At 64.0% G+C, this 56,041-nt stretch carries 56 protein-coding genes, 1 tRNA gene and 1 pseudogene (1 of these 58 cut by a window edge); 24 read left to right on the forward strand and 34 right to left on the reverse strand.

All coding sequences use genetic code 11. The annotated features are described in order from the left end of the window. The 3 genes from C443_RS16540 to C443_RS16550 form a co-directional block, all read left to right on the forward strand. Window positions 1-323, forward strand: a 323-nt coding sequence (locus tag C443_RS16540) for a metal-dependent transcriptional regulator (RefSeq protein ID WP_005537809.1), incomplete at its 5' end; no start/stop codon positions are given. A gap of 59 nt (window positions 324-382) precedes the next feature. Beyond that, window positions 383-455, forward strand: a tRNA-Gln gene (locus tag C443_RS16545). 380 nt (window positions 456-835) lie between these two features. Next, on the forward strand, window positions 836-1,564 hold the full coding sequence (locus C443_RS16550) for a GNAT family N-acetyltransferase (RefSeq protein WP_005537810.1): 729 nt from the start codon (window positions 836-838) through the stop codon (window positions 1,562-1,564). On the opposite strand, the gene C443_RS16555 is transcribed toward C443_RS16550, so the two are convergent. Next, window positions 1,565-1,762 (reverse strand): hypothetical protein, encoded by a 198-nt coding sequence (locus C443_RS16555; protein ID WP_005537811.1) that lies wholly within the window; start codon window positions 1,760-1,762, stop codon window positions 1,565-1,567. Between the two features lie 286 nt (window positions 1,763-2,048). On the opposite strand from C443_RS16555, the gene C443_RS16560 reads away from it, so the two are divergent. After that, entirely contained in the window at window positions 2,049-2,765 is a 717-nt protein-coding gene (locus C443_RS16560) for an HD domain-containing protein (RefSeq protein WP_005537812.1), read from the forward strand. Here the strand turns inward: C443_RS16560 and C443_RS16565 are convergent. The 4 genes and pseudogenes from C443_RS16565 to C443_RS16575 all read right to left on the reverse strand — a co-directional run bounded on the left by C443_RS16565 (window position 2,760) and on the right by C443_RS16575 (window position 6,586). Further along, on the reverse strand, window positions 2,760-3,458 hold the full coding sequence (locus C443_RS16565) for a LysE family translocator (RefSeq protein WP_005537813.1): 699 nt from the start codon (window positions 3,456-3,458) through the stop codon (window positions 2,760-2,762). The genes C443_RS16560 and C443_RS16565 overlap by 6 nt on opposite strands. A 37-nt stretch (window positions 3,459-3,495) precedes the next feature. Further along, window positions 3,496-3,561: pseudogene (locus C443_RS22480) on the reverse strand (hypothetical protein); the annotation flags it as partial. A 23-nt stretch (window positions 3,562-3,584) separates the two neighbouring features. After that, window positions 3,585-4,475: a coiled-coil protein gene (locus C443_RS16570; protein ID WP_004957913.1), complete on the reverse strand. Its 891-nt coding sequence runs from the start codon at window positions 4,473-4,475 to the stop codon at window positions 3,585-3,587. 266 nt (window positions 4,476-4,741) lie between these two features. After that, entirely contained in the window at window positions 4,742-6,586 is a 1,845-nt protein-coding gene (locus C443_RS16575) for a hydrolase (protein WP_005537814.1), read from the reverse strand. Between the two features lie 108 nt (window positions 6,587-6,694). On the opposite strand from C443_RS16575, the gene C443_RS21825 reads away from it, so the two are divergent. Together C443_RS21825 and C443_RS16580 are read left to right on the forward strand one after the other, a co-directional pair. Next, on the forward strand, window positions 6,695-6,868 hold the full coding sequence (locus C443_RS21825) for a hypothetical protein (protein WP_005537816.1): 174 nt from the start codon (window positions 6,695-6,697) through the stop codon (window positions 6,866-6,868). 26 nt (window positions 6,869-6,894) lie between these two features. Further along, the gene (locus tag C443_RS16580; RefSeq protein WP_005537817.1) at window positions 6,895-7,326 is read left to right on the forward strand and encodes a DUF371 domain-containing protein; all 432 of its coding nucleotides are present in this window, start codon (window positions 6,895-6,897) and stop codon (window positions 7,324-7,326) included. A 73-nt stretch (window positions 7,327-7,399) separates the two neighbouring features. Here the strand turns inward: C443_RS16580 and thsA are convergent, their stop codons facing one another. Beyond that, the gene (gene thsA, locus C443_RS16585) at window positions 7,400-8,959 is read right to left on the reverse strand and encodes a thermosome subunit alpha (RefSeq protein WP_005537818.1); all 1,560 of its coding nucleotides are present in this window, start codon (window positions 8,957-8,959) and stop codon (window positions 7,400-7,402) included. Window positions 8,960-9,134: 175 nt separating this feature from the next. Between thsA and C443_RS16590 the strand changes: the two genes are divergently transcribed. Next, window positions 9,135-9,944, forward strand: coding sequence for an amidohydrolase family protein (locus C443_RS16590; protein WP_005537820.1), 810 nt, complete (start codon window positions 9,135-9,137; stop codon window positions 9,942-9,944). 46 nt (window positions 9,945-9,990) lie between these two features. On the opposite strand, the gene C443_RS16595 is transcribed toward C443_RS16590, so the two are convergent. Then, the gene (locus C443_RS16595; protein ID WP_005537821.1) at window positions 9,991-10,896 is read right to left on the reverse strand and encodes a glycosyltransferase family 2 protein; all 906 of its coding nucleotides are present in this window, start codon (window positions 10,894-10,896) and stop codon (window positions 9,991-9,993) included. Between the two features lie 93 nt (window positions 10,897-10,989). Then, a complete protein-coding gene (locus C443_RS16600; protein WP_005537823.1) occupies window positions 10,990-11,694 on the reverse strand; it encodes a class I SAM-dependent methyltransferase in 705 nt (234 codons plus the stop codon). Window positions 11,695-11,943: 249 nt separating this feature from the next. Between C443_RS16600 and C443_RS16605 the strand changes: the two genes are divergently transcribed. From C443_RS16605 to C443_RS16615, 3 genes are read left to right on the forward strand one after another with little or no spacing between them, the layout of a single operon-like run. Then, window positions 11,944-12,213 carry a MarR family transcriptional regulator gene (locus C443_RS16605; RefSeq protein WP_005537824.1) on the forward strand — a complete coding sequence of 90 codons (270 nt, stop codon included), beginning with the start codon at window positions 11,944-11,946 and terminating at the stop codon, window positions 12,211-12,213. Between the two features lie 9 nt (window positions 12,214-12,222). Beyond that, window positions 12,223-13,008: an MBL fold metallo-hydrolase gene (locus C443_RS16610; protein ID WP_005537825.1), complete on the forward strand. Its 786-nt coding sequence runs from the start codon at window positions 12,223-12,225 to the stop codon at window positions 13,006-13,008. Window positions 13,009-13,041: 33 nt separating this feature from the next. Continuing rightward, entirely contained in the window at window positions 13,042-13,785 is a 744-nt protein-coding gene (locus C443_RS16615) for a YkgJ family cysteine cluster protein (protein ID WP_005537826.1), read from the forward strand. Between the two features lie 2 nt (window positions 13,786-13,787). Here C443_RS16615 and C443_RS16620 read toward each other — a convergent pair whose 3' ends face one another. Continuing rightward, window positions 13,788-14,186, reverse strand: a complete 399-nt coding sequence (locus C443_RS16620) for a TRAM domain-containing protein (protein ID WP_005537827.1) — start codon at window positions 14,184-14,186, stop codon at window positions 13,788-13,790. 253 nt (window positions 14,187-14,439) lie between these two features. On the opposite strand from C443_RS16620, the gene C443_RS16625 reads away from it, so the two are divergent. Beyond that, window positions 14,440-14,682, forward strand: coding sequence for a DUF7123 family protein (locus C443_RS16625; protein ID WP_005537828.1), 243 nt, complete (start codon window positions 14,440-14,442; stop codon window positions 14,680-14,682). Between the two features lie 197 nt (window positions 14,683-14,879). Continuing rightward, window positions 14,880-16,760, forward strand: a complete 1,881-nt coding sequence (locus tag C443_RS16630) for a PAS domain S-box protein (RefSeq protein ID WP_005537829.1) — start codon at window positions 14,880-14,882, stop codon at window positions 16,758-16,760. 51 nt (window positions 16,761-16,811) lie between these two features. Here the strand turns inward: C443_RS16630 and C443_RS16635 are convergent, their stop codons facing one another. The 10 genes from C443_RS16635 to C443_RS16680 form a co-directional block, all read right to left on the reverse strand. Beyond that, window positions 16,812-17,417 carry a winged helix-turn-helix transcriptional regulator gene (locus C443_RS16635; protein ID WP_005537830.1) on the reverse strand — a complete coding sequence of 202 codons (606 nt, stop codon included), beginning with the start codon at window positions 17,415-17,417 and terminating at the stop codon, window positions 16,812-16,814. Window positions 17,418-17,467: 50 nt separating this feature from the next. Beyond that, window positions 17,468-18,655, reverse strand: a complete 1,188-nt coding sequence (locus tag C443_RS16640) for an SPFH domain-containing protein (RefSeq protein WP_005537832.1) — start codon at window positions 18,653-18,655, stop codon at window positions 17,468-17,470. A 71-nt stretch (window positions 18,656-18,726) separates the two neighbouring features. Then, the gene (locus tag C443_RS16645) at window positions 18,727-19,323 is read right to left on the reverse strand and encodes an NfeD family protein (protein WP_005537833.1); all 597 of its coding nucleotides are present in this window, start codon (window positions 19,321-19,323) and stop codon (window positions 18,727-18,729) included. Window positions 19,324-19,395: 72 nt separating this feature from the next. Continuing rightward, window positions 19,396-19,764, reverse strand: coding sequence for a DUF7312 domain-containing protein (locus tag C443_RS16650; protein WP_005537834.1), 369 nt, complete (start codon window positions 19,762-19,764; stop codon window positions 19,396-19,398). Between the two features lie 45 nt (window positions 19,765-19,809). After that, window positions 19,810-21,957, reverse strand: a complete 2,148-nt coding sequence (gene metG / locus C443_RS16655) for a methionine--tRNA ligase (RefSeq protein WP_005537835.1) — start codon at window positions 21,955-21,957, stop codon at window positions 19,810-19,812. A 64-nt stretch (window positions 21,958-22,021) separates the two neighbouring features. Next, entirely contained in the window at window positions 22,022-22,606 is a 585-nt protein-coding gene (locus C443_RS16660) for a YqaA family protein (protein ID WP_005537836.1), read from the reverse strand. Window positions 22,607-22,744: 138 nt separating this feature from the next. Further along, a complete protein-coding gene (gene mfnA / locus C443_RS16665; RefSeq protein ID WP_005537837.1) occupies window positions 22,745-23,797 on the reverse strand; it encodes a tyrosine decarboxylase MfnA in 1,053 nt (350 codons plus the stop codon). Window positions 23,798-23,940: 143 nt separating this feature from the next. Beyond that, window positions 23,941-24,843: an RAD55 family ATPase gene (locus C443_RS16670; RefSeq protein WP_005537838.1), complete on the reverse strand. Its 903-nt coding sequence runs from the start codon at window positions 24,841-24,843 to the stop codon at window positions 23,941-23,943. A gap of 58 nt (window positions 24,844-24,901) precedes the next feature. Next, window positions 24,902-27,211: a phosphoenolpyruvate synthase gene (gene ppsA / locus C443_RS16675; protein WP_005537839.1), complete on the reverse strand. Its 2,310-nt coding sequence runs from the start codon at window positions 27,209-27,211 to the stop codon at window positions 24,902-24,904. Window positions 27,212-27,332: 121 nt separating this feature from the next. Then, window positions 27,333-28,244, reverse strand: coding sequence for a PhzF family phenazine biosynthesis protein (locus C443_RS16680; protein WP_005537840.1), 912 nt, complete (start codon window positions 28,242-28,244; stop codon window positions 27,333-27,335). Window positions 28,245-28,388: 144 nt separating this feature from the next. Between C443_RS16680 and C443_RS16685 the strand changes: the two genes are divergently transcribed. Both C443_RS16685 and C443_RS16690 read left to right on the forward strand, forming a co-directional pair. Further along, window positions 28,389-29,138, forward strand: a complete 750-nt coding sequence (locus tag C443_RS16685; RefSeq protein WP_005537841.1) for a 4-phosphopantoate--beta-alanine ligase — start codon at window positions 28,389-28,391, stop codon at window positions 29,136-29,138. Further along, the gene (locus C443_RS16690; protein ID WP_005537843.1) at window positions 29,135-31,687 is read left to right on the forward strand and encodes an AAA family ATPase; all 2,553 of its coding nucleotides are present in this window, start codon (window positions 29,135-29,137) and stop codon (window positions 31,685-31,687) included. Before C443_RS16685 ends, C443_RS16690 begins: the two co-directional genes overlap by 4 nt. 7 nt (window positions 31,688-31,694) lie before the next feature. On the opposite strand, the gene hutH is transcribed toward C443_RS16690, so the two are convergent. The 4 genes from hutH to hutU are packed head-to-tail and all read right to left on the reverse strand — an operon-like array spanning window position 31,695 to window position 37,268. Further along, window positions 31,695-33,344, reverse strand: a complete 1,650-nt coding sequence (gene hutH / locus C443_RS16695; protein WP_005537844.1) for a histidine ammonia-lyase — start codon at window positions 33,342-33,344, stop codon at window positions 31,695-31,697. Further along, window positions 33,341-34,603, reverse strand: a complete 1,263-nt coding sequence (gene hutI / locus C443_RS16700) for an imidazolonepropionase (RefSeq protein ID WP_005537845.1) — start codon at window positions 34,601-34,603, stop codon at window positions 33,341-33,343. Before hutI ends, hutH begins: the two co-directional genes overlap by 4 nt. Continuing rightward, on the reverse strand, window positions 34,600-35,523 hold the full coding sequence (gene hutG, locus C443_RS16705; protein WP_005537846.1) for a formimidoylglutamase: 924 nt from the start codon (window positions 35,521-35,523) through the stop codon (window positions 34,600-34,602). Before hutG ends, hutI begins: the two co-directional genes overlap by 4 nt. After that, complete coding sequence (gene hutU / locus C443_RS16710) at window positions 35,520-37,268, reverse strand: urocanate hydratase (protein WP_005537847.1); 1,749 nt, start codon at window positions 37,266-37,268, stop codon at window positions 35,520-35,522. The genes hutG and hutU overlap by 4 nt, the downstream gene beginning before the upstream one ends. 81 nt (window positions 37,269-37,349) lie before the next feature. On the opposite strand from hutU, the gene C443_RS16715 reads away from it, so the two are divergent. Then, entirely contained in the window at window positions 37,350-37,994 is a 645-nt protein-coding gene (locus C443_RS16715; RefSeq protein ID WP_005537848.1) for a helix-turn-helix domain-containing protein, read from the forward strand. Here C443_RS16715 and C443_RS16720 read toward each other — a convergent pair. Continuing rightward, on the reverse strand, window positions 37,989-39,410 hold the full coding sequence (locus C443_RS16720; RefSeq protein ID WP_005537849.1) for a YjiH family protein: 1,422 nt from the start codon (window positions 39,408-39,410) through the stop codon (window positions 37,989-37,991). The two genes, C443_RS16715 and C443_RS16720, sit on opposite strands and share 6 nt — an antisense overlap. A gap of 153 nt (window positions 39,411-39,563) precedes the next feature. Here C443_RS16720 and C443_RS16725 point away from each other — a divergent pair, with 153 nt between their 5' ends. The 3 genes from C443_RS16725 (at window position 39,564) to C443_RS16735 (ending at window position 42,067) form a co-directional block, all read left to right on the forward strand. Continuing rightward, complete coding sequence (locus C443_RS16725) at window positions 39,564-40,496, forward strand: sulfide-dependent adenosine diphosphate thiazole synthase (protein ID WP_005537851.1); 933 nt, start codon at window positions 39,564-39,566, stop codon at window positions 40,494-40,496. A 132-nt stretch (window positions 40,497-40,628) separates the two neighbouring features. Continuing rightward, window positions 40,629-41,117 carry an HTH domain-containing protein gene (locus C443_RS16730; RefSeq protein ID WP_005537853.1) on the forward strand — a complete coding sequence of 163 codons (489 nt, stop codon included), beginning with the start codon at window positions 40,629-40,631 and terminating at the stop codon, window positions 41,115-41,117. 188 nt (window positions 41,118-41,305) lie between these two features. Next, on the forward strand, window positions 41,306-42,067 hold the full coding sequence (locus C443_RS16735; protein WP_005537854.1) for a DUF7001 family protein: 762 nt from the start codon (window positions 41,306-41,308) through the stop codon (window positions 42,065-42,067). A gap of 18 nt (window positions 42,068-42,085) precedes the next feature. Here C443_RS16735 and C443_RS16740 read toward each other — a convergent pair whose 3' ends face one another. The 4 genes from C443_RS16740 to C443_RS16755 all read right to left on the reverse strand — a co-directional run bounded on the left by C443_RS16740 (window position 42,086) and on the right by C443_RS16755 (window position 45,466). After that, window positions 42,086-42,736: a class I SAM-dependent methyltransferase gene (locus C443_RS16740; protein WP_005537855.1), complete on the reverse strand. Its 651-nt coding sequence runs from the start codon at window positions 42,734-42,736 to the stop codon at window positions 42,086-42,088. Further along, window positions 42,733-43,629 (reverse strand): thiamine-phosphate synthase family protein, encoded by an 897-nt coding sequence (locus tag C443_RS16745; protein WP_005537856.1) that lies wholly within the window; start codon window positions 43,627-43,629, stop codon window positions 42,733-42,735. The genes C443_RS16740 and C443_RS16745 overlap by 4 nt, the downstream gene beginning before the upstream one ends. Then, complete coding sequence (gene dcd, locus C443_RS16750; protein WP_004517118.1) at window positions 43,630-44,217, reverse strand: dCTP deaminase; 588 nt, start codon at window positions 44,215-44,217, stop codon at window positions 43,630-43,632. It lies immediately after the preceding gene. 91 nt (window positions 44,218-44,308) lie between these two features. Next, window positions 44,309-45,466, reverse strand: a complete 1,158-nt coding sequence (locus C443_RS16755; protein ID WP_005537857.1) for a PT domain-containing protein — start codon at window positions 45,464-45,466, stop codon at window positions 44,309-44,311. 407 nt (window positions 45,467-45,873) lie between these two features. Between C443_RS16755 and pth2 the strand changes: the two genes are divergently transcribed. The 3 genes from pth2 to psmB all read left to right on the forward strand — a co-directional run bounded on the left by pth2 (window position 45,874) and on the right by psmB (window position 47,708). Beyond that, the gene (gene pth2, locus C443_RS16760; RefSeq protein ID WP_005537858.1) at window positions 45,874-46,212 is read left to right on the forward strand and encodes a peptidyl-tRNA hydrolase Pth2; all 339 of its coding nucleotides are present in this window, start codon (window positions 45,874-45,876) and stop codon (window positions 46,210-46,212) included. A gap of 69 nt (window positions 46,213-46,281) precedes the next feature. Beyond that, the gene (gene psmA, locus C443_RS16765) at window positions 46,282-47,016 is read left to right on the forward strand and encodes an archaeal proteasome endopeptidase complex subunit alpha (protein ID WP_005537859.1); all 735 of its coding nucleotides are present in this window, start codon (window positions 46,282-46,284) and stop codon (window positions 47,014-47,016) included. Next, window positions 47,016-47,708, forward strand: a complete 693-nt coding sequence (psmB, locus tag C443_RS16770) for an archaeal proteasome endopeptidase complex subunit beta (RefSeq protein ID WP_005537860.1) — start codon at window positions 47,016-47,018, stop codon at window positions 47,706-47,708. Before psmA ends, psmB begins: the two co-directional genes overlap by 1 nt. 57 nt (window positions 47,709-47,765) lie before the next feature. On the opposite strand, the gene C443_RS16775 is transcribed toward psmB, so the two are convergent. From C443_RS16775 to tenA, 5 genes are all read right to left on the reverse strand, one after another. Then, window positions 47,766-48,161: a universal stress protein gene (locus tag C443_RS16775; protein WP_005537862.1), complete on the reverse strand. Its 396-nt coding sequence runs from the start codon at window positions 48,159-48,161 to the stop codon at window positions 47,766-47,768. 83 nt (window positions 48,162-48,244) lie between these two features. Further along, window positions 48,245-48,373: a hypothetical protein gene (locus C443_RS22220; RefSeq protein WP_005537863.1), complete on the reverse strand. Its 129-nt coding sequence runs from the start codon at window positions 48,371-48,373 to the stop codon at window positions 48,245-48,247. Then, on the reverse strand, window positions 48,370-49,878 hold the full coding sequence (locus C443_RS16780; protein WP_005537864.1) for a sodium:solute symporter family protein: 1,509 nt from the start codon (window positions 49,876-49,878) through the stop codon (window positions 48,370-48,372). Before C443_RS16780 ends, C443_RS22220 begins: the two co-directional genes overlap by 4 nt. Further along, complete coding sequence (locus C443_RS16785; RefSeq protein WP_005537866.1) at window positions 49,879-50,646, reverse strand: TenA family protein; 768 nt, start codon at window positions 50,644-50,646, stop codon at window positions 49,879-49,881. After that, window positions 50,643-51,302 (reverse strand): thiaminase II, encoded by a 660-nt coding sequence (gene tenA, locus C443_RS16790; RefSeq protein WP_005537868.1) that lies wholly within the window; start codon window positions 51,300-51,302, stop codon window positions 50,643-50,645. The genes C443_RS16785 and tenA overlap by 4 nt, the downstream gene beginning before the upstream one ends. Before the next feature lie 203 nt (window positions 51,303-51,505). Here tenA and C443_RS16795 point away from each other — a divergent pair, with 203 nt between their 5' ends. Then, window positions 51,506-52,429, forward strand: coding sequence for a thiamine-phosphate synthase family protein (locus C443_RS16795; protein ID WP_005537869.1), 924 nt, complete (start codon window positions 51,506-51,508; stop codon window positions 52,427-52,429). A gap of 22 nt (window positions 52,430-52,451) precedes the next feature. On the opposite strand, the gene C443_RS16800 is transcribed toward C443_RS16795, so the two are convergent. Continuing rightward, the gene (locus C443_RS16800) at window positions 52,452-53,423 is read right to left on the reverse strand and encodes a C-terminal binding protein (protein WP_005537870.1); all 972 of its coding nucleotides are present in this window, start codon (window positions 53,421-53,423) and stop codon (window positions 52,452-52,454) included. A 159-nt stretch (window positions 53,424-53,582) separates the two neighbouring features. Here C443_RS16800 and C443_RS16805 point away from each other — a divergent pair, with 159 nt between their 5' ends. Together C443_RS16805 and C443_RS16810 are read left to right on the forward strand one after the other, a co-directional pair. Continuing rightward, a complete protein-coding gene (locus C443_RS16805) occupies window positions 53,583-54,986 on the forward strand; it encodes a short-chain fatty acid transporter (protein ID WP_005537871.1) in 1,404 nt (467 codons plus the stop codon). A gap of 78 nt (window positions 54,987-55,064) precedes the next feature. Then, window positions 55,065-56,041: the 5' portion of an MFS transporter gene (locus C443_RS16810; protein ID WP_005537872.1), read on the forward strand. It continues 373 nt past the right edge of the window; 977 of the gene's 1,350 nt are visible here — the first part of the coding sequence; it begins with the start codon at window positions 55,065-55,067; the stop codon falls past the right edge of the window.

Here is a 56,041-nt window from a genome sequence, read left to right on the forward strand (position 1 = left end):
GAGATGTGTATAAGAGACAGCTCGAAAACCGAGGGCTGCTGAACCACGAGAAGTACAAGGGCGTCGACCTCACCGACGACGGGATCGCACAGGCTCGCGAGGCGCTCCAGAACTACTGCATTATCGAGCGGTTCCTCATCGAAGTGCTCGAAGTCGAGGAGTTCCGGGCCGAGGCAAAACAACTGGAGGGTGTCATCGATGAAACGGTCGCTGATCGCCTCGATACGATCATCGACCGCGAACCGCAGTGTCCGGACTGTTTCGACCCCGAGGGCGATGTCTGTGGCCTGCTCGAAGTCGAGGCCGAAGTCACCAGCGACTGACCGCCCGCTCTCGAAGCGTTCAAGTGCGTTCCGTCGATTATTCCGAATACAGCAAGTGCAGTCCCGTGGTGTAGTGGCCAATCATAAGGGCCTTTGGAGCCCTTGACGGCGGTTCGAATCCGCCCGGGACTATCTTGCTGCGAACAAACTCGTGAGCAGTAGATATCCTCGGCGGTTCGAGCTAGAGGACGAGAGGATTCGAGTCCTCACAGTTCGAATCCGCCCGGGACTATTTTGTCGCGAATAACTGCGAGAGCGACAAATGTGCAGCTGATTCGAAGCACGTCACGAGTGGAGCGAAGTGACGGCGGTTCGGCTCCGCACAGACTGTACACGACCTGAAGTCGAACAGCGCCCGCATTCCGGTACGACGCGACAGCGAGTGGACAGGAGTCAGTCACAAGCCGGCTGAGGCCACAATTCGCAGTGTCCCTGTATGAATAGCCTAACGAGTGTCCCAAATTCTGACACCGAACTGTAGATTTATGATGTTCCGTGCCAACTAGTGGCATATGAAAATCAGGGAGGCAGTGCTGTCGGACCGGCCAGCTATCCGTGACGTGGCGCGTCGCTCGTTGGAGGCGTCGTATTCGCTGGGGCCGAAGGCGATTACGAGCGCGATCGAGGAGTGGTACGACGAAGAGCGCATCGAGGAAGTGCTCGACGATGAGAGTAATCGGTTGATTCTCGTCGGCGAGCAGGATGGGCAGGTGGTCGGTCTCTCAGAGAATGTCCTGTCGGGCGACAGTATCGGGACGATTCTCTGGCTGCACGTCGACCCGGCGTACCGTGGCGAGGGTATCGGGTCAGCATTGTTCGACGAGACCCACGGGGAACTCCATGACCGCGGTGCCGAGACACTCCAGGGACGCGTGCTGGCCGACAACGTCGAGGGTAACAGCTTCTACGAGGACCGCGGCTTCGAGCGCGCCGGCACGGGTGAAGTCGACATCGCCGGACGGACCTACGTCGAGAACCTCTACACCGACGCCGACGAACTTGGCCGCGAACGGATAACCGACGACGGCCGGACAGTCTACGTCGATCACAACAACCACGAGTCCGGGTCGATGGCGCCGTTCCACGTGGTCCACGTCACAGAAGAGGGCAGCGACCGCTACGGGTACTTCTGCAGTAACTGTGAGACACTGGCGAACGCGATGGACTCGATGGGTCGCATCGAATGTGACAACTGCGGGAACGTTCGCAAGCCGATGCGCTGGGACGCTGCCTACCTATAATTACGGCGGCGACTGCCCTCCTCTGCGCTGTGACGATTCCTGCCTGTTCGCCGGGAGTAGTATCAGCTTGTAGTACAGTCCGAACAGACACAGGGCAATACCGACGCCAACGAGGACGTCAGTCATCGCATGTTCGTTCGCCGCGTGGGTCACGATCGACACATCGCCGACGGGCGTGTGGAGTGGCTGGAGAGGCATATGTACCGATTTATCTATTAGCTGTAAAAAGCCGGACTAACGTTCCCAGCCGCTGAGAACCAGCTGCGGCTGTCGCCCGACAGAGATCTCGCCTGACACGGAATCGGGGACAGTGATGGCGGCTGTCCGCCGCTCGGACACCTGTTCCGAAGACCGGTTTTGCGACGCTGTTTGTATCCAGAAACGCCGGGTGTGGCAGCCGTTCTCCCTGTCGTAACGCTAAAGAGTCGAACGTACGTCTATATGTGTAAGATGAATATCGAAATCCGTCTCCGGAGGTGGTGCTGTGGGCGTCGAGATTAGGGAGTCACCTGTCTCAGCCGACGCGTTCGAGGAAATGAAGGAGTTCGTCCACGACTACCTCGCGGCGAGCGTCGAAAACGAAGAAGAAGGCGGTCGCATGCGCTGGTACCCGTGGCACTCCGCGGAGTATCGCTTCAACCACATCCTCAACGTCGTCGACATCGCGACAAAAATCGCCCGCAAGGAAGGGGCGAACGTGGACGTGACTCGCGTGGCAGCGTTGTTTCACGACATCGCGAAACTGGAAGCCGAACAGGACCTCCACGCGGAAGCCGGCGCGCGGATCGCACGCGAGTATCTGCGGGCACACGGTGACTACCCCGAATCATTTATCGAGCAGGTCTGCGCCGCCGTCGATGCTCATTCGTATCAGGGGCCGCTGGACGATCTACCCCTGGAAGTGCAGTGTCTCATCGAAGCGGATATCCTAGACAAGGTCGGCGCGAACGGGACCGCCCTGATGTTGCTGCGTATGGGCTATGAATCCCGGACGCACATGGACGCAGCTGAGATGGTTGACCGGGTCATCGAGCGCGGCGAAGACGCGCGCGAGCGTGTCCAGAGCGACACCGCCGAGTCCATCGTCCATCAGCGGCTCAAGCGGACCCGCTGGTTCCAGGAGTGGCTAACGATGGAAGTCGCCGACATGGCTGTCGAAGACGACCTCGACGACGTAGCGACCGGGATGGGCGACTCATAGCGCCCGCAGCAGGAACAGGACGCCGGTCCCGGCGAGGACGGCAGCGCTGGCCCACGCGATCAGCGGTGCGAGCCGTTCGATACGCGTTCTCGCGGCGACAATCGCCGCCGGAAACCCCGTAATCCAGAGGCCGATACCGCCGAAAAACCCGCCCAGTAGCACCGGGTGCCCAGTTTGTACGGTGAGCGCGTCGGTTCCGATCGAAGGCACGTACGACGACACGTCGACCACACCGGGTTCGAGGAGGCCGATGCCGACGGTGAGCCAGAAGATGACCTGATAGGGATTTGTCAGCGCCAAGACGAGTGCCTTGCGAAAGCCCCGGCTGTCCCCAGCCGTGACCGACGAGTCCCCTTCAGTAACGACTGTATTGGCTTCCTGAACTGCGCCGTACGCGAACCAGAGCATCAAGAGCCCGCCGGCACCGACCATCACGCGTTGAACGCCCGGCGTCTCGGTGATGACTGTGGCGGCACCGAGCACGGCGAGCACGAGAAAACAGGCGTCGGCAGTCATCGCGCCGAGACCGGCAAAGAAGCCAGCCCGCCAGCCCCGCAGTGCGCTCTCCTCGGCGATAACGGCGTTCATCGGGCCCGGCGGCGCAGCTAGTGCGAGGCCGAACAGGACCCCACCGAGGGCTGTCGGGACGAGCGAGAGCGCGCCGAGCTGGAGCAGGCCGAGTGGGTGATGCATCTATGATCAGTGAAAACAGAGAGAAAATCCTACAGACTTACAGCTTGCCGGCCTTCTGGAGCTTCATCAGGTCCTCGGTGTCGAGGGTTTCGCCTTCCTTGAACTTCTNGAGAAAATCCTACAGACTTACAGCTTGCCGGCCTTCTGGAGCTTCATCAGGTCCTCGGTGTCGAGGGTTTCGCCTTCCTTGAACTTCTGATAGATCTCCTCGGCTTCCTCGCGAGCGGCTTCCTGCTTCTCCTCGCGCTGGGAGCGCTCCTGCTCTTCTTCCTTCTTGTCGAGCTCGCGGAGCCGCTTCTGGACGCGGACGAAGTCCTCGTGGTGCTGGTCGGCCGCTTCCTGAGCATCCACGAACTCCTCGTGCTTCTCGTCGGCCTCGTCACGGATCTCGTCGGCCTCGCGGTAGGCCTCGATCATCTCGTTGTGGTGCTTCTGGGCCTCGTCGGCCAGTTCCGTGACCTTCTGGTGGTGCTTTGAGGCTTCCGAGCGGACCTCTTCCGCTTCCTCTTTGAGCTCTTCGAGGTCGCCGCCCTGATCGAGCTTCTCCTGTTTCTCTTGGAGCTTTTCGCGCTTGGTCTCGATCTTCTCGATGAGCTCTTTCTCGTCTTCCGAGGAGAGCACTTCGGTCTGTTGCTTGAATTCGAGATCTTCGATCTCCTCTTTGAGTTGTTCGACCGACGTGCCCTCGTCGAGTTCGAGGTCGTTTTTCAGGTTGTCGACCTTGTCGAACAGCTCGTTTGCTTCCGCATTGAGCTCGTTGCGCTGGTCCTTGTGCTCCTGGACCTGTTCGTTGAGCTCGTCGCGCTTCTCGCGGTGTTCCTGCGCTTCGTCGACCTTCTCGCGAGTCTTCGCGTTCAGGTCGTCACGAGCGGAGGCCCGCTCGGACGCCATCTGGTTCAGCTCGTTTCGTCGGTCGCGGAGCTGGCCGGCGAGTTTGATGAGCTCGCCTTTCGATTTGTTTTCGAGATCCTCTTCGGTTACTGTAACGTTCTTTGATTCGTCTATCGAGTCTGCCATTGTTGAATCCTCTATGCCATCACCGCTTCAGCACAGACAGTCGGCCCACTACTGAGGGGCTGACACCAATAACAAGGGTTCCCTCTCATGTTGGGCTGAAAGCGATACTGCCTGAACGCGGAAGCGTTCTGGTGTCTACAAATAGAGGTGGATATTGTTTAAACATTCCGGTGCATTGAATACCGCGTCAACGTCTCACACGCCATATTTCAGGGGTGAGACGGCCACTATCGCATCGAGTTTCCATGGTATATCACGCACCTATATTACTCGCTAATACGGTACTCGTTCTTGACGACAGTCTGGCCGTCGGTGGCTGCAAGCGTCACATCGTCACCGGCTGAAAGGGTGAGCGTGTCGACGGTGACGCGGGCAAACGGACCGACAGTGTGCTCGGCCTGTTCGCGATTCCCGTTGCAGTCCCACTCCACGGTGAGGTCCGCTTTTTCAGGACGGTCGTGGAGGACAACGATATCCCGCTCACCGGGCGCTGCATCCGAGAGCATCACCTGTGTGGGCTCGTAGCTGTCGGCGAGATCATTAAAAGCCGCCTTCTCGGACCCATCCTCGGCGAGCAGGCCCATGCCGGCGTCACCGACATCTCGGAGGCTGTCAACGACAATGAGCGGCGCGTTGCGTTGACGGAGCGTTTCGGCAACCTCACGGACGACACCAGCCTGATACGCCTGCGATGCTTCGACTCCGCCGTCGACGTGGCGGTCGTGGCAGGCACTATCGAATCCAGGACTATCGCCTGAGCCCGGCGTTCCCAGCGCACCGGCGCCGAAGCCGGCGACGACATCCCCAACGTCGAACTGGGAACAGAGCCACGGGAGGTCGGCCGTGTCGCCGTACCGCCACCCCGGGTACAGCGTGGCCGCGTCGGGGTCGATTCCGGGGGGGCCGACGACCGGGAACGTCGGGACGGAGTCGATGGCCGATGCCACCGATACGGCGTCCGCGTCGTCGTAGCTAGCCCGCCAGGCACGCCACCGAAAGCGAAGCCTGTCGAGGAACCCGGAGCCCAGTCCGTCAGCGTACGGAGTCACTGGCTCGTCGTGGACGCCGACCGCCGCGAAACTGGGATGCTGTGCGTATGCCGCATCGAGCTGCGCCGCGAGGGCAGTTCCCCGTCCGGTGTCGAACGAATCGGGGCCCGAAAGTGGGAGGTCCTGCCAGAGCAGGACGCCGTGGTCGTCACAGGCCCGGGCCACTTCGGGCGGCGTCCCCTGCGCCCGTACCCGAACCAGATTTGCATTGGCATCGACGGCCCGCTTGACGTCCTCCGCGGTCGGGTCCAGTAGCGTCACGCCGCGAACCGGCACATCTTCGCCGTTGACCCGCAGGCCACCGTCGTACGAAACAGTGCGCAGTCCCGTCGTCACCGAGTGTTCGTCGTCGCCGAGCTTTGCCCTGAGCACGTAGCGGGACTGTTCGCCGCGGTCGTGGGGCCACCACAGCGACGGATCGCGCACGTCCATCGTGTAAGTCACCGCCGTCGTCTCTTCGTCGGTCGAGACGCGGGCCCGGTCCATCATCCCGCCGCCGCGAACGTCACCCTCCGGCCGAAGCGAGAGCGTAATCCGGTCGTCGAGTGGCTCCTCGGTCAGGACGGTCGCCGACACGTCCACCGTCGCATCGGTCACGTCTTCTTCCGATAGCTGTGTCTGGACCGAGAGTTCGCTCACACACGGGTCCGGTCGGGTTTCGAGGGACGCGTCCCACCAGATGCCCGGAACACAGCGTTCCGGCGGCAGCTGGTCGGTTGCGTGTAGACCGCCGAAACGATCCTCCGGTACGCGACACTCCACGACGATCCGGTACTCCTCGCTCTCGGGGAGTCGGACCCGGAGCGGCTCGAAGTAGGCGTCGTGGCTGGTGAGCAAATCGCCGTTGCACCACACGCGTGTGTGCGCGTAGGTTCCACTCAGTACGAGCAGGGCGTGTGCGTCGCTCTCGTCCCGCGGGTCCGAAAACGTCGTTTCGTAGGCCACGGCCTCGGCGCCGGCGAACTGTTCGGGCCGGCCGGGCACCGATACCGGTTCCCACACCTCCGGGGACGGCATCTCGTCGTCCGGCGCAACCGCCGCGCCGCGCCACTCCAGCGACATACCTTGTGGCCCGTTCCCCGAGGGCATATCCTTTGCCCCACGCCTTCACTTTCACTTTCACTCCGGGGATGGCTCGCTTTGACATAGGTAGCCACCTACTATCCAGATATGCTCACCGAACTGCACGAGGCGGCGACACCGACCTGCGAGGCCCAGCACTGCGAGCGCCCGCTCGGCGAGCCAGCCATGGTGTTCGAGACCGAGGCCGGCCGCCGCGAGGCCCACGAGTGCGCCTGCGGTGCGGTGACGGTTACCGTCGTCAGGTCGGAGTCGCCCCGCTGAAGTACGCCCGGCAGTGATCGGGAGGTATGACACTTGAGGAAGTGGTCCACGCACAGGGCCACGAGAACGTTTCCGGCGAGCACGCGAGCACGCTGGAAGTGACGAGCGACGACTTCCTGACTCCTGCAGGTGACTGTATTCTGGCTATCGAAGCCGACCGCGTCCCCGCTGACTTCGACAGCGAATTCGTGACAGCCTGTCAGAGCGCCGACGCGACGATCACGGCGACCATCGAAGCCGGCGATCAGACTGTTACCGTGACCGGGACCGGCCACCCCGACCTGTCCTACGAGAACGACCGAAGCCACGTCCTGCGGACGAGTGACTACGTCGACGACCGGACTGTGATGGTAAACGCCGACGCGGCGGCCGGCGACGTGGACCGGGACCTCGTCGAAGCGCTCGCTGACGGGGCTGATGCGACGCTGACGCTGTCGGTCAAACCCAGCGGCGACTGAGCGGTGGTTTCTACAGCGGTCGCGCCGCTCTCTGGCGCGGTCAAAAGAAAACAGGTTTGACGTCTAAACCAGCTTAGCTCGATGAGATGACGTCGTCGATACGGACGATCATCGTCGCCGCCTCGGTGGCGGAGTCGACCGCTTCGCGCTTGACAGCGGCGGGGTCGAGGATGCCGTAGTTGACGGGGTCACCGACGACGCCGGTCTGGCCTTCGCTGATGATGCCGGCGATGCCCTCGCTCTCGTGTTCGGCGCGGAGGTCGACGAGCGCGTCGATGGCGTCGAGACCCGTGTTCTCCGCGAGGGTGCGGGGCAGCACGTCGACGGCGTCGGCGAATGCTTCGACGGCGAGCTGCTTGCGGCCCTCGATGGACGCCGCTTCGGAGCGGATGTGGTCGGCGATGGCGATTTCGGTCGCGCCTGCGCCGGGGACCACACCGCCGGCGTCGAGCGCGGCGATGACGGTGTCGAGCGCGTCGTTGAGCGCGCGTTCGAGTTCGTCGACGACGTGTTCGGTGGAGCCGCGAGCGATGACCGTGACGGACTCGGCGGTCGCGCCGCCGGTAATGAATGTCACGTCGTCGTCGCCCTGCTTCTCGACGTTGACGCTGTCGGCGTGGCCGAGCGCGTCCTCATCAAGGGATTCGAGGGAGCCGACGCGCTTCGCGCCGGTAGCCTCGACGATATCCTTGGCGGTCGAGGAGCTGATGCTGTCGGCGACGAAGACGCCTTCCTTGGCGAGCTGGGAGGCGACGCGGTCGGCGACATCCTCGGTGACGAACGCGACGTCAGCGCCGCTTTCGAGGACATCCTCGGCGTAGCCCTGCAGTTCGCCCTCTTCGGCGTCGAGCGCGGCGTTGAGCTGGTCGACGCTGGAGACGTTGTACTCGGCGTCGATGTTGCTCTCGCGGACGTCGAGCTCGGTGTCGATGACCGCGATGGACGCGTCCTCGACCGAGGTCGGCATGTTGTCGTGGACGGCCGTCTCGTCGACGATGACGCCCTCGACGAGTTTGGTCGCGGAGGAAGCCGCACCCGTCTGGGTGTGGACTTCGATGTTGTCCCGGCGAACGCCGTTGTCGCTCTTGGCGTGGCGGACGGCGTCGACGACGACTTCGGCGAGTTTCTCGGCCTCGACGTCACCGGTTCCCTTGCCAGTCATCGAGGATTCGGCGACTTCGACGAGCGTCTCGTCGTCGAGGTCGACATCAAGGACGATCTCGTTGATGGCGTCCTGTGCGAGTTCAGCCGCGGCGGAGTACCCCTCGACGATTGTTGTCGGGTGGACGTCGTCGTCAAGCAGGTCTTCGCCCTTCGTCAGCAGTTCCCCGGCCAGCACGGACGCGGTCGTCGTTCCGTCGCCCACTTCGTCTTCCTGCGTCTGGGCGACTTCGACGATCATCTGGGCTGCGGGGTGTTCGATGTCCATCTCGGAGAGGATGGTCGCCCCGTCGTTGGTGATGACCACATCACCGTCGTCGGAGACGAGCATCTTGTCCATGCCGCGGGGACCGAGCGTGGTCCGTACGGACTCGCTTACGGCCTTTCCGGCGGAGATGTTCGATGACTGTGCGTCCTTCCCGTGTGTGCGCTGGGCGTCCTCATCAAGGATGAAAAGAGGCTGGCCGCCCATGCGTCGCTGGCCAGATGACATATGTGTTGAACCTCACTTAAGACAAGGCAAGCGGTTCTATATAAAACTTTCTAACGGCGTAGACCGCTCGTCGGGCGACAGCGCCGTGCTGTCCCTGTAATCCCGGCCGGACCTACACACCTTTTAATATGGGTGTATACACACCGTATAGTAGATGCTGGAGTTGGAGCACGGCTTTCGCGTCGTCGACGTGCACGCACGGCTAGAACCCGACGAGCAGCGCCGACCCCAAGACGGCATGGGTGACCCGGAGCAACTGGAACGGGAGATGCACCAGGCCGGCGTCGTCCGCTCCGTCGTCTTTCCTGGCGAGCGAGACGGCTCGTATCTGAAAGCGAACAACGCTGTCGCTCGGATGACCGTCGAGCGACCGATGGTCGCTTTCGCCAGAGTCAACGGCGCTCGGGATCCAGGGACCGGCCCCGGATCGACCCTTCGCAACCTCGCGAGCAGTCGCACGGAGGAACACACCTCTCCTGCGGATATCGAACAGTACGCCTACGACGACCGGTTCTACGGCTTCAAGCTCCATCCGCCGACCGACGGGCTGCCAGACGAGGACGTGCTCGCAGAGCTAGAGTCGGTGTCACTGCCCGTCATCGTCCACGGCGGCGACGGCTTCCAACCCGAAGCCGTCGCCGAATCGCTGTTAGCCTACGACTTCCCGGTTATCCTCTCACATTTCGGCGCGCATCCTCTCCGGAAGGACCTGATGGAACGCGCCATCGACCTGCTGGAGGGCCACGACAATCTGTATCTCGATACCAGTGCGGTCCGCTACCGGGGGCCGATGGAACGGGCGGTTCTGGAACACCCCGACCGCGTTCTCTTCGGGAGTGGCGTCCCCGGCGTCCATCCGAACGTGGCCGTAATGGAGATTCTGACACTGGACGTCCCCGAAGACGCGATGCGCAAGGTCTTTTCGAACAATCCAAACCGCGTTATCGAAGCGCTGGCCCCCTGATTGCCGACTACTCTCGTTCCGGTCGAACGGTTGCGGCCAGTATCGGCTACCGCCAGTCGTACACAGTTACTGCGCGGTCCGCACGCGCGGACCGACCGTTCGGATTCCGGCGGGGCGTCCGGTCGGTCACTCGTGCCCGGACGCCGTCGACGATTCCTGACCCGACGCCGCCGAACACGTCCTGCCCGTTGCCGAGCCACTGAGACGGCGTCGTCTCCCCGCGGATGACATCGATCAGCGCATCTTTCGCGTCACCGACCGCGTGGCTGAGGAGTCGCCGTACCACGGTTGGCCGGACGTTGTAGTTTTTCACCAGCCGATACGCAAGCGAACGGTACTTCCAGTTCCAGTCGGTCTCTGCGATGCCGCCGTCAGCCTCAAACTCGCGGCTGACACACATTTGGGTGCTCCAGTCGACGCCGTATTCACTGGCGGCCATCCGGTGTGCGAAGTCCCGGGCGCTGCCGACGTTCAGATACTCGTCGAACCCGTCTAGTGCTTCCAGCACTTCCGCGTCGAACGCGACGTTGCCGGGGTTGAAATACGTCACGTCACGGCCGGCTATCGTCCGTGTTTCCTCCGTTTCGGTCGTCATTCCGGCCCACAGTTGCTGGTGTGTCGGCCCGGTGATGGCCTGAGTTGCCCCCGAGAGCCCGCTTTTCACGGCGTCAGCCCAGCCGGACTCGACAGAGAGCGACTGATGGACGAGCGCGATAATGTCCCCTGTCGCACGGTCAATCCCTGCGTTGCGGGCGACCGTGACTGAGCGGTCGGCGATTTCGACGAGAATAGACACGTCGTCCCGGTCGCGAATCATTCCGGTCGTGCCGTCGGCCGACGGGCCGTTGACGACGATCACTTCGGCATCCGGGACCTGCTCGGTGAGTGCGTCCAGACAGCCGGCCAGCTCTTCCCGGCCGTTTAGCGTCGGGACCACTACCGAGATATCCATACCTCTGGGTAGGATGGCGAAGGCGCTTAAAAGTCGCGGGAGACGGACGTGGACTTCTCGATACAAAAAACGGGTCGTTCGAGCCGCGGTACGCTACACGTGGGTGTTCCAGTACGACACCGAGGCCAGCTTTTCGCCGAGTGGCGTACCGCCAAGCGCCGTATCGAGCGACCGGAACGAGGCGGCCAGTTCGTTCGGGATCTTCCGGTAGAACCCGTACGGAAGCAGCCAGTCGTGGTTCGCCTCGGTCAGTTCCAGTCCGGCCCCGTCCAGCAGCCGGTCGATCTCCCAGCGCGAATAGAGCCGCGACCCCATCGGGAGCGCCCAGTTGTATATCGACCGGGTCGAAAACCGGTTGAAGGTATCGAAGAAGACCTGCTCCTTCGAGACGCGGCGCATCTCCGCGAGGAATGCCGCCGGCGTATCCGCCAGATGGAAAAAGCGCATCGCAAACACGGTGTCGAAATGGTCGTCCGGGAACGGCAGCCTGGCCGCGTCGCCTCGCATGAATTCGACGTGGTCGTCGACACCGGTCGCCTGTGCTTTCTCGCGGCCCTGCTGGAGCATCGGTCCTGAGATGTCCAGCCCGGTGATGTTCGCACCGCGCTCGGCCAGCATCACGGTGAACCGTCCGGTCCCGCAAGCTACTTCCAATACGTCCTTGTCAGCCACAGGGCCGATCGCGTCGAGGACGGCCTGCTTCTCGCGTCGGTCGATCAGCCGACCGCCGCGGGAGAACCGCTTGGCCTCGTACTCTTCGGCCACGGTGTCGGCCTGATACCACTCCTGCCCTTTCACGGTGTATTGCTCACCCCGCGGGGGATAAAACGATACTGGAATCCCCTTTCATCGGTTGGGCTGTTTTCCAACCAAGCTAGACCCACTCGCGCTCTCGACCCTGATATTTCGGGGCGTACTTTCTGGATAGCGACCGGGACCACACGACGGCGGCCTTGTATAAGGACACATTAAACACTTCATAGAATCTGTATTGTTTGGTCATGCATATAGCCAAGTTTTACCAGTAAGTCTGGAATATCAGCTACTATGAGCGCATTAACTGAAAACGCTGCACCGGCACCATTCACCGACGAGGAGTTCCGCGACACGCTGCGTGAACTCCCACCGAGCGCGAAGCTCGTCGCGAAGGTGCTGGAAGACGATGCTCCGCTGTCCCAGGGCGACTTGGCCGAGAACTCGCTACTTCCGGACCGCACTGTCAGGTATGCTCTGAACCGCCTGGAGGAGTCCGATCTGGTAGACTCGCGGTACAGCTTCACCGACGCACGCAAACAAGTTTATTTCCTCACGGTCTGACCTGCCGACATGGACTGGCAGCGGGCCGACGTGTCCGTCCCGACACGGGCACCGACCGGCAGCACAGCAGCATACGTTTGTGGCGACGAGATGGCTCTTCTCGTAGACCCTGCGGCGACGGATGATGCGCTCGATTCGCTTCTCAGTGACCGTACCCTCGCCCACATTGCGCTCACACATTATCACCCTGACCACGCCGGTGCCGTTGCACACTACGCCCGGGAGACGAACGCGACGGTCTGGGCGCGCCGCGGTCGGGCAGCCGCATTCGAGGCTGCGACCGGTGTCACCCCTGACAAACTGTTCAGCGACGGGACGGCGATTCCGACCGATGCCGGCCCGGTGACCGTCCTCGACACGCCGGGCCACGCGCCGGAGCACGTCGCCTTCGCAACCGACGGGACCGTCGTCTCCGGCGACCTCGCTGTCGCCGAGGGTAGCGTCGTCGTCGGCGCACCCGAGGGCGACGTTCGGGCCTACCTCGCGTCGCTGCGTCGTCTCCACGCAAGAAACCCCAATGCACTGTTGCCAAGCCACGGGCCGCGTATTGAGGCCCCACGGGAGACCTGTGCGCGCCTCATCGGCCACCGACTGGAACGCGAGCGACGTGTTCGGCAGGCTGTCGACGAGGGAGCCGACACCCTCGACGAAGTCCTCGACGCCGCCTACGAAAAGGACCTCACTGGCGTTCGCGACTTGGCCCGCGGGACAGTGCTGGCCCATCTCGAAAAGCTCGCCGTCGAGGGCGCTGTTTCGTGGGACGGCCAGCGGGCCGCACTGAATCCAGCGGACTGACGCCTTTTTGCCTATCGGCCCGCTATCAAGCCTGTGGACTCCCTGGAAACCGAACTCGAACGGGCCCGTGCCCTCGACGAGTCGGAACTGGCCGACGCTATCGAGACAATCGGGTTCGAATGCACCCGCTGTGGGGCCTGCTGCAAAGCTGAGGCGGCGTGTGGTGAGGGTGGAGAGAGTGACGACGAGGCTAGTGACGTCGCTGATGGTCCCAGTGGAAAGACTGAGACCGCCGAAACTGACGCCGACCCCCACACGGCGACCGTGTTTCCCGACGAGATACGGCAGCTACAGGCGGCCGGGGAGTACGACTTCCGCGACGTGGCCCGGCCGATGCCGTACGGACTGGCCGACGGCCCCGACGGCCCCGAAGGCGAGACCTTCGAGTGGGCGCTCCAGACTGACGACTGCGGTGACTGTACGTTCTACACTGAGGACGACGACGGGACAGGTGCCTGCACGGTCCATGGCGACCGCCCGCTCATCTGCCGGACCTACCCCTTCAGCGTCGCGCTCGGCGGGACGAGCCAGCCGATGGGCGAAGCCGTCGACGAGGAAGGAATGGTCCGGGCCCACGAATGTGAGGGACTCGGTCGGGATATCTCAAGAGCCGACGCCGAGGAGTTGGCCGCAGCGCTCAAGGAACGAGCCGTTCGGGAACTGACGGAAGCAATCGGCGTCCGCGACAACTACCGGCCGGTCGACCAGTCAGCCGGACAGGTCGTCGTCCACGACTCCGAAGGGGCAAAGCGCCCCGACGGCAGTCTCTACGAGTAGCGTCACACGTCGTCGATGATTTCGCCGACCGCGAAGTTCGACTTGACCTCGGTGACTTCGATCTTGACTCGTTCGTCAATTTCGGCCCCCGGAACGATAATGACGTAGCCGCGCTCGACGCGGGCGATGCCGTCGCCCTGCTTGCCGATGTCTTCGATTTCGACGTAGCGCGTCTCACCCGGTTCGACCGGTGGCTGTGGCTGATCCGGTGGCGTGTCCGACACCGTCTCCTCGTCCGTCTCTATACCCTCGTCTGCGGAGATGAGCGCAACGCGGTAGGTACTGTCCGAGTCGACTGCGCCCGTCTCGACTTCTCGACGTGGGACCTCCACGACGTACCGGTCCCCCTCGTCGCGGATATCAGCACTGAACAGACACAGCAATTGATCCGAGATTTCCAATGTGATAGACCTCCGTTCGGCCACAAAACGGGCCATTACTAAAGAACTGCCGGAGCGAACGACTGTTACTGTCCCAACTGCGGAGCGATGACGAGTACTCACGGTGTTTCCCGCTTGTACCAACTACCTGTCCCGTGGCCCAACTCGCGGCAGTATCTCCGCTTCGAGCAAGAGAAAACCGCAAGACTGCGAGCCGTTAACCGTCTGTACCAAATCCCATAAGGGTGTCTCGGTACTGTTAGTAACTGTACTAATGAGCGCCACCGCACAAACCACTGACAGTCCGCTTTCGGACAAGCAGCGACGTATTCTGGAGTATCTCCGCTCTAACGCTGACGACCAGACGTATTTCAAATCTCGGCTTATCGGCGACGCGCTCGATCTCTCGGCCAAGGAAGTCGGAACCAATATGACCGCCATCGCCGATGGCGACTACGATCTGGCCGTCGAGAAGTGGGGATACTCTTCCTCGACGACCTGGATGGTCGAAACCTGAACGGGAACCGACTCGGCCGGGAGACATTGGCGCTCCCACTTTGTCGCCCGAACGGGCCGCGATGTAGGCCTGCGTAGAGAAATCACGGTGCTGTCGCTCACTTTTCGTTCCAGCCACGTTACCCTGATAGGACAGAATACATTGTAGCGAGTGAATGTCCATATTGATAACCATTGAGGCCATAGTCGATTCCATCAATGGGCGAGGCTGGTTCCGCCATTCAGGTGCTTCACGTCGACGACGACCGGGAGTACACGGAGATGACGGCGGCGTTCCTTCAGCGAGAGTCGGTCGATTTCACTATCGAAACCGCGACGAGTGCATCGGAGGGCTTGCGTCTGCTCGACAGGGAGTCGGTCGACTGTATCGTTTCCGACTACGAAATGCCCGGCGAGAACGGCATCGACTTCCTCGAATCGGTCCGCGAGGACTATCCAGATCTCCCGTTTATCCTGTACACGGGCCATGGGAGCGAAGCCGTCGCCAGTGACGCTATCTCTGCAGGTGTCACTGACTACCTACAGAAAACAGCCGACACCAGCCACTACGCCCTTCTCGCGAACCGGATCATCAACGCCGTCGAACAGTACCGGTCACAGCGCGCCCTCGAAGCGAGTAAAGACCGGCTCTCGCTGTTTATCGACCAGTCGCCGCTTGGGTTCGTCGAATATAACCAGGATTTCGAGATCGTCCGCGTCAACGACACCCTCACAGAGATATTCGGCTACACCGAAACGGAACTGCTCGGGGAAACGTGGGAGATGTTCGTGAGTTCTGAGAGCTACGACGACGTCGATGCGGTTACGTCCGCTCTCAGTGAGGCCAGCGGCGGCTACCACAGTATTAACGAGAACGTCCGGAAAGACGGCGAGTGCATCGTGGTCGAGTGGCACAACCGCCTCGTTACCGACGATTCGGGCGATGTTGTCACCATCTTCTCGCACTGTCAGGACGTTACGGAGCGCATCGAACACGAACAGAACCTCGCCCAGTTACGCGACTTCTTCGACGAGGCGGAGGAACTCGGCGACCTCGGGGCTTGGGAGTTCGACGAGAGCGGGATGTCGACTTGGACGGCAGGCACCCGCCGCATCCACGAGGTCGGCGACGACTTCGATCCGACAGTTGAAGATGGGCTGTCGTTCTACCATCCCGAGGACAGAGAAAGGGTTGCGGATGCCGTCGAAGCGGCCCTCGAACACGGGGAGCAGTACGACCTTGAGGTCAGACTCACCACCGCCAAAGGAAATCACCGGTGGGTCCGGACCCGCGGCAAACGCGTCGAGGGCACGGAGAAGCGGACAGTTCGAGGCTTCATCCAGGATATCACCGAACAGAAGGAGCGCGAACGCCGCCTCCGTGTCCAAAACGAGCGACTGGATTCGTTCGCCAGTGTCGTCAGCCACGACTTACAGGGCCCACTGACAGTCGCACAGGGGCATCTAGAACTGGCACAGCAGGACGTGACCAACGACCACCTCGACAGCATCGATGCCGCTCACGAGCGGATGCAGACACTCATCGACGATATCCTGACGCTGGCACGGGACGGACGTGCGGCGACGACCACCGAGCCGGTCACTCTCCAGACTGCCGCGACCGCATGCTGGGAGACTATCGAAACGGAGAACGCGACTCTGGAGGCCGATACGGACAGTGTTGTGCTCGCTGACCCTCGCCGGCTGCAACGCCTGCTGGAGAACCTGTTCCGGAATTGCGTCGCACATGGGTCAGATCCGCCACTCTCTCAGATACAGGGCGAAAGCGTGGAACACGGTTCGTCGAGTGGTCCTGTTCAGTCCGACGAGGCCGACGAAAGCGACGCCAGAGTGACGGTTACTGTCGGTGACGTCGATGACGCCAGCGGTTTCTACGTCGCTGATGACGGTCCGGGGATCCCCGAAGACGAGCGAGATACGGTGTTCGAAGCGGGCTATTCGACCGCATCCGAAGGCACCGGCTTCGGCCTCGCAATCGTCGCCGATATCGCTGCCGTCCACGGCTGGGATGTCAGTGTGACCGACAGCGAGTCGGGCGGAGCCAGGTTCGAAATAACCGGCGTCGACAAAGAGACGTAAGCGAGAAACGGATGCGACCAGGCCGACAGTGGGCGGATTCTACCGCCAGCCTCACGGGTCGTAGCGCAGCAACGAGTCGGCCTCGCCGGCCAGCGCGGCGACATCGTCGCCGAACGAGTCGGCGTACCGGATCAGCAGGGTCAGTACGGTTTCGGGTTCCGTCACCGCGTACCCGTCTTCTCGCGACAGGAGCCCGGCAGACTCCAGGTCGGCGGCGTAGTTGCTCACCGTCGGTCGCGATACGTCCAACTCATTAGCCAGTTCTGACGCCGTCACGTCCGGGCGACGCAGCAGGGTGACGAGCATCCCCCGGGCGGTCGAACGCCGCAGGTAGCCAAGCGCCACCTGCTCGAACTCGGAGAACTGGCCGGCCGGGAAGTAGCGCCGGTAGTCGCCGTCCTTCTGTGAGGTGACGACGCCCTCGTTTTCCAACCGGTGGAGGTGGTGCTGGGCCTCACCGGTCCCGAGTTTGAGGTCGTCGCGAAGCTTCGAGAAGTGCGTCCCGGGATGTGTCGAGACGTACCCGGCGATGGCGTCGGGCGCGTCGCTCTCGCTCCCGCTGTCGCCGAAGCGGGCAAACGGGCTCGCTGCACCGAGGGCGGCAAAGCGACGGAGCGTCGCTCGCTTGTCCTCGTCTACGTCGCCCTCACGCGTCATTGCTACCGAAAAGGTGGGTCGGTAATAAAACGTCTTCGCCTGATTCTCAGTTAGTTGTCTTTGTCGACTTCCGACGTTCGCGTCGTGTCGTCCGGACCGCCGGCCACGTCAGTCGTCGACGAGTCGTCGTCGATTTCAGCGTCCATCTCCTGAATCATCTCGTCGGCGCTGTCGAGGCCACTGTCCTGACCCTGCTTGATTTTCTGTGCCTCTTCTTCCATAGCCTCGACATCGACTTCGGCTTCCTCGTCGATCTGGCCGAGGATTTCCTCGATGTCGTCCAGACCGAGCATCTCGCGGGTCTCGTCGTCGAAGTCAAGCGCCTCCAGCGAGTGCCCGTTCTCCTTCACGTCCGAACCCTGGAGGTGTTTGCCGTAGCGGCCCACCAGCGAGGTGAGTTCCTGCGGGAGGATGAACTTCGTCGACTCACCCTGGCCGATCTCGGCGAGTGTCTCCATCCCCTTGTCGATGACGGCGCGTTCGCCCATCGATTCGGCGGATTTCGCACGCAGGACGGTCGAGATTGCGTCACCCTGTGCTTCCAGAATCTGGCTCTGCTTTTCACCCTGTGCGCGGATGATGTTGGACTGTTTGTCACCTTCCGCCGTCTCGATGGCGGAGCGCCGTTCACCCTGTGCTTCTAGGATCATGGCACGGCGTTTCCGCTCGGCGGAGGTCTGTTGCTCCATGGCCTGCTGGACATCTTTGGACGGGTTGACCTCGCGGACCTCGACGCTCTCGACGCGGACACCCCACTCGTCGGTGGGTTCGTCGAGTTCTTTCCGAATCCGGGCGTTGATTTCGCCCCGCTTGTTGAGCGTGTCGTCCAGTTCCATGTCACCCAGCACGGCCCGGAGGGTCGTCTGGGCGAGGTTGGAGACGGCACGCTCGTAGTTATCGACTTCGAGGAATGCCTTCTTCGGGTCCATCACCTTGATGTAGACGACGGCGTCGGCGGTCACCGGCGAGTTGTCGCGGGTGATAGCCTCCTGCCGTGGCACGTCGAGCGTCTGGGTACGCATGTCGAACCGCGTCACGTCGGAGACGAAGGGGTAGATAAAGTGAATCCCCTGGTCGAGGACGCCGCGGTAGGTACCGAGGACCGTGTAGGCACCTTTCTGGTATGGGCGGATGATCACGACGCTGGAATACACCAGCGCGATGGCGATCAGGAGGAAGATGACGGTAACGAAACCGACGAGTCCTCCAGGCTGTAGCGGTGTTGTTGCGGGGAACATGACAACCAGAACTCCGGAGCGCGCAATGAAAAGGCTTCGGTGTCCCTGTCACAAACTACCGAATTACACACCTACGCCCGCTCGGACTCACGTTCCGGTTCAGTGTCCGCATCACTCTGGTTTCGATCACGTTCGAGCGCGCGGTCGATCTCGTCGCTCGCCGCCTCGACCGCTTCGACTTCGAGTACGTTCCCGCCGCCGGGGTCGATGACGATGACCTCCGTGCCTTCCTCTATCGGGTCGCGGGAGCAACGAGCCTGGTAGTAGGGATTGAAACCGCCGTCTTCCAGTTTGACCTCACCGTCACTCCGGGTTACGCGCTCGGTAACCGTTCCGAACTGCCCCGTAAGTGAGTCAGAACTGAGCGTCTGGCCACGGCCCGGCGCGGCGAAATCGAGCTTTCGATACCCCCAGAGCGTGACCGCTGTCGTTGCGAGCACGACGACAGTAAGAATGAGCGGCGCGAGGATACCCAGGCTCGCTGGGATGAACAACCCGACCAGCCCTGCCGTCAGCAGAGCCACGCCGAGCACGAAAAAGTGGGTCCCGGGGGCGAGCGCTTCGCCCACGATGAGGCCCGCACCGGCCAGAAACAGCAGGATGGAGAGCGACATACCTAACAGTGGTTCGGCCTGCAGCAGGGCAACTGTCGCCAGCGGGTTCACCATGCCCTGACTTAGTGTCGGAGCAGGATTAAGTGTCGGGGTAGAGAGCGCGACTCCGGAATCGCCGGTACAGTCTCACACGTCGCTCGTCCGGACGAAGAACCCATACAGCACAGCGGCTCCGAGTGCAACGGACAGAACCACGCCACCGAGGACGGACGGCGTGTACATCTCCGCTCCGAGAAACATCCGTCCAAGCGCGAGAATCGCGATACAGACCCCCAACGCGACGAAGACGACATTCTCAGGCTTCGGTGCGTCGGGTGTCACTTCAAGATCCGGGGCAAAGGAGCCGGCGACTGCGCCCTCCTCGTCGTCAGGCGCGTCGCCGTCAGGGCCTTCCTCGACCTGAATCACGTCGGCGTCCGTCGCCAGTTCGTACTCTTCGGTGAACGTATCACCCGTAGCGGCCGCATCGTCTCGTGCGGCCCCGTCGTCATCCATGGTCCGCCGTACGGGCCGTGACTACAAAAGCGCTGGCGACTGCGGTTACTTGATGCGGGTCCCCAGCGGGGCGTCCTCGTGCGTCGTCAGCAGGTCCGCCTCGTCACCGGCAGCCAGCACCATCCCGTTGGATTCGATGCCGAACAGCTCGGCTTTCTCCATGTTCGCAAGCAGGATGACGCGCGTGCCGGGAAGCTCCTCGGCGTCGTGGAGCTGTCGGAGACCGGCGACGACCTGCCGGACCTCGTGGCCGATGTCGACTTCCAGGCGCAGGAGTTTGTCCGCGCCATCGACCGGCTCGGCGCTGCGAATCTCACCGACACGCATGTCGACGCCCTCGAAGTCCTCGAAGCTGATGCGGTCTTCGACGAGGGTCTGGAGGTCGGCGACCTCGTCGTCGTCCCCTTCGTCTTCGGCGGCTTCGCCGCCTCCGTTCGAGGCTTCTGCCGAAGCCTCGCTTGCCTCCTCGACCCGTTCCTGCAGTTCCTCGTTCAGCGCCTCGATGTGGTCGTCCTCGACCTGCTCGAACAGTTCCGCGGGGTCGTCGAACTCGGCCGGCGGCGCTTCGAGCGCGCTGTCGAGGGTTACGTCGGCGACGGAACCCTGTTCGCCCAGTTGGCCCCACAGGCGCTCGGCCTTGCCCGGCAGGACGGGTTGCATGAGCACCGCGACGGCCTTGGTCAACTGCACGCAGTCGCGGATGACCTGCTCGGCTTCCTCGGGGTCGTCGTCGACGAGGTTCCAGGGTTCGTTGCGCTGGATGTACTCGTTGCCGTAGTTCGAGAGTTCGATGGCGATTTCAGCCAGCTCGCGCACGTCATACTCCCGAACGGCGGCCTCGAAGTTCTCAATCGCGTCCTCGATTCGCCCGCGCACGTCATCGCTAACGGCAGTGTCGGGCGTCCCGTCGTAGTTGCGCTCGGCGAACAGCAGCGACCGGTAGATGAAGTTCCCGACGTTGCCGACGAGTTCGCCGTTGACCCGCTCCTGGAAGCGGTCCCAGGAGAAGTCCACGTCGGTGTCGATCTGTGCGCCGGTCGCGATGTAGTACCGGAACAGGTCGGGATGGAAGCCGGCGTCAAGGTACTCGTCGGCCCAGACGGCGCGGTTACGCGAGGTCGACAGCGCGTTGCCGTCGATGCCGACGAACCCGGTGGCCAGAATCGACCGGGGCTCGTTGTACCCCGCGCCGCGAAGCATCGCGGGCCAGAACACCGCGTGGTGCTGGATGATATCGCGGCCGATGACGTGGATTATCTCGCCGCTGCCGTCTGCCCACTCGTCGTCCCACTCGGTGCCGTGGCGCTCCTCACTGTCGATCTTCCAGACCGCTTCCCAGTCGTACTCGTCGTCACCGACGCGCTCGGTGTACTGTTTCGTCGAGGCGACATACTCGATTGGCGCGTCGACCCAGACGTACAGCACCAGCTCGTCGCCGCCGTCAACGTCTTCGGGGTAGTCCACGCCCCAGTCCATGTCCCGCGTGATACAGAGGTCCTGCAGTTCGCCCTCGATCCACTCGCGGGGCTGATTCTGGGCGTTGTCGGTCCCTTCTAGACGGTCAAGGAAGCCTTGGAGGTACTCCTGGAAGTCAGCAAGCCGGAGGAACTTGTGTTCGCGGGTGCGGTACTCCGCGGGGTTCCCGGTCAGCGTCGACACCGGGGCCTCGATTTCGCCGGGCTCGAGGTGGCGCTGGCACCCTTCGTCGCACTCGTCGCCGCGGGCCTGCTCCCCGCAGTAGGGGCAGGTCCCCTCGACGTAGCGGTCGGGGAGGGGTTGGTCCTCCTCCGTGTCCCATGCGACCTCGATCTCCTTCTCGTGGACGTGGTCGTTTTCGACCCACGAGCGGACGAACTCCTGGGTGAGTTCGACGTTAGTCTCGTCGTCGGTATGCCCGTAGTTGTCGAACTCGATGTTGAACTGCGGGAACGTCTCGGCGTAGGTCTCGTGGAAGTCCAGCGCGAACTCCCGCGGCGCGACGCCTTCTTCGGCGGCGTTGACCGCTACCGGCGTACCGTGCATATCTGATCCCGAAACGAACGCCGTCTGCTGGCCGATCCGCCGGAGGGCGCGCGACAGCGCGTCCCCGTCGACGTACGTCCGGAGGTGGCCGACGTGCAAGTCACCGTTCGCGTAGGGCAACCCACAGGTCACGACCGCCGGCTGGTCCGTCGGAAACTCGTCGTGGCTCATACCTGTTCGTGTGCCACCGACGGGTCAAAAGGGGGTTGGTTTCGGCGTGGGAGCGACGCTCCGGTCACAGCAACGCGAGCGTGCCGCTGGCAAGCCCGAGTGTCACGACGAGCCGCCCGGCACTGCCGAAGAACGTCGCCGCGCCGAACCGATAGTAGTCGCGTTCGAGGACGGTGAACGCGTAGATAGAGATCGTATCGGGGAAGAACGGAACACAGAGTGCGAGCGCCAGTCCAACGTAACCGTACTTCCGTGCAAGCTGTACCGTCTTTCTTTCAGACCACTCGACGAGATTGAACCGTGAGCGCTTGATCCAGCGCACGAGTGGGCCGTACTCCTTTGCCTCCTGTCCGATATGGAAGGCGACGAGACTGCCGAAGGCCTTCCCGAGGCCACTGACGAGGATAATCGCCACTATGTTCCCGTTCGTGGAGAGTCCAAGCCGAAGGGTTTCGGCCGGAACCAGTACGACCTCGCTCGGGAGCGGGAGAATGAACGCGATCAGAAACGAGTACACCGCGATGATACCCAGTCCGGTCGGACCGGTGGCCGTACAGACAGCTTCTTCTAGCGGCGACAGTGGGGTACCGGCGGTCGTACAGTCGCCGATGAAGGCAATGAACGATGCGGTCGGTACTACCAAGTCCACGCCTCTCTGTAGCAAACAGGCACTTCTAAACCTTCGTATGTCTTCTCGGGAGCGCTCAATACCAGTATGTTCGAGAGCGGAGACAGCGATTCAGTACTAATCGAGATCCGCGACTTAGCGCCCGCCGAGGGCAGCGATTCAGTACCAGTCGAGATCCGCGACGAACGACCGCAGCATCGACCGCGTGACGTGGGGCATACACACGACACGCATTTCGCCGGCCCCGGTCTTCGAGACTCGCCAGCCCCGGTCCCGGAGTTCGTCTGTCATCGGCATCGAGAGGTCGGCCGCGACAAGCGGGAGTTCGGGGCCGACAACGTCGTGGCCTCGCGCCGACAACTGGTCGGCCAGCCAGTCGGCATTGGCCATCGACGTTTCGTACTGCTGCTCGTAGCCCGTCGGCCACAGCGACTCCATCGCCGCGACGGCGGAGGCCACGCCAGCGCCCGACCGGGTGCCCGTCAGCGTAAGCTGGTCCGTCGATTCCAGATACGGCGTTTCGACGGCGAGTTCGTCAAGCAGCGACCGGTCGCGAGCGAGCAGTCCGCCGGCGGGGACCGCCGCTTGCCCGACCTTGTGGGGGTCGATCGTCATCGTGTCGATGTCCGCGTGGCCGAAGTGCCAGTCGTGGTCGGTAAACGGGAGGTAGAAGCCGCCCCAGGCGGCGTCGACGTGACAGAGGGCATCGACCGTCTCGGCGAGGTCGACGATGGCCGGAATCGGGTCGACGTAGCCGTACTCGGTCGAACCAGCGACGCCGACGACACACACCGTGTCCTCGTCGACGAGTTCCGCCATCGCCGCCATGTCGGCGCGGTAGTCCGTCGCCGGCGCGGTCCGCAGTTCTACACCAAGCACGTCGGCGGCTTTGGTAAACGAAAAATGCGCGTGGACGGGCGCGACCACGTTCGGGTCGTCCGTATCGGCGCGGTTACGGGCAATACGTATCGCCTGAAGATTGGCCTCTGTCCCGCCCGAGGCAACGTAGCCTGCGGGGTCCGAGAGGCCAGTGATCTCACCGAGATACTCGACGGCCTCGCGTTCCAGATCGGCGATGGTCTCGTACGTGCCCGGGTCTCCGGGGTTCGTCGCGAGGAAGCGTTCTGCCGCTTCGCGTGCCGACGGATGCGGCACGGTACACATCGACGAGAGGACGCGCTCGAAGTCCTGTGGCTCTGCCCGCTGGAGCATCTATCGGGTGTATAGCGGGGGAGTGGTTTAGCCGTTGTGCTCGTGCGTGTCGTTGTCTGCTGTTTATTCGTCCTGACGGTAGCACGCTGGCCGGGACGAGCTAGCCGTCCGTACTCAGTACAGGAGTGCGCTTTACCGTCGAGTTACCAGTTCGACGGTCCGATCTTCTTCGTCGCCTTCGCGCGAAAGCCCGTGGGACCGATCAGCGACTCGAAGACGGTCTGGCGCTCCGTATCGAGCGCGCCGCCGAAGGAGCCGACCCGCATCGTCCGATACGTCTCGAACCCCTTGTCGTTGGAGTAGAAGTAGACGCTGCCGTGCAAGAGGCCGTGGATGAGCTCGTCCGACCGCACGTCGCCGGCTGGTCGGTCGAGCTTGACGAAGGCCACGTTCCCCCAGTTGACGACTGCCTCTCGGAGCCCCATCAGGAACGCGATCTCGTGGTTCTGGGGCAGCCCGAACTCCGTCGCCCGTTCGAGGTCGGTCAGCGAGTCGATGACGATGAGCGTCTCTGCGGCGTCGCTCACTCGGTCACTGATATCGGATAACAGTTTCTCGAACGTTTCCTCAGCGGGCTCTCGCTCCGGCGGCTCCGCGTCGGGCTGTTCGATTTCGGTGTCGCTCCGTCGAGCATCGAACAGCGGCTCGGGGACGGGCAACAGCTCCATGAATCGCTGAGAGAAGTCGGCGACGGTCATGTGCTCCGTGAGCGTCTCGAACTGGTAGCCGTCGAGGACGGCGTCGAGTTCGCTGTAGACGTGCTCGCGGTCGTGCGAGAGCGTGATGTAGGTCACCGACTCCGGAATCGCCTCGCTGCGCCGGGCAATACCGTTCGGGACCATCTCGGGGCGGTGTTTCGCGAGCATCAGCGTCGCGAGGCTGGTGTAGGTGAAGGCGTCGCCGCCTGCGTCCGACGCCCCGGCCAGCAGGACCGTGCTCCCGGTCGGCATCCCCCGAACCTGTCCGTCCAGCCCGGGGATGCCAAAGGGAATGTAGGACACACCGGAGCTGATACTCTTGGCTTCCGGCGTCGATTCGGGTGCCATACTGCAACGAAGCGAACGGCGCAAAAAAACCTGCTGGCTACGTCAATCAGCTGCGGTCTCAGCGGACCGATTCCAGCAGCAGCCGCTGTTCGACGCGCTTGACCTCGTGTTGCACGTCACGCACGGCGTCGATGTTCGGCGAGATGGAGGTGACTCCCTCGTCGACGAGGAAGTCGACCATCTGTGGCTTCGAGGCGGCCTGTCCGCAGATGCTCGTTGCCACGTCGTGCTCGCGGCAGGTCCCGATGACCTGGCGCATGAGTTCGAGGACGGCCGGGTGGAGTTCGTCGAAGCGGTCGGCGACGTTGCCGTTGTTGCGGTCGACGGCCAGCGTGTACTGGGTGAGGTCGTTCGTCCCGAAGGAGACGAAGTCGAGGCCAGTTTCGCAGATGTCTTCGATGGACAGCGCGCTCGCGGGTGTCTCAATCATGACGCCCCAGTCGCGCTTCTCGGGGTCGATGCCGACCTCCTGCATCAGCGCCTTCGCTCGCAGGATGTCCTCGGCGTCGGTGACGAGCGGGAGCATCAGTTCGACGTTGTCGTAGCCAAGGTCGTACAGGCGCTCGAAGGCCCGGAGTTCGAGCTTGAACTCGCCGGGGCGGTCGAGCGACCGTCGGATACCGCGGTAGCCGAGCATCGGGTTGTGTTCGCTGGGCTCGTCCTCGCCGCCCTGCAGTTGGCGGAACTCGTCGGAGGGGGCATCGAGCGTGCGGACGCGGACCGGACGCGGGTAGAACGCCTCGGCGACCGAGCGGACGCCCTCGACGATCTCGTCGACGTACGCGCGCTCGCCGTGGTCCTCGACGTAGCGCGAGGGCGTCTTGTCCGTCGAAAGGATCATGTGCTCGATGCGCAGGAGGCCGACGCCGTCGGCCCCCGTCGCGGCGGCCCGTTCGGCGGCTTCCGGAATGGAGACGTTGACCTTGACCTCCGTTCCGGTCATCGGCTTGACGGCCGAATGTGCCTCGACCGGCCCAGCGTCTTCCTGATCGTCAGACGTCTCCGGGACCTTGGCCCCTTTCTCGACCGTGCCTTTGTCGCCGTCGAGCGTGACCGTTTCGCCGTCCCGGAGCTTCTGTGTCGCGTCCTCAGCCCCGACAACGGCCGGGACGCCCAGCTCTCGGGAGACAATAGCGGCGTGGCTGGTCATCCCACCTTCGTCGGTGATGATCCCGTTTGCGCGTTTCATCGCCGGCACCATATCCGGCGTCGTCATCTCGGCGACGATGATGTCGCCGTCCTCGACCTTGTCGAGGTTGTCGAGCTTGTCGACGATGCGGACGACGCCGGTGACCCGACCCGGCGCGGAGCCGATACCGGAGAGCCGAACCGCCTCCGACTGGCTCTCCATCGCCCCGCCGTCGGCGACGCCCGACTTCGCCCCCGGCGGCTGACTCTCGGCTTCGTTGGCCGAGCCGGCGCTCCCCTCAGGGTCGTCGATGGTGGTGATTGGGCGGGACTGCAGTAGATACACCTCGCCCTCGTAGACCGCCCACTCGACATCCTGTGGGGTGTCGTAGTGATCCTCGACGCGTTCGCCGACCTCTAGGAGTCGGTGAATCTCCTCGTCGGAAAGGACGCGCTCGTTGCGCTTCTCCTCGGGGACGGAGCGTTCGATGGTCTCTCCGTCCTCACCCCGAACGCACATCACTTTCTTGTCGGCGACGGTCACCTCGTCGATGGTCTCCGTCTCGCGGTCGATACTGTAGTTGTCGGGCGAGACTGCCCCGGAGACGACCGCTTCACCCAGTCCCCACGCAGCCTCGATGATGGCCGTCGGCCCACCGGTCGAGGGATGGCTAGTGAACATGACGCCGGATTTCTCCGCGTCGACCATCTGTTGGACGACGACGGCGATGTCTACCGCGTCGTGGGCGAAGCCGTTCTCGTTGCGGTAGTAGATGGCCCGCTGGGTGAACAGTGACGCCCAGCACTCCTTGACCCGCTGCAGGAGGTCCGTACGCGAGACGTTCAGGTACGTGTCCTGTTGGCCGGCGAAGGAGGCGTCCGGGAGGTCCTCGGCGGTCGCTGAGGACCGCACCGCAACGTCTTCGTCACCCATCTCGTCGTAGGCGGCCAGCAGGTCCTCGCGGACCGACGGCGGGGTGTCGGTTTCCAGGATCAACTCCTGAGCGCGTTCGGCCGCCTCGGCCAGCGCCTGCGAGTCGTCGCTGTCGACATCGACGGCCTCGAACAGCGACTCGTCGATTCCAGTTGCTTCGATGAACGACCGATACGTGTCGGCGGTAACGACGAACGCCGACGGAACGGGCAGGCCCGCTCCGGTCAGTTCTCCGAGAGACGCCGCCTTGCCGCCGACCCGCGCCAGGTCGTCGGCACCGATTTCGTCGAGCCACAGTGTTGGCATGGACTCACTCGTATCATCTTCAACGACAATTAAGGAAGTTCCGGTTACAGCCAGTGAGGCGACCGTTCTTCACTCGATTTCGAGTGAATCAGGCAGTCACGCCGCCGGTACGGTTCTGCGGTCACGCCTCGATGATGTCGTCGTCGTCGACGACGGGGACAGTCATTGTGCCGTCCAGTGCAGTGACAGCGCGCCCGCCGACCCACACCTCTGTCCCGTCGGTATCGACTGACACCGTGCCGGGGCGGTCACGGAAATGCCCGCCCTCGGCGATGATCTGTTCGATGGTGTCATCGAGCGCCCCGTAGCGGCGGACGAACGCCGCGCAGGCCCCTGACGCCGCCGCGGTAACCGGCTCCTCGGTTCGGTTTCCGGCCCGGAAGGCTCGTCCGTGGAACGTCGACCGGCGCGTCGCGTCGGCACCGACCGTATCGAACGTGAACGGATACACGCCGGCCGCGTCCGCGCGGTCACAGAGTGAGTCGACGGCAGCCACGTCAACGCTGAGATTGCTCAGATGCTCGAAGTAGTTGACCGGAACCATGAGCCACGGCTCGCTCGCGTCGGCCGTCACGAGCGGCAGGTCGGCACCCACGTCTTTGAGCGTGGCCTCGTCGAGTCCGAGCGCGTCCGCGACATCGGCGTAGGGGATGTCGACCTCGGTGATGTCGGCCCGCCCCTGTTCGACCCAGACCATGCCGTTCTGTTTCGTCTCGACGGTGACTTCGCCGGCGGCGGTGGCGACCGTCCACTCGTCGTCGTCGATCTCACCGCGTTCGTACAGCGCCGCGTGCGCCCCGATGGTGGCCGCCTCCGCCCGGTCCAGATCTCCGGTCGGTGAGAAACAGCGAAGCCGGCGGTCGGCGTCTCCCGCTGGCAGGACAAACGCCGTTTCGAGGGCCCCAAGTTCGCTGGCGACGGCCTGCATCTGGTCGTCGGTCAGTCCGTCGGCTTCCGGAACGACGCCGGTCGGTGTGCCCGCCGTTGGCTCCGCGGCGAACGCGTCGACAAGCAACGCCTGTCGGGTATCCATGGCACGGAGTTGTGCTGACCCGCAGATAATCTTTTCCGGAGGTAACCGTCGCCGTCCGACGGTGAATTCCGGTGTGATATGTGCCGATGACCGAGACGCGCCCCTGACGGACGACTTTAGTACAGGGAGCTACCACCGGAACGTATGAGCGAGGACGTCGATCTCCCTGAGAGCCACCCCCGCTACGAGTCGCTTTTGACCCGCCACCGTATCGAAGCGGGTGTCGATCGCGGTATCACCTCCCGACAGGGCCTCATCGCACAGGGCCGCGGCGAGGCCTTCGATTACCTGCTGGGTGAGCGCACCATCGACAGCGCTGACGACGCCGAGCGCGCCGCTGCGGCACACCTACTGTCCGCTGAGCACGCCGTCATCTCGGTCAACGGCAACGCTGCTGCTCTCGTGCCCGGCGAACTCGTTGAACTCGCCGAGGTGACCGGCGCAGACCTCGAAGTGAACCTGTTCAACCGGACCGAGGAGCGCATCGAGGCCATCGCCGACTACCTCCGCGAGCACGGCGCGACAGACGTGAAGGGGCTGACCGCCGACGGACGCATCCCCGGCCTCGACCACGAGCGCGCGAAGGTCGACGCCGATGGCATCGGCGCGGCGGACGTGGTGCTGGTGCCGCTGGAGGACGGCGACCGCGCCGAGGCGCTCGGCGAGATGGGCAAGACGGAACTCGTCATCGACCTCAACCCTCGAAGCCGCTCGGCGGAAGTGGCGACGGTCCCCATCGTGGACAACATCATCCGCGCGATCCCGAACATTACCGAGCACGCCCGCGCCCTCCGTGGCGACCCGGACGCCCAGCGAGACGCTATCGACACCTTCGACGCCGACAGCGCTCTGACCGACGCCGAGCGGACGATTCGGGAGGGAGACCTGGAATGAGCCTGCCACCGTACATCTACGCCGACCGTCGGGTACCAGAGGAGGAGACCGTCAGAGAGACGCTCGATCAGCGGACGATGACCGCTTTCGGCGATGCTGAACAACTGGAACGCCTCCACCGGGTCTTCTATCCGGTGTTCAAAGTCGACTACGAGTACAAGACCGGCAAGGGGAAGCTGCTCGGGACGACGACGAAGTCCGAAACGGCGTTTCTCGACGGCCTCTGGGCGGACAACGACCGGGCAGTCTCGCAGTATGTCGACGACACCGACGCGGTGGTCCGCCGAGCGACCAGCGACTACGACCTCGGCCGCAGCGACCCGGCGCTTGGCCGCTCTGTCCTGCTGCAGTTTCAGGTTACTGACGACGACGCCCGAGTGTTACTGCCCCAGCGCGTCGCGGAGTACCGCGACCAGCAACAGAACGCCGCCTCCGGCACGGCCAACGTATTCCTCCGGAAACTGCGCGAATCCTACGGGCTCCCCGGAGATTTCGACCCCGACGGATTCGACAGCGTGACTGGCGTCGACCGCCTGTATCTCCCCTTCTGGCTTGCCGAGTACCACTCACCCGACAGCACGGACGTGAAGCTCGTCACCTTCCGGGACCCCGATGCGCCGACCGAGGAGCTACAGCGCCACGGCTGGCTCGCGGAGTTTTTGAGCGCCGAACCCCGCCGGCTGGCCGAGTACGGCTACGAAGTCAATCCGGATCGGCTCGAACGGAACATTCGGGAGCGAATCGACCAGTCCGACGAATCAAGTTCGGCCGGGACGAGCGGCAATACCGACTCGGACAGTACCGACGGCGCACCCTCGATAAACCGCGAGCGGCCCTCGGACGACGGGACGGTGGTCCAGCCCGACGGCGTCGACATGGAAGCCGACGGTCTGGTCGACCCGAACCCGTCCCGGAGCTTCGCCGACGTGGGTGGGATGTCCGAGCTCCTGGAGACGCTCAACCACAAGGTCGTCCGGCCGCTGCAGGACCCGAGCGCTTTCGAGGAGTACGGCATCGGCGTCGTCAACGGCGTCCTGTTGCACGGCCCGCCCGGCTGTGGGAAAACTCACGTCGCCGGCGCGCTCGCGGGCGAGGTCGACCACGCCTTCATCGAGGTCACGCCCGCCGACGTGACGAGCAAGTACATGGGCGAACCCGCACAGAAGGTCGAGGAGCTGTTCCAGATCGCCCGCGCGAACGCCCCCTGTATCCTCTTCATCGACGAGATCGACGGCATCGCTGGCGCGCGCGACGGCGACAGCAACATGAACAGCAGCGAGCAGCAACTGGTCAATCAACTGCTCACCGAACTCGAAGGGATCGCCGACGAGGACGTGGTGGTGCTGGGTGCGACGAACCTCGTTGAAGACGTGGACGACGCCATCCGCCGCTCTGGCCGGTTCGACGAGCGGGTGGAGGTCCCCCCACCGGACCCGCAAGCTCGCAAGCAGATTCTGGAGATTCACCTCGCCGGGCGGCCGACAGCGGCCGATATCGACCTCGACCCCGTCGTCGAGGAGACGGCCGGCTTCGCGGCCAGCGACATCGAACTCATCGCCGAGGACGCCGCCCGAAAGGCGCTTCGGGCGGACGCCCCGATCGGGACGGACCATCTCATGCAGGCCGCCACAGAGACCGACACCAGCATTCCGGACTGGGTCGACCCCGAGATGGTCGCCGAAAACGGCGTCGTCCAGCCCGACGGTGTCGACCTGCAGGCCAGTTCGCTGGTCGAGACTGACACGGGACGCGACTTCGGCGACGTGGGTGGGATGGGCGAACTGAAGGACCGGCTCGAAGACACGGTCCTAGACCCGCTTCAGAACGCCGACGCCTACGCCGAGTACGGCATCGACGTGCTCGCCGGGCTGTTGCTGTACGGCCCGCCCGGCTGTGGGAAGACTCACCTCGCCGGCGCGCTCGCGGGCGAACTCGAACATAGCTTCGTCGAAATCAGCCCCGCGGACGTGACGAGTAAGTGGATGGGCGAACCGGCCCGCAACGTCGCCGAGGTGTTCGAGGTGGCCCGCGCGAACTCCCCTTGCGTGCTGTTCATCGACGAGATCGACGGTATCGCCGGCTCCCGGCGCGGCTCGATGAACACGAGCGAGCAACAGCTGGTCAATCAGCTGCTCACCGAACTCGAAGGCGCGGCGGCCGAGGACATCGTCGTGGTCGCCGCGACGAACTTCGTCGAGGACATCGACGCGGCGCTGCGGCGCTCTGGCCGGTTCGACGAGCGGGTGGAGGTTCCGCCCCCGGACGAAACAGCGCGCCGACAGATTCTGGAGATCCACCTACAAGACCGGCCCGTCGCCGGCGACATCGACTGGGACGCCATCGTCGGCCCGACCGCGGGGTACGCCGCCAGTGATCTCGAACTCGTCGCCGAAGACGCGGCGCGCCACGCCTTGCGAGACGGCTCGGAGATAACGCAGACACACCTCGAAACCGCCGTCCGGGAAACGCATTCGAGTATCGCCGACTGGGACGACCGGGATCGCTACCAGGGAGCAAAGGGGACCGCGGATCTGGGGCTTGGGTCCTGAGGCTGAGTCACTCTAGCCCCCCGTCGAGGGCCGTAGCAACCCGCTCGGTGAATGCCGGGGACTCGACAAGCGCGCCCGCGGCCTCGATGTCCTCGTAGATCGGCCGGTCAGCCGTCAGCTTCGGGACCACTGTACGGACGGCATCGTAGGCCTCGTCCGACCCGACACCCAGTTCGAGGTCGTCGTCGACGAAGTCGGCGGCCTGCGCCCCACAGCATAGCTCGACACCGAGAATCGCGGCGGTGTTTCGTGCCGCTTTCCGGGCAAGATAGGCCGACTGCGCGCTCATGCTGACGTGGTCCTCCTGATTGCCGCTGACGGGGGTGTTGTCCATCGACGGCCGACCGAAGGACCGACATTCGTTCAACAGTGCCGCGGAGGTGTACTGTGCGATCATGTAGCCCGAGCGGACGCCGCTGCGCTCGGTGAGAAACGGCGGGAGGTGTGGCTCCTGCAGATTGGGGTTGAGCATCCGGTCGGTCCGGCGCTCCGAGATGGCCGCGAGTTCGGTGAGCGCGTTCGTCAGATAGTCGAGGCGCATAGCGAGTACCGCGCCGTGGAAGTTCCCGCCGGACAGCACGCCCGCGCTGTCGGAGCCGGAGGCCCGGTCGTCGACGCTCACAGCGCCTGCCTCGCGGCCCGCCTCTTGTCGGTCGCTCCCGCTCGCTTGGTTCGAGGACTCGCCGTGTTCGTCCTCGCGGGGGAACACCAGCGGATTGTCGGTCGCGCTGTTGAGTTCCACCTCGACGGCCTCCCGGAGGTGGGCGACGGCGTCGCGAACCGCGCCGTGGACCTGCGGCAGACAGCGCATCGCGTAGGCGTCCTGCACGCGGTCGCAGTTGCGGTGGGACTCGACCACATCGGAGTCGGCCGTCAGCCGCCGGACGTTTCGCGCACTCGCGGCCTGGCCAGCGTGGGGCCGGACGGCAGTGATGGCTTTGTGGGACGGCACTGTCGAGGAGAGGGTCACCTCCGTCGTGAGCGCGCCGGCGACGTCGGCGGCAGTGACCAGTCGCTCAGCGTCGTTGAGCAGGAGCGCGGCGACGCCGACGGTCAGTTGCGTCCCGTTGATGAGCGCCAACCCCTCCTTGGCACGGAGCGTCACCGGTTCGAGGCCGGCCGCGCTGAGCGCCTCGTCGCCGGGGAGTCGCTCCCCCTCGACCTCGGCTTCCCCCTCGCCGATGAGTACCAGCGACATATGGGCGAGCGGGGCGAGGTCACCGCTCGCACCGAGGCTGCCCCGCGACGGGACGACCGGGTGGACATCCGCGTTGAGCATCGCCACTAGCAAATCGACGACGGATTCGCGGATGCCCGAATACCCCTTCGCCAGCGTGTTCGCCCGCGTAACCATCATCGCCCGGATCTCCTCGGTCGTCAACTCCCGGCCGACCGCGGCGGCGTGGCTCCGCAGGAGGTTCCGCTGGAGGTCATCGAGGTCCTCGCGTGGGATGCGCTCGTCGACGAGGTCGCCGAAACCGGTGGTGACGCCGTACACCGCCTCGCCGCTGTCCAGCACGCTCTCGACGCGCTCGCGGGACTCGCGGATTCGCTCGCGGGCGGCCTCGGCAACTGTGACAGTCGCGCCGTTCCGGGCGACGGCGACCACGTCGGCGGGTGTGAGAGATTCGCCGTCGAGGACGACTTCGGCGGTCATGGTTGCATCTCCCGCTGGTATGACTCATGTGTTGGGGTGCTGACGACCGAGCCGTCTTTCAGGACGGTGTCGACGACGTTGGTCCCGTACTGGTACGGAATGTGGACGTGACTCGGCGCGGCAAGGACGACGGCGTCACCGGGCGCACCCTCGCGGAGCGTCCCCAGTCCATCAGTCCTGTTCAGCGCGAGCGCGGCGTGTTTCGTTCCAGCGATTAGCGCTTCGGCCGGCGTCAGTCCCATCTCGACGCAGGCCAGCGACAGCGCAAAGCCCATGCTGTGGCTGTGGCAGTTCGGATTGAAATCCGTCGCCACCGCAACGGGCGCACCACGGTCGCGGAACGCCGCTGCGTCCGCGTACGTTGCGCCGAGACCGAACGCCGTTCCGGGGAGCAACACCGGCGTCACGTCGGCGTCGACAAGCGCGTCAATGTCTTCGCTGGTCGCGTGCAGGAGGTGGTCGGCACTGGCCGCACCCACGTCCGCCGCCAACTGCGTCCCGCCGATGTGCGCCAGTTCTTCGGCGTGGACCTTCGGCGTCAGGCCGGCGGCCATGCCCGCTTCGAGGACCTGTCGGGACTGCGCGACCGAGAAGACCCCCTCCTCGCAGAACACGTCGCAGAACTCGGCAATGCCCTGTGACTCGACGGCTGGAATCTGCTCGTCGGCGACCGCCGCGGTGTAGTCGTCGGTGTCCCACCCCTTGGGGACCGCGTGTGCGCCCATGAACGTCGGGACCACATCGACGGGATGGACGGCATCGGCGCTGTCGATAACTCGGAGCATCCGTAGCTCTGTCTCCGTGTCGAGCCCGTAGCCGGACTTCACCTCGACTGTCGTCGTCCCGTGGGCGAGCATGGTGTCGAGATGGGCCAGCAGGTTCGACAGCAGCGTTTCCTCGTCGGCGTCCCTGACCGCCCGGACCGTTCGGAGGATGCCGCCGCCTTCGGCGAGGATATCCTGATAGGACTTCCCGCGCAGTTTGGCGGCGAACTCGTCAGAACGGTCGCCGGCGAACAGCCCGTGGGTGTGGGGGTCAACGAAGCCCGGCACGACGGCCTGCCCGCTCGCATCGATAGCGTGACTGGCACTCTCCGGCGGGTGCTCGGCGGTTACCTCCGCCGTCGGACCGACAGCCGCGACCGTGCCGTCAACGATGGCGACCGCGCCATCCTCGTAGGTCTCCAGCCCGCGGCCGTCCGCCGTCGGGCCCGCGACGAGTTCGTCCGCGCCGTAGACCACGGCGTCGAGGGCTGTCATCGGTCACCTCCCAGGCCGCTGAGGAAGTGCGCGACGGCACGGGCCCCGGCACGCGCGGTCCGGTTCCCGGAGTCAAGCGGCGGCGCGCATTCGACCACCTCGAACCCGGCGATACGGTCGTCCGACGCGACACGACCCAGCATCCGGAACAGTTCTCGTGTCGAGAGGCCGCCCGGTGTCGGTGCACTCACGCCCGGGGCGGCCGCGGCGTCGAGCACGTCGAGGTCCAGACTGACATAGACGGCGTCGACGTCGCCGAGCGCGTCGAGCGCATCGTCAGCCGCGCCAATGGGGTCGCCGGCCACCGACTCCGGCGGCAGGACTGTTCCACCCTGCTCGGCGAGGTAATCGTGGTACGCTGTCGAGGTTTCGAAGTGGCGCGCGCCGACGACGGCCAGCGTGTCGAGGCCCGCATCGTGGAGCTGACGGTACGGCGTCCCGCTCGTCGGTTCGTCTTGCACGGCGCGGCAATCGAGATGGGCGTCGAAGCTGACCACGCCGACAGTGTCGTCAGATACAAGCGGCACGGCGTTCGGGAACGTCAGCGAGTTGTCGCCACCGAGAAAAACCGGTATTGCGCTCGTTGCGTGGATCTGAGCTGTTACCGAACGGACGGCACGCTGGACCTGTTCGACATCGCCAGCCGGAATCTCGGTGTTACCGAGGTCGGCGATTGCGTGGACCGGCCCACGTTCGATGTGATGGGTCTTCGTTCCGCTGAGTTCGCGCCGGAGGGCCGCCGGGCCGGCACGCGCCCCCCGTCGTCCGATGACGGCCCCGTCGTACGGCTCGCCCACCAACACAGCGTCGTACTCGTCAGCGGTCGTGAGCGTCGCTGTCTCGACAATGTCACCGAACTGCTCATCGTTTGGGTCGCCGGATGTGCCGGTCCACGGCGACGGGTCTGTCAGGTCCGTCATCGGTCGCGGTTGCGGTCGCGCATCGGGACAGCCACGTTGTTCTCGTCGGCCATATCCTGTGCGATCTCGTAGCCCGCATCGGCGTGGCGAATAACACCCATCCCGGGGTCGGTCGTGAACACACGGCGAGCCTTCTCGGCTGCGAGATCAGACCCGTCGAGGACGACGTGGTTGTTCGTATGAAGGGAGTTGCCGATGCCGACGCCGCCGCCGTCGTGGACGCTGACGATATCTGCGCCAGCCGCACAGTTCAGCAGGGCGTTCAGAATCGGCCAGTCGGCGACGGCGTCAGTTCCGTCTTTCATCGCCTCGGTTTCGCGGTTCGGCGAGGCCACGCTCCCGGCGTCCAGATGATCGCGCGTGACGACGACCGGCGCGGAAATCTCTCCATCGGCGACAAGCTCGTTTATACGGAGCGCGAGGCGGGCGCGCTCGGTCAGCCCGTCCTCGGTCGCGTACCCCAGCCAGCACACTCGCGAGGGAAGCCCCTGGAAGGACACCTGTTCCTGAGCGAGGTCGATCCAGCGATGGAGGTCGTCTTTCTCCGGGAACAACTCCTTGACTGCGTCGTCAGTCCGATGGATGTCCGCGGGGTCGCCAGAGAGTGCGGCCCAGCGGAACGGCCCCTTGCCTTCACAGAACAGTGGGCGGATGTACGCGGGAACGAACCCCGGGAAATCGAACGCGCTGTCGAGGTCGCGGTGGTCCTCGACCTGCCCGCGGATGTTGTTGCCGTACTCGAAGGCGATAGCACCCCTGTCCTGCAGTTCCAGAATGCCTTCGACGTGTCGTTCCATCGTTTCGAGGCTCTCCGCGACGTACGTTTCGGGGTCGCGTTCGCGGAGACCGTCGGCTTCCTCGACGGTGTAGCCAGCGGGGTAGTATCCTTCCAGTTCGTCGTGTGCGCTCGTCTGGTCGGTCACTACATCGGGGACGAACCCCATCTCAAGCATCTCCGCAAGCATATCCGCGGCGTTCATGTGGATACCGATGCTGTAGGGCTCACCGTTCGCCGCGGCCTCCTGTGCGCGCTCGATAGCCGTCGAGAGGTCGTCGGTCTTCTCCTGACAATACCCCGTCTCGATGCGCCGGTCGATACGGTCCTCGTCGACTTCGGCCGCGATGCAGACGCCGTGGTTCATCGTCACTGCGAGCGGCTGCGCACCGCCCATTCCCCCGAGGCCGCCGGTGACGACAATCTTCCCGCGGAGACCGTCGTTGTCGGGGTAGTGTTCCCGAGCGAGCGCGGCCAGTGTCTCGTAGGTCCCCTGGATGATGCCCTGCGTGCCGATGTAGGCCCACGAACCGGCGGTCATCTGGCCGTACATGATCTGCCCCTTCGCTTCGAGTTCGTGGAAATGCTCCCAGTTGTCCCACTTGCCGACGAGGTTCGAGTTCGCAATGAGGACGCGGGGGGCCTTTTCGTGGGTTTCAAACCGACCGACCGGCTTGCCGCTCTGGACGAGGAGGGTTTCGGTGTCGCCGAGTTCGCGGAGTTCGTCGACGATGGTGTCGTAGGCGTCCCACGATCGGGCTGCACGCCCGGTCCCGCCGTACACGACCAGCTCTTCCGGCTTCTCGGCGACGTCGGGGTCGAGGTTGTTGTTCAGCATCCGCAGCGCGGCCTCCTGTCGCCACCCTTCACACTCGATATCGGTGCCGATGGGCGAACCCTGGTACTCGCGCCACTGTTCCGAGGGCGTCCCCACGTCGTGGTCGGTGTCTGGGGTAGACTGCTGTGCCATACCACACCATTAGTAGAGGACCGTGTTAGCAGGTTATCACCGTTCGGAACTGTTTTTATATGCCTATGTGACTAGCTGACTATGTACGAGGTACTGTTCCGTGTCTACGGTGACGGGGCTTACGAGACGGCAACCGACGGAACCGGCACGCGCATCGAATTGTGGTGTAACGACCACAGCGACCTGCTCCACGTTAGCGGCGGAGAGGTCGGGAACGTCATCGAGCAGGTCCGCAACACCGTTGGTATCGGGGAGCGCCTGGAAAACGGCGACGAGCAGGTGCTGGTGACTGAGGAGTGTCTGAAAGCACAGCTCGACAACAACGTCGAGCGCTTTCTGGCGAACGAAGGCTGTCTGCTCGTCCCGCCACTGAAATACGCCAGTGGCGGCAAGCTCGTCCGGGCACTCGGCCTCAGCCCCGACGCACTGGCGAGGGTGTACCAGTCCCTGGCAGGACAGTTCGACGTTACCGTCGAATCGAAACGTGAAATCAGCTCTGTGACCCCGGATGCACCGCTTTTGACCGTCGATGCGATGCTCCCGGATCTGTCGCCGCGGCAGCGTGAGGTGTTCCTGACGGCCTACGAGCAGGGGTACTACGAACTGCCCCGCGAGACGACGACGGCGGCTGTTGCGGAGCAGGTAGGCGTAGAGCGCCGAACTGCGGAGGACCATCTACGTCGGGCGGAGAAGAAGCTGGCTGACGCGCTGGTCGAATATCTATAGGAGGCCCAGCGCGGCGAGGGCGTGAGTAATGCCGGCGATGAGCGGCACGAGGAGCACCGTCCGCATGACGAACAACGCCACGAGATCCCGAAACCGGATGGGGACGTCACTGAACATGTCCATCATCATCGGGCCGACACTGGAGAAGAAGATGAGCTGAGAGACGGCCAGCACGCCGACGAAGAACTTTGCTTTCGCCGCTGTCTCGGTCACGAGCAGGACGGGGACGTACATCTCGGTGATTCCGACGATGGTCGCCGGCGCGACCACCGCTGCGTTCGGGATTCCGAGCGCAGCGATGACCGGTGTCAGCGGACGACCGAGAATGTCGAAGATCGGGGTATGTGCCGAGAGCAGCGTTGCGGCGAGTCCGACAGCGAGGATGGTGCCCAGGATGAGACTAGTGAGCTTCAGGCCGTCGACGAAGCCCCGCTTGGCTGCTTGCGCGAACGTCTCACCTTCCTTGGCCTTCCCGACGGCCTCGCTGACCGCCAGCCGGACGTAATCCCCTGGCGTTCCGGAGAACGCGAGTTCCGGGTCGGGTTCAGCGATGTACTCTTCGGGAATTCTGGAGATAGGCGGCACCCGGACCAGAATAACACCGGTGACGACGACACAGAAGAAGTACGCCCCGAAGATGAGCGGGAATTTCGGGAGCATATCGAGCGTGGCGGCGACGACGCCGACGAAGCCGATTGACACCGTCGAAAAGCACGTCGCGATGGTAAACACGTCGCGCTTGTGGTAGCCACCGGCTTCGAAGACATTGCGGGTGACGTAGAGGCCGACGCTGTAGGAGCCGACCCACGATGCGAGACTGTCCAGTGCAGCCCGCCCCGGGACTCTGAAAAGCGGGCGCATTACCGGCCTCGCGAGCGTTCCGACGAACTCCAGCCCGCCGAGTTCGACGAATATCGTGATGAAGATGGCTCCGATGGGGATGATGATGCCAACGCTGTACACCAGCGTTCCCCACATCAGTCCGCCGGTACTGGGTGTGTGGAGCCACTCGGGCCCAAGCTTGAAGAACATCACCGGCGCGATGAGCACGCCGGCGACTCTGAGTGCCCAGAAGACTCCCGATGTCTCGAATGATGACAGGTCGTACCCCGCGACCTCGCCGTCACTGGTCATCGCGAGCGTCGTCAGTATCCCGCCGGCGAGGATGATGCCCAGCGAGTAGACGCCGACGGCATCCGGGAACGTCCCGGTTATGTTGCTGACGACGATGTCGAACGGGACTGTAATCTCACCCTGATACGGGACCGGCAGAAGAAAAAACACCCCACCGATGAGAAACGCGATCAGGAACTTCAGCACCGGCCACGCTTCGTATTCGTGCAGGTCGATATCGTCGATGTCCCTTGCCGCTGGTTCAGTGTCGACCGTGTACGTGTTGCCTGTTTCGGTAGACATTACCACACAATACTCTCATTTGATAGTTAGTCCTGAAACCACCGTGTGGAAGCATTTTTATCAGTGTCTACGCCAGCGACCGTGCGCGAGATTCAGCAAACAGACGAGGCCATCAGAACGACTATGTATCACCAATGAATATCACTAGGTGGTATGAGCGATTCCGATTCATTCGAACAGTTCAGCGACGTCGGCGAGGCGGAAGTCACACGCGCAATCGGGCAGGAATGGACCGAGGAGTTCATGGACTTCTCGGACTCCGATGTCATCATTGTCGGCGGCGGCCCATCGGGACTGATGGCCGCGAAGGAACTCGCCGAGCGCGGCGTGCAGGTGATGGTCGTCGAGAAGAACAACTACCTCGGTGGCGGCTTCTGGCTCGGCGGCTTCCTGATGAACAAGGTCACTGTCCGCGACCCTGCCCAGCAGGTGCTCGACGAACTCGAAGTCGACCACAAGCAGTCCAAGGACAGCGAGGGCCTCTACGTCGCCAACGGGCCGGAGGCCTGTTCCGGCCTCATCAAGGCCGCCTGTGACGCCGGCGCGAAGATGCAGAACATGACGGAGTTCACCGACATCGTCATCCGCGAGGACCACCGCGTCGGCGGCATCGTGATGAACTGGACGCCGGTCCACGCGCTCCCCCGCGAGATTACCTGCGTCGACCCGATTGCCGTCGAGGCCGACCTCGTCATCGACGCGACGGGCCACGACGCGATGGCTGTCAAGAAACTCGACGAGCGCGGCGTCCTGAACGCGCCGGGCCTCGAAGACGAAGCCAGCGGCATGGACCAGACCGACGACGACACCTACGGCGCGCCCGGCCACGACTCGCCCGGCCACGACTCGATGTGGGTCGGCGAGAGCGAGGACGCTGTCGTCGAACACACCGGTCTTGCCCACGACGGCCTCGTCGTTACTGGCATGGCCACCGCGACCACCTACGGCCTCCCGCGCATGGGGCCGACGTTCGGTGCCATGCTTGTCTCCGGCAAGCGCGCCGCACAGGTCGCGCTTGATGAACTTGAAGTCGACGCCGAGCCGGTCGACGTTACGAGCCGCGACGCAACCCCCGCTGACGACTGAAAACCCTCCCGCACCTCGCTAATTCTTAAACGTCTGTCTTTTCCCGACTTAGTTACTCATTCAGGCTATAATATCGCATTAATACAAACAATTATACAAGCGTGCGACAATTGTGTTAGTGATTATCAACCAATGCCCGAAGAGATGCAGCGAAGCGACAACCACGAGCCTGACGAGCCAGTCGGCGGCGAAATCGCAGTCCACCTCTGGAGTCGACGGCCGGTTTGTGGTCCCCGAACGACAGCTATCGACCGGTTCACAGAACTCGCCGCAACGGGAGTTGTCGATGATTTCGATATCCAGACGTGGCCCGAGGAGATTCCCGTGTCCCAGCGGAGCGAACACGGCGAGGTGCTGGAGACTGTCGACCAATACGAACAGTGGGCGACCGAACGGGGACTGAGTCTCCGACCGCCCTTCGAGACGCGGACCTCATCGCTACTGGTCGGCGGCAGCACGGAGGTGCTGCGACTCCCGATGATAGCCGTCGCCGTCTATGCGGACGATGACCTAGTCGGGGTATACCCGTGTACGGACGGGGAGACAACATGGTCCGTCACCGATTGCATCGACGCACTCACGACGGATCCGGCCGGGCTTCCCCACCAGTCCGAGTCCTGATACCTCCTCGGGACGACACACTCTGTTACCGATGGCGTCCAGTATAGCGCTGCTTTGCCGAGACCGTCCTTGATTCTGGAGCGCCTGATTGACCTGTCCACTCTAGTTCTCTACTCTGGCGACTGCTCAACAGAGGAGAGTCCCCGAGACACAAACGGTATTACTGACCGATACCACTGACAAATATAATGGAGTCTGTGACGCTGTACCGCGCTCCGACAGCGGTCGCCGACACCGACGCCATCGCCGACTGGCTCGACGCGCGGGTCGAGGCTACTGTCTCCGTCCGGGACCGGTTTCTGTCGCTGTACGGCGAGTCGGAACTGGCGGAGTCGTTCGCCGAGGCGCGAGTACTCTCGCCATACGACCGCGAGACCGGGAATACGATGCTGGGTATCGTCCGGTACGAGGAACGAGCGCTAGAGTCGCCAGAGCGGGCCGGCGGCGTCATCTACGACGGGCTAGCGATCCAGCGAGCGCTCCACGAGCGAATCCCCGAGTCCGAGCGGTCACTCGACCACCTCCACGTCCCGCTGCTGGACCGCGTCGTCGGGACTTGGGGCGACCACGACGGTCGCTGGCACAAGCGCGTGAACGTCCTCGGCCAGCCCGCTATCGTCTCGGTGCCGGGGCTCTACGAGGCCCCCGCAAAACCCGAGCAGTACTACAAGGAACAGCAGAAACACGCCCTCCTCTCTGGGGGCGCACCGCCCCGGGAGGTACTCGAAAACGAAGTCGAAGGCGAGTTCCTCGTCGAGGACGACCCGCGGACGACCGACGCGCTCAAGGGGTACGTCCTGCAGGCCTGCCACTACCTCGACACCGGCGAGCCGTTTTGCGACGAAGAGACCTGCCGGCTCCACAACCCCCACCGCCAGCCCGGCGTCGTCGCCGCACAGCTACGGGAACCAGAATTCTGTCCGAAGCATGCCGAGCGGTATCGGCCATAGCGATTCGGCCCGTGCCCGTCAGGGCACAGTCCCGCTCAGCAGGCCGAGGTATCCCCCAGCGAAGGTCTCGTACCGCCTGTCGACGGTCCGCGCCGCGAGTCGCTTGCGGGCCGCCCGAACCCGCTGCTCGAACGCGCTGGCGTGTGACCGCGTGGAGAGCCGCGTCCCCGGCGCGGAGAGGCGGACGAACCCCTCGAACACGAGATTTAGCGGCGCCGCGAGAACGCTGGGGCTCCGCTGGAAGTTCAGCAGGGCGACACGGCCGCCGGAGGCGACACTGTCACACCACGCGTCAACCGCCGCCGCAGGGTCTTCGAAGATACCGGCGACGAACGTCGCCAGAACGGCATCGGCCTCTCGAATCGGTGGACGGGCGGCATCGGCCTGCACGTAGTGTACGCTCTCGCCCGTCCGTGCGGACCGCTCGCGGGCGCGGTCGAGCATTTTTTCCGTCACGTCGATGCCGACGACTCGACCCGCCGGGGCGACTCGCTCGCGGAGATGGGGGACGTTCGCGCCCGTGCCACAGCCCATCTCGACGACGGTGTCGCCGGGTGCAAGCGCCAGCGAGTCCGCCGCTCGGTCGCGCCAGGACGCCACACCCGGCGCATTCGCTACCCAGTCGTACACTTGCGCCCACCGGCCGTAGAACGATTGCACGTCGGTCACAGGATTTCGCGCGCCGTCTCGGCGACCGATACGGCGTCGTCCCCGAGCAGGTACACCACCGGCTCGATTCCCATCGCGCCAGTGTGATAGAGCACGTCGGCCCCCGGGTCGTCAGCCAGCGCAGCCGCGACGGCCGGTTCGACACTATCCTCAGCGTCGAACTCAACGACGGTCCGGCCCGTGTCCCGTAGCGCGGTCACGACGCTCTCGTCGTACCGGACGTTCAACACCGCGCAGGCATCGCTCCCAGCGGCCCGCGCCGCCAGCAACAGCGTCGCGACGTGCTCGCTGACGCCGAACTCCGGGTCCGCCGGAATGGTTGCTCGCCCTTTCACATCGAGAATCCGTCCCGGAACGGCGGCCACGTCATCGATGCTGTCGGCGTCAGGGAGACACTGAACGAGGTTCGACCCCACCGCCGGGATGAGCGTCGCGAACCCGCTCGTGTTTTCCAGCACACTGAGTCCGCGCCGCACCGAGGCGAGCGTCCGCTCGGCCGTCCGAAGCTGTGAGTCCGGGTCGTGGACGGCGAACTCGTCGTCGTAGTCGCCCAGTTCCGGGACCGCGTCCTCGTGTAGCTGTGCCAGCACGCCGCCCTGTTCGAGTTCGCGGATGAACACTTCTGTCTCGACCAGCGCCTGAACGGAACTCATATCGCCGTCGGCCAGCCCGTCGGCCAGCCGCTCAACCAGCTCTTCCAGCCCGCGGTGGGCCAGCAGGTCCTCGTGGCGCGCCACGTCGCCGTGGACGTACTTCGACACCGCGCTCTGGCTGATTCCCAGCAGGTCGGCAACCTCGGACTGCGTCAGCCCGCGCTCTCTGAGAGCGTCGGCCAGCAGCGAGCGAAACGTCGGCAGGAAGTCATCGACGACGATTTCCTCGATGAACCGCATCTATTGGTCGCCTCCGAACTCGCGATCTCCCTGTATCTTGCTTGCCTGCGGCCCAGACTGTCCCTGGTACTTCGAGCCGCGCTCGGCCCCGTACGGGCGGTCGGCGGGGGTCTTGAGTTCCGTGAACGTGAGCTGCGAGATTCGCATCCCGGGCGTGAGCGCTACCGGCGCGGTGCCGAGGTTCGACAGTTCGAGCGTGATTTGGCCCTCGTACCCGGGGTCACACAGGCCGGCCGTCGCGTGGACCACGATCGCCAGCCGGCCCAGCGACGAGCGTCCTTCGACGTGGGCGATGAGGTCGTCGGGGATGGCGACCCGTTCGTGGGTCGTCCCAAGCACGAAATCACCGGGGTGGAGGATGAACTCCCCGCCCTCCTCGATGACGGTTTCCTCGACGTAGTCGGCGACTTCGTCCTCGGAGTTCGGGTGGATACAGGGGATGTTGGCGTGCTGGAACTCCAGGAACTCACGACCGAGACGGAGATCGACGCTGGCGGGCTGAATCTGGATGTCCGGGTCGTCGAGCGGCTCAACGACGAGGTCACCCTGCTCTAGCCGTCTAAGGATATCCGCATCTGAGAGTATCATGAGAGTGGCGTTTGCGGCCGCGGGCCTAAACCTCCCGGTTCCGGCCCACGCCCGACCGCACAGTGGGTTCGGCGTGAGAGCACTCGGTCCGCTACGGCTTCCGTTGTCGGCCGACAACCGTCATACCGAGCAGCGTCCCGCCGAATCCGAACAGCACGAGCGCCGACCGCCGCCCTGCCGACGAACTCGGCCCGCTGGTGGGCTGTGGGATACTGATGGTCAGCGTCCCGGTCTCGCCGGCGGTGAAGTTCCCGCTTGTGACCGTCTGCAGTTCCTGCTGGGGGACTTCGGAGTAGTTGAACGGTCCGGGCAGGGTGAAAGCCGCAAGGTGGAGCGTCCGGTTTGGCCCATCTTCGGGCACCGTGAACTCTACCGTGACCTGGGTCGGGTCGTCCGGATCGTCGAAGGTGAACGAATTGCCGGTGATGGTGACGTTCTGCAATTGACCCGGTCTGTTCTGGTGGAGGACGGAGGGGTTCTGTTTGACGCCGTCCTCGGAGTTCCCGAGTGCGGCCATCAGGTCTCGGTCGTTCTCGCCGTAGTACGGTGGGTCAGGCGGCTCCTCTCCCGGTCCGAAGTCCACCTGCCAGTACACCGTTTCTTCGGGGGTCTTTGTCGGTTCTTCAGTTGGTTCCTCGGTGGGTTGTTCAGTCGGCTCCTCGGTCGGTTGCTCGGTAGGCTCTTCAGTCGGCTCTTCGGTGGGCTGTTCAGTTGGCTCCTCGGTCGGTTCTTCTGTGGGTTCTTCGGTAGGTTCCTCGGTTGGCGTCGGCGTTGACGGCACTGTACAAAACGCCAGGAAACTGATTCCCTGTTCTGATGTGGCCGTTCCCGTCGTTGACGGCGGATCCAGTTCGCTGGCCTGGTTTATATCGCTCCCGCCACCGGACTTGACGACCTCGACATTGACAGGGGTCTGTGAGGTCCACTCAACCTCTGTCGGCCCATCGGACGGACCCCCATCGTACGCTATCACATTGAATGTGACCTCATCGCTTGCTCCTTTCTCGAAAACGAATCCGTACCCGTCGTCGGTCGAATCCCAGTTGTACTTCGCCAACAGGTTCTCACCCGGGGCGCAGGGCTGGGACGGGCTCCGGTCGTCAGTTTGTACTAGCATTGACTGTGCCGCCGGAGTGACCTGTCCCAGTCCGACGCCGGCGACGGCGACTGTCGTCCCAACGACGAACAGTGTAATCACAGCCATGACGGCGACGAATAGGATATCGAGTCCTCCTGACTCGTCACTCATTGATAGACTCCCTGGCCGATGTTCGTTCCGGACTATACAGCCACCCGCCCACGTTACTTCCAATTGACAGTTTCGGAGGCATCAGTCATTACTCGCAAGAGGTATCTCTTCGTTAGTACCCAACTTATGACGGTAGGGCGACACTTCTTCCCGTGTATTGAGAGAAGATGATACGCCGAGTGCAAATACCGTGGCCGACACCCGGCGTTAGCTCCGCCAAAGACGAGGCTGAGGCGGTTTAGGAGCGTTGCGAACGCTATTGAGTCCGCACTGAGAGCTATGAATCTCGGACGCACCAGCTGAAAAATCGTTGCGGATGTGCTCGGCCACGGCGTATGTACTCTGTGGTATGTGCAACCGTGGAGGGAGTCCGACGGGAGTTTAAGTACGGGTGGCCATGTAATCATATGAAGCAGGCTATCGTCGCCCGGACCGACATCGGCATGGGCGAGGGCAAACTCGCCGCCCAGGTTGCCCACGCCTCATTGTCGGCCTACGAGGACGCCGGCCCGAAACCCCGGAAAGCCTGGAAGGGCGCGGGGCAGAAGAAAGTCGTCCTGAAGGCCACCAGCGAGTCCGAGCTGTTCGAACTCGCGGACGTGGCCGAGCGCGAAGGCCTGCCGCATGCGGTCGTCCGGGATGCCGGCCACACACAGCTCGATCCGGGGACTGTTACGGCACTCGCCGTCGGCCCCGCCGAGGACGAGCTGGTGGACCGCGTCACCGGCGACCTGCCGCTGTTCTGAGGGCAGCGGCCCGCGATACGGTTATATAAGAGCAACCCTAACCTCAGGTGAACAACAACACGATACATTATGCAAGGAAATGAACAACAGGCCTACGACCGCGGGATTACGATTTTCTCCCCGGACGGACGCCTCTATCAGGTCGAGTACGCACGAGAAGCCGTCAAGCGCGGAACCGCCAGCGTGGGGGTCCGCACCGAAGACGGCGTGGTCATCGCCGCCGACCGCCACGCCCGGTCGCCGCTCATCGAGCGCGACAGCATCGAGAAGATCCACGAGATCGACTCCCACGTCGGCGTCGCCAGCGCGGGTCACGTGGCCGACGCACGCCAGCTTATCGACGTGGCGCGCCGGCAGTCACAGGTCAACCGCCTGCGTTACGACGAGCCGGCCTCCGTCGAGTCGCTGACGAAGGAGATCACGGATTACATCCAGCAGTACACTCAGACGGGCGGCGCACGCCCGTTCGGCGTGGCACTGCTCGTCGCGGGTATCGAGGACGGCGAGCCGCGCCTCTTCGAGACGGACCCCTCGGGGACGCCCTACGAGTGGCAGGCCGTCGCCATCGGCGGCTCCCGCGAGGATATCCAGTCGTTCCTCGAAGAGGAGTACGCCGAGGGGATGGACCTCGAAGGCGGCATCGAACTCGCGCTCCGGGCGCTGGCCTCGGTCAACGAGGACGGTCTCGACGCGACCGGTGTCGACATCGCCACCATCGATGTGGAAAGCGAACAGTTCGAAAAGCTCGCCGAAGAGGACATCGCCGAGCGGCTCGAAGAGTTCGAACTCGGAGGTGAGGAATAATGTACGACCCTGAGAACCGACTGACTGACGCCTACCAACCCGAAGTCGGCACACTGCCGAACGAGGACGGCGGCCGCGACGAGGAGAACGTCGTCAAGACCGGGACGACCACCGTCGGCCTCTCGACGGAGAACGGCGTCATCATTGCGACGGACCGGCGTGCCTCTCTCGGTGGCCGCTTCGTCTCGAACAAGCAGGTCCAGAAGGTCGAGCAAATCCACCCAACGGCCGCGATGACGCTGGTCGGCAGCGTCGGCGGGGCACAGTCGTTCATCCGCTCGCTTCGCGCCGAAGCCGACCTCTATGAGGTCCGCCGCGACGAACCGCTCTCGATTCACGCGCTGGCGACGCTTGCGGGCAACTTCGCCCGCGGCGGCCCGTACTTCGCGATCAACCCCATCGTCGGCGGTGTCGACGAAGAGGGCAGCCACGTCTACAGCGTCGACCCAGCCGGTGGTGTGCTTGAAGACGACTACACCGTCACCGGCTCCGGGACGATGGTCGCGACGGGGACCATCGAAGGGCAGTACGACCCTGAGATGAGCCTCTCCGAGGCCCGTGACCTGGCGATCCGCGCGGTCAACGCCGCGGCCGAGCGTGACACCGGGTCGGGCAACGGTGTCGTGCTTGCTGAAATCACCGACGAGGGCGTCGAAATCGACGCTTTCGACGACTACGAGTCGGCCGAGTAACCCGGCTATCTCGGTCGTTTCTTTCTCTGCGGTCGGCTGTCCCCGACCAGTTGCTGCTCAGTCTCGTGGCACGACCCGCATCGGATAGTCCGACTGCCGCATGATATCTTGGGCGACGCTGCCGAAGATGAGCCGGTCGGTCTGGCTCCGCTTGCGGACGCCGATAACGAGTTCGTCGGCATCGACCTCCTCTGCGATATCGAAGATATCCTCAGCCGGGCTGTTCCCCCGGATTATCTGATAGGTCTCGACGGACACTTGATCGCCCAGTCGGTCCGAGACGACGTTTACTGCGGCCTTCCCATCGGCGACCGCGTCCGGTGGTGTCCTGTCTCCACCCGGCTGTGAGTTGACTGCGTACACACTGTCTTCCGGGTCGAGGACGCCTTCGAGGTACGAACACAGTGTCTGGCTGACTGTCTCGGAGTTCGTCGCGAGCACGAAGGTTTGCATACGAGATGTCCGCCACCCATCATGATAAGTATGTGTACTGTTACCGCGAACCACTTTCTGTCCAGGCTCTTCCAGCCGTCGGGCTACTCGGTCAGGACCAGCCAGCCGACGGCGAGAAAGACCCCGAGCACGAGCAGAATCGACCCCCAGGCAAGCGCCGCGAACGTCGCCGACCCGAGTGCAGCGAGAGGGGCGATGGCTGACGGCGTCATTGCTCTTCCCCCCCATCAGCCACCGGGTCGTCAAGCGCGCGGACCTCTCGGCCGAGGCTGTCGAGGTCGGCGTCGGCCCCACCGAGAACGGTCGCCGCGACGGTGAGAGCGGCCGAGACGAGCGTCGCGCCGGCGAAGGCAATGAGGAACGACGGCGCTGGCAACAGACTCCCGACGCCTGGCACGGCGGCGACGAGCCCACGCAGCGACGGGAAGTAGGCGAACCCGACGAGCAGCCCCGCAATGCCCGAGACTACCGCGCCCGGACCGGTGAGTCGCTCAGTGTAGAGACCGGCGAGGAAGGGAACGAAGACGCCGGCGGCAAGCAGGTCGGCAGTCAGGAACAACTGGAGGACGCTGTACCCCTGCGCGCCGATGAACATCGCGGCGAGCGCGACAGCGACTGTCAGCCCACGGCCGCCGAGCCACAGGGTCCGCTGGTCGGGGTCGTCGAGCAGTCGCGCGAGGTCGGCGGTGACGACGCTGGCAATAGCGTTGAACATGGTATCGGCCGAACTCATCACCAGCAACACAGCGAGGACGACGATGGCGAGGGTCACCCACGTCGGGAACGCCTCCGCCACCACGAGGAAGAAGGCGATGCTGGCGGAGCCGGACTCAGTGAGGCCCAGCCCCGCGGCGGCGATACCGAACAGACCGGCGAGCAGGAGCATCGGGACAACGACGACGGCGGCGATGCCCAGTCCGCGACGGAGAGCGCCCTCCCCGTCGGCGGCGTACACCCGCTGCCAGACGCCCTGGTTCAGCATATTCGCGCCCAGAAGCGCGAAGGCCACGTACAGCCCGAACTGCAGGCCGGGACCGAACGTCGGGTCGAGCAGTGTCGGGTCCGCCGACACCACCGTCGCGTGGAACTCGCTCGTGCCACCAAGTGAGAGGAGTGCGCCGCCGAAGCCGACGGCTAGCAGTGGGAGGATGACCAGTGTCTGGACGGTGTCGGTGACGATGCTGGCAAGTAGGCCGCCGTAGGTCGTGTAGACGAGGACGAAGCCGCCGATGAGCAGCGAGGTCTGCCAGAGGGGCACGTCCGCGACGAGCGCGAGCGCGCCGGCGATGCCAGTCATCTCCGCGGCGAGGAAGATGAACATGTAGAACACTGAGACTAGCAGGACGAGCAGGTACATCCCGGAGCCAAACCGGGCGTAGGCAAATTCCGTCAGCGAGTGGCCGGCGGGCATCACCTCGCGGATGCGAGCGCCGACCGGGATAAAGAGGACGAGCGGAATCGCGCTGCCGATGGCGTAGCCCAGCACGGCAGGGAGTCCGCCGAACGCGGCCCCGGCCTCGGCCGGACTCAGCAGAATCCAGACGCCCATCATCGACGCGATGACCGTCGCAGCGAGGGTTCCGCTGCCGGCTGAGTCGCGGGCCGAGATGTACGTCTCCACCGAGTCGATGCGGCCGCGTGCGGCGAAGAGGCCAATGCCGGTGAACACGAGGACGGTCGCCGCGGTCAAACCGAGGACCACAGCCGAAGAAGCCATCTACGGGCTCACCTCGTGGTCGGCCGTCGCAGCGGTTTCCCCGTAGGCCGTCTCGAAGAACTGTCGTTCGAGCGTGACCGTGCGGTCGAACAGCGACGCGACGCGGGCTTCCTGGCGGGGCGAAAGCGTCGGTCCGACGGCGTCGAGTTCGCCCCGGAGCCAGTCGACGAACGCGACGAAGGAGTCGACGGCGTGGAGGTCCACCCACTCGGCGAAGTAGAACGGCAGGCCCATCCCCGCGCTGGGAAGGCCATCGCTGTCCGGGTCGCCGTGGGCCGCGGCAGCCGCCGTCGCCCACGACTCGTATATCCACTCTGCCGGGACGAGGACGGCCAGTGTTTCGGCATACCCGCCCTCTCGGGCGGCACGACCCAGCAGGTCGATGAACGCCGCCGTCGCGTCCGTTGGCTCGGGGTCTTGCCAGCGTGAATCTTCGACGCCGAGTGCGGCAAAGGAGCGCTCGAAGTAGTCGTCTTCCTCGTCGGTCACGGTATCGAGGAACTCCACAAGCTGCCGCTTGGCGGCCATGTCCGGGGCCTGTCCGACCGCGTGGCCGAACGTGCCAACGAGTTCGTCGACGAACGCGTAGTCCTGTACCAGATACTCGGCGAACGCGTCTTCGTCGAGCGTGCTGGTCCCGAGTTCCTCGACAAATCGGTGTTCGACAGCGGCGTCCCAGTCCGGCTGACTCTGCTCCCGGAGCCAGTCGGTGAATCGGGGTTCGTCGGTTCGCTCGGCGTACGCAGAGTATGTTTCGGCCGTCGTCATAGCTCCCACCCCTCCTGCGTGTAGGCCATCTCCCAGAACCGGTGTTCGAGTTTCGCGCTCGTGCGGAACGCGACTTCCATGGCGTCGTGTTGGCCGGGGTAGCGCTCGCCACAGCGGTCGACGTACGCCCGACACCAGCCCGTCGCCTCCCGGAAGTCGTCGCTGGTGTACATCTCGATGAACGGCGTGTACCGGTGTTCGCCGTCGGCCAGGTCAGCCATGTGTTCGGCCACGTCGAGGTAGCCCTGCATACAGGGGTACAGCGCGGCGGCGATTTCCGCCTCGTGCCCCTCGTAGGCCGTCCGAACGAGGAAGTTCGTGTACGACAGACACGTCGGGGCCTTCTCGGTCGACTCCAGCTCACGCCGAGAGATGCCGTAGTCCGATGCGAACTCCCGATGCAGGTCCATCTCGGTGTCGAGCACCTGGTGGGCGACCCCGAGCAGGTGCGTCATCGTCGACTCGTCGCCGGCCGTCGCCCCAGCGAGCGCGAACAACCGTGCGTAGTCTTGCAGGTATCGGTAGTCCTGTTTCACCCAGTGTTTGAATGCCGCCTCGTCGAGCGTCCCGTCGGCCAGTTCGCGAACGAACGGGTGGTCCTTCTGTGCGTCCCAGATGTCCTCACCGATGTCGAGCAGGTGGTCGCTGAATGCCATTGGTAGCCAATACAACAAACTCCGACGTATTATATCCTGCTAATATAACCAAGTTGTACTCGCTGGAGAGAACGATGCGCACAGCCAACTGCAGGGCTTGGATGTCTCGGGGCCGTTCTGGCTGCTTGCACCCACAGTGGCGTAGTCGACCGACAGCGTTCGTAGTCCCAACTGCTAAACGAACTACGCACTCACTTCCGGTAATGACACTGCAGTTACCGAGTGAGATCGTGGTCGAGCGATTTCTCCCGACGGCTCGAGCGATGCTCGCCACGAGGCTCGACGAGGAGGGCTGGACCCAGCAGGAGATCGCCGACCAGCTCGGCGTGACACAGGCCGCAGTGAGCAAATACGGCAGCGGTTCGGTCACCATCGAGGAGCGGTTCCGGGAGGATACCCGGATGCAACAGACCATCGAGCGCATCGCCGATGGGCTGGCCGCGGGCGAGATGGACGAGTTCGCGGTGCTGGGCGAACTGCTCGCTCTGGTGCGGGAGTTCGAGGACCGCGGTCCCATCTGTGCGGTCCACGAGGAGGAGATGCCGGCCCTCCAAGGGATGGGTTGTGACCTATGTGTTCGAGGGACAGACACCGCAGTCCAGACGGAACGGGCCGTGTTGTCGTCGGTCCGGCGAGCCACACGACTGCTGGCGGACAGCGCTGTCGTCGTCGACGCCATCCCGAACGTGGGGATGAACGTCGGCATGGCGCTGCCGGACGCTGAAGACGCACTCGACGTGGCGGCGGTCCCCGGCCGGATTCACGACCTGCGAGGGCGGGTCAACGTCCCATCGAACCCCGAGTTCGGCGCGTCAGAACACGTCGCGGGGACGATACTGGCCGCGATGGCGGTCGACCCCTTGTGTCGAGCGGCGCTCAATATGACGACCGATGAAGCGTTCCTCGATGCCGCCCGGAGACGGGGTATCGAGCCGCTGGAGTTCGACGCCGGCTACGAGGATCGGGACAAACGGCTCGAAGCCACTTTCCGCGAACGCGGCGATGTCCCACGTGTTATCTACCACGGCGGCGCGTTCGGCATCGAGCCGATAACCTACGTTTTCGGTGAGTCAGCGGTCGAAGCTGCTGAGCTCATGATCGAACTCCTCGACGCTGCTGACACCTGAGCGGTCTCGTTCGCCGACCCCATCAGAACCAGCCGGTTTCGGGGTCGATGGGATTCTCGGGCGCCTCGCCGCGCAGTACCCGGATGACGTCTTCGGTCACGGTTTGGGTCAGTTCGACCCGGGACGCCTCAGAGTACCACGCGACGTGGGGGGTACAGACGACGCTGTCGAGGTCGTGCAGCGGCGAGTCGCCGGGCGGTTCCGCCTCGCGAACGTCCAGTCCGGCCCCGCCGAGATCACTGCTGACGAGTGCGTCGTACAGCGCTGTCTCGTCGACGAGCCCGCCCCTGGCCGTGTTCACGAGCAGCGCGTCGTCGTGCATCTGGTCGAGCGCGTCCGCGTCGATCATTCCCCGAGTCTCGTCGGTTAGGGGGGCGTGCAGCGAGACGATATCGGAATCGCTCAACAGCGTCTCGAAGGTGACCGACTCGACGTCGAGGTCCCCCATCCGGTACTCGGGCGCGTACGGGTCGTATGCGATGACATCAACGTCGAACCCCCGGAGCTTCGCGGCGAACCGGCTGGCGAGCTTGCCGAAGGCGACGAGACCGACGGTACTGCCGGCGAGGCGACGGATCGGCTGTCCGACAGCCCACTCCCACTCGCCGCGCTTGACCGAGCGGTCGAACGTGGGTATCTTCCGCAGGCAAGCGAGCACGAGCGCGAACGTGTGGGTCGACACCTCCTCCACAGAGTACTCCGGGACGTTGACGACCGTCACACCGGCCTCGACCGCTGCCTGCACGTCGATGTTGTCCACGCCGATGCCGGCCCGGCCCACCACTTTGAGCGAGTCGGCGGCGTCGATGACTTCGGCCGTGACCTGCGTGCCGGCGTCGACGATTACCGCGTCAACGTCTTTCACTGCGCGTGCGACGGCCGCCGGCTCTTTCGACGCTATCGTTTCGACGGTCGCGTCAACCGCGTCCAGCACCGCCGCCCGTGTCTCCCCGTCGATCACTTTAGTGTCAGAGACGACGACTTTGTATGACATACGCTGGCTTGCCTCGGGCCCGAAATAAAATCATCCGTCAGGGTCGGTGCAGTCATCGGAACCGCGTCACAGGACCGTGGCTGTGTAACGGTGACCGGCACAGAACTGACAAAATAATAGCAAACTTTTATGATATATTCGCGAGGAGGTGGCAACAGTATGTCGGCTAGTAACACAGGTGAGACAGCGCTCGAACGTATCGGCTATCGACTCTCTGCGTGGGTGGAACGGTGGATGCCGAGCCCGTTCCTGTTCGCACTCATCCTCAGCTACGTCGTGTTTTTGGCCGGTGTCGGTCTCACTGGCTCCGGCCCAATCGAGATGGTCGGGTTCTGGTACGACGGGTTCTGGGCCTTCCTGACGTTCTCGATGCAGATGGTCCTCATCCTGATGACGGGCTTCGTCGTGGCGTACCACCCGCGCGTCAACGCCGGGATCCGCCGGCTGACAGAGATCCCCAACACCGGAAAGCAGGCGGTCGTCCTCGTCGGTCTGTTGACGATGCTGCTTGGCTGGGTGCACTGGGGACTGAGCCTCATCCTCGGGGCTATCTTCGCCCGGGAGATGGGCAAGACCGCCCACGAGAACGGCATCGACGTCCACTATCCGGTCCTCTGCGTGGCGGGCTATCTCGGCCTCGGTCTCACCTGGCACTGGGGGCTGTCCGGGTCCGCGCCGCTCCTGCTCGCGACAGAGGGCAACGAGTTCATCCAGCAGGGCGTCATCGACGTCGTCGTCTCCGCCTCGGAGACCATCTTCCACCCCTACGGCCTCATTCTGACCGGCCTATCGATAGCCTACGCGCTTGTCGTCCTCTACGTCATCACGCCGACCGGCGATCAGGCGCGCGGTATCACGCATTACATCCCCGAAGACGACCTGTTCGAGTCCGCGAGTGACGGCGGCGTGGAAGCGACTGCCACCACCAACCCGGTCCCAGCCGAGCGTCTCAACCATAGTCGCGTTCTCGGCGGCATTATCGGCCTGACCGGCATCGCACTCGTCGCCTCACAGTTCGTCCAGTCCGGTATCAACGCTCTCGGGCTGAACATCGTCAACTTCGGCTTCCTGACGATTGGCATCTTCATCTACATGGACCCACAGACCTACCGAGAGAAGTTCGGCGAGGCGGCGACCGCCGCGTCGGGCATCGTGTTGCTCTTTCCGTTCTTCGCCGGCATTCAGGGGATGATGGCAACCTCCGGGCTGGCACAGTTGATGGCCAACGCACTCATCTCGGCCTCGACGCCCCAGACGTTCCCGGTCATCGCTTGGCTCACCGGCGCGACGGTCAACATCTTCGCTCCCTCGGGTGGCGGCGAGTGGATCATTCTCGGCCCGCCGATTCTCGAAGCCGCGCAGAACCTCGGCGTCCCGGCCGGGCAGGCGACGATGGCCTACGCCGTCGGTGACGCCCACACGAATCTCTTGAATCCTTTCTGGGCGCTGCCGCTGCTCGCCATCACCCGCATCAAGGCCCGGGAGATGTTCGGCTACGCCATCGCAATGTTGCTCGCGCTCACGCCGTTTCTGGCTGTCGTGCTGTTCGTCCTGCCGTACTGAACAGGGACTCCGGCGAGACAGTACGGCCGATTGCCCCTTCTTCGAGCGTTAAGTTGGTGGGGAAACTGCACTCCGATAATGGCAACTGAGACAGGGACCGACGAGGACGTGGACCTGCTCGACTCCTTCCGACAGTTCTTCGCGCTGGAGCGGGACGTGCTCGTCCTGTCGCTGTCCATGCTGGCGTTCAGCCTTGCGTTCCAGATGACCAGCCGATACATTCCCGAATACATGCGGATTCTGGGGGCCAGCGCCGGCGTTATTGGTCTGTACGGCAGCGTCGGGAATCTCATCAGCGCGGTGTACCCCTATCCCGGCGGCGCGGTGTCGGACCGCATCGGATCGCGGCTGGCGCTGACTGTCTTCGCGACACTGGCGACGGCCGGCTTCGGTATCTGGTATCTCGCCTCGGTCGTCGGCGATATCACGCTCGGCGCGACAACGCTGCCGGCCTGGACGCTCGTGTTCGTCGGTCTCTTTCTGGCACAGGCCTGGAAGTCCTTCGGGCTGGGCGCAACCTTCGCCATCGTTAAGCAGAGCGTCCCGCCGGGGCGACTGGCGATGGGGTTTGCCAGCACGGAGATGTTCCGCCGCATCGGCTTCCTGCTCGGGCCACTGGCCGCTGCGGCGCTGCTCGCGACGACCGCGACCTTCGTCGACGGGTTCCAGCGCGTGCTGCTGGTCGCGCTGGCCTGTGGCCTCGTCGCCACCGTCGCCCAGCACTTCCTCTACGACGCCAGCGAGGACACGCTCGGAAAGTCCTTCGAGGGCATCGACCAGATACTCGCCGACCTGCGGACGATGCCGGCGACACTCCGCCCCCTTCTGGTCGCCGATACGTTCGTCCGCTTCGCCAACGGCATGGTGTACGTCTTCTTCGTCATCGTCGTCACCGAGTTCCTCTCCGTGGGGTTCACCGGCTTCGGCGTGCAACTGCGGCCCGACGCCTTCTTCGGCGTCCTGCTCGGCGTCGAGATGGTCGTCGCTATCCTTTCGATGGCCCCCGTCGCAAAGCTCACCGAGTGGGCCGGCCTCAAGCCCGCCGTCGCGCTCGG

The organism is Haloarcula argentinensis DSM 12282 (assembly GCA_000336895.1).
Lineage (GTDB): Archaea > Halobacteriota > Halobacteria > Halobacteriales > Haloarculaceae > Haloarcula > Haloarcula argentinensis.

Excerpts from the sequence above, each read along its gene's own strand:
- C443_RS16795 (WP_005537869.1), top strand. The coding sequence starts at position 51,506 with ATGACACTGCAGTTACCGAGTGAGATCGTGGTCGAGCGATTTCTCCCG.
- psmB (WP_005537860.1), top strand. The coding sequence starts at position 47,016 with ATGTACGACCCTGAGAACCGACTGACTGACGCCTACCAACCCGAAGTC.
- C443_RS16630 (WP_005537829.1), top strand. The coding sequence starts at position 14,880 with ATGGGCGAGGCTGGTTCCGCCATTCAGGTGCTTCACGTCGACGACGAC.
- C443_RS16690 (WP_005537843.1), top strand. The coding sequence starts at position 29,135 with ATGAGCCTGCCACCGTACATCTACGCCGACCGTCGGGTACCAGAGGAG.
- C443_RS16745 (WP_005537856.1), bottom strand. The coding sequence starts at position 43,629 with ATGCGGTTCATCGAGGAAATCGTCGTCGATGACTTCCTGCCGACGTTT.
- C443_RS16645 (WP_005537833.1), bottom strand. The coding sequence starts at position 19,323 with ATGGTGAACCCGCTGGCGACAGTTGCCCTGCTGCAGGCCGAACCACTG.
- tenA (WP_005537868.1), bottom strand. The coding sequence starts at position 51,302 with ATGGCATTCAGCGACCACCTGCTCGACATCGGTGAGGACATCTGGGAC.
- C443_RS16730 (WP_005537853.1), top strand. The coding sequence starts at position 40,629 with ATGCCCGAAGAGATGCAGCGAAGCGACAACCACGAGCCTGACGAGCCA.
- metG (WP_005537835.1), bottom strand. The coding sequence starts at position 21,957 with ATGAGCCACGACGAGTTTCCGACGGACCAGCCGGCGGTCGTGACCTGT.
- hutH (WP_005537844.1), bottom strand. The coding sequence starts at position 33,344 with ATGACCGCCGAAGTCGTCCTCGACGGCGAATCTCTCACACCCGCCGAC.
- C443_RS16565 (WP_005537813.1), bottom strand. The coding sequence starts at position 3,458 with ATGCATCACCCACTCGGCCTGCTCCAGCTCGGCGCGCTCTCGCTCGTC.
- C443_RS16550 (WP_005537810.1), top strand. The coding sequence starts at position 836 with ATGAAAATCAGGGAGGCAGTGCTGTCGGACCGGCCAGCTATCCGTGAC.
- mfnA (WP_005537837.1), bottom strand. The coding sequence starts at position 23,797 with ATGCTCCAGCGGGCAGAGCCACAGGACTTCGAGCGCGTCCTCTCGTCG.
- C443_RS22220 (WP_005537863.1), bottom strand. The coding sequence starts at position 48,373 with ATGACGCCGTCAGCCATCGCCCCTCTCGCTGCACTCGGGTCGGCGACG.
- C443_RS16625 (WP_005537828.1), top strand. The coding sequence starts at position 14,440 with ATGAGCGCCACCGCACAAACCACTGACAGTCCGCTTTCGGACAAGCAG.
- dcd (WP_004517118.1), bottom strand. The coding sequence starts at position 44,217 with ATGATACTCTCAGATGCGGATATCCTTAGACGGCTAGAGCAGGGTGAC.
- C443_RS16670 (WP_005537838.1), bottom strand. The coding sequence starts at position 24,843 with ATGGCACCCGAATCGACGCCGGAAGCCAAGAGTATCAGCTCCGGTGTG.
- C443_RS16735 (WP_005537854.1), top strand. The coding sequence starts at position 41,306 with ATGGAGTCTGTGACGCTGTACCGCGCTCCGACAGCGGTCGCCGACACC.
- C443_RS16570 (WP_004957913.1), bottom strand. The coding sequence starts at position 4,475 with ATGGCAGACTCGATAGACGAATCAAAGAACGTTACAGTAACCGAAGAG.
- C443_RS16680 (WP_005537840.1), bottom strand. The coding sequence starts at position 28,244 with ATGGATACCCGACAGGCGTTGCTTGTCGACGCGTTCGCCGCGGAGCCA.
- C443_RS16650 (WP_005537834.1), bottom strand. The coding sequence starts at position 19,764 with ATGGATGACGACGGGGCCGCACGAGACGATGCGGCCGCTACGGGTGAT.
- hutU (WP_005537847.1), bottom strand. The coding sequence starts at position 37,268 with ATGGCACAGCAGTCTACCCCAGACACCGACCACGACGTGGGGACGCCC.
- C443_RS21825 (WP_005537816.1), top strand. The coding sequence starts at position 6,695 with ATGCTCACCGAACTGCACGAGGCGGCGACACCGACCTGCGAGGCCCAG.
- hutI (WP_005537845.1), bottom strand. The coding sequence starts at position 34,603 with ATGACAGCCCTCGACGCCGTGGTCTACGGCGCGGACGAACTCGTCGCG.
- C443_RS16575 (WP_005537814.1), bottom strand. The coding sequence starts at position 6,586 with ATGTCGCTGGAGTGGCGCGGCGCGGCGGTTGCGCCGGACGACGAGATG.
- C443_RS16595 (WP_005537821.1), bottom strand. The coding sequence starts at position 10,896 with ATGGATATCTCGGTAGTGGTCCCGACGCTAAACGGCCGGGAAGAGCTG.
- C443_RS16610 (WP_005537825.1), top strand. The coding sequence starts at position 12,223 with ATGGACTGGCAGCGGGCCGACGTGTCCGTCCCGACACGGGCACCGACC.
- C443_RS16785 (WP_005537866.1), bottom strand. The coding sequence starts at position 50,646 with ATGACGACGGCCGAAACATACTCTGCGTACGCCGAGCGAACCGACGAA.
- C443_RS16685 (WP_005537841.1), top strand. The coding sequence starts at position 28,389 with ATGAGCGAGGACGTCGATCTCCCTGAGAGCCACCCCCGCTACGAGTCG.
- C443_RS16640 (WP_005537832.1), bottom strand. The coding sequence starts at position 18,655 with ATGTTCCCCGCAACAACACCGCTACAGCCTGGAGGACTCGTCGGTTTC.
- C443_RS16605 (WP_005537824.1), top strand. The coding sequence starts at position 11,944 with ATGAGCGCATTAACTGAAAACGCTGCACCGGCACCATTCACCGACGAG.
- C443_RS16775 (WP_005537862.1), bottom strand. The coding sequence starts at position 48,161 with ATGCAAACCTTCGTGCTCGCGACGAACTCCGAGACAGTCAGCCAGACA.
- C443_RS16780 (WP_005537864.1), bottom strand. The coding sequence starts at position 49,878 with ATGGCTTCTTCGGCTGTGGTCCTCGGTTTGACCGCGGCGACCGTCCTC.
- C443_RS16800 (WP_005537870.1), bottom strand. The coding sequence starts at position 53,423 with ATGTCATACAAAGTCGTCGTCTCTGACACTAAAGTGATCGACGGGGAG.
- C443_RS16805 (WP_005537871.1), top strand. The coding sequence starts at position 53,583 with ATGTCGGCTAGTAACACAGGTGAGACAGCGCTCGAACGTATCGGCTAT.
- C443_RS16715 (WP_005537848.1), top strand. The coding sequence starts at position 37,350 with ATGTACGAGGTACTGTTCCGTGTCTACGGTGACGGGGCTTACGAGACG.
- C443_RS16720 (WP_005537849.1), bottom strand. The coding sequence starts at position 39,410 with ATGTCTACCGAAACAGGCAACACGTACACGGTCGACACTGAACCAGCG.
- C443_RS16725 (WP_005537851.1), top strand. The coding sequence starts at position 39,564 with ATGAGCGATTCCGATTCATTCGAACAGTTCAGCGACGTCGGCGAGGCG.
- ppsA (WP_005537839.1), bottom strand. The coding sequence starts at position 27,211 with ATGCCAACACTGTGGCTCGACGAAATCGGTGCCGACGACCTGGCGCGG.
- C443_RS16580 (WP_005537817.1), top strand. The coding sequence starts at position 6,895 with ATGACACTTGAGGAAGTGGTCCACGCACAGGGCCACGAGAACGTTTCC.
- C443_RS16555 (WP_005537811.1), bottom strand. The coding sequence starts at position 1,762 with ATGCCTCTCCAGCCACTCCACACGCCCGTCGGCGATGTGTCGATCGTG.
- hutG (WP_005537846.1), bottom strand. The coding sequence starts at position 35,523 with ATGACGGACCTGACAGACCCGTCGCCGTGGACCGGCACATCCGGCGAC.
- C443_RS16755 (WP_005537857.1), bottom strand. The coding sequence starts at position 45,466 with ATGAGTGACGAGTCAGGAGGACTCGATATCCTATTCGTCGCCGTCATG.
- C443_RS16635 (WP_005537830.1), bottom strand. The coding sequence starts at position 17,417 with ATGACGCGTGAGGGCGACGTAGACGAGGACAAGCGAGCGACGCTCCGT.
- pth2 (WP_005537858.1), top strand. The coding sequence starts at position 45,874 with ATGAAGCAGGCTATCGTCGCCCGGACCGACATCGGCATGGGCGAGGGC.
- psmA (WP_005537859.1), top strand. The coding sequence starts at position 46,282 with ATGCAAGGAAATGAACAACAGGCCTACGACCGCGGGATTACGATTTTC.
- thsA (WP_005537818.1), bottom strand. The coding sequence starts at position 8,959 with ATGGGCGGCCAGCCTCTTTTCATCCTTGATGAGGACGCCCAGCGCACA.
- C443_RS16590 (WP_005537820.1), top strand. The coding sequence starts at position 9,135 with ATGCTGGAGTTGGAGCACGGCTTTCGCGTCGTCGACGTGCACGCACGG.